Origin of the sequence: Balneatrix alpica DSM 16621 (assembly GCF_000619885.1) — a bacterium.
Taxonomy (GTDB): domain Bacteria; phylum Pseudomonadota; class Gammaproteobacteria; order Pseudomonadales; family Balneatricaceae; genus Balneatrix; species Balneatrix alpica.
The window spans coordinates 460,849-518,519 of sequence record NZ_JHUZ01000011.1; the positions used below are offsets into that span (position 1 = coordinate 460,849).

The window sequence follows — 57,671 nt, forward strand, 5'->3', positions numbered from 1 at the left end:
GGGCAAAGTCACCGCCGAAAAACTGCATCGCCTGGGCTTGTTTTACTGCCGTGATGTACAGGCCTGGGGACTAACGCGCCTGCAGGAACAACTGGGGCCACGCCTGGCAGAGCACCTGCACCGTTATAGTCATGGCCGGGATGAGCGCCCACTGGAAACAGCCCACACCCGTTTAAGCCTGAGCGTTGAGCACACCTATGCGGTGGACTTACCGGATTTAGCTGCCTGCCAGGCAGCCCTGCCCGCCCTGATTGCCGAGCTGGAGCAACGCCTGGCACGGCGTCAGGAACGCCCACGCATTAGTGGCCATCTGGTTAAATTGAAATTTGCTGACTTTCAACAAACGACGGTGGAACGCCAGTTAGGCCGGCCCGATGCCGACTATGGCGCCCTGTTAGAAGCCGCCTGGCAACGAGGGGAACGGCCTGTGCGCCTGATTGGCGTTGGAGTGCGTTTAGCCCAAGACCAGGACGGCAGTGCAACCTGGCAACAACTGAGCCTGTGCTGGGACGATTAACCGGGTATTTCCAGCTTGGTATGGGGCCGCGAACGGGGTCCTCCGCTAATCACGCTGGCTGGCGCCAACCACTTTTCCGCTTCGTTATGCGGCATGGGTTTGGCAAACCAAAAACCCTGGGCCTCATCACAGGCCTCCTGTAGCAGAAAGTCACGTTGATCATGGGTTTCCACCCCCTCTGCGATCACATTCAGGCCCAAGCCATGGGCAAGACTGATAATTGTGCTGGTTAACTGAATATCATCGCCATCCAACGGGATACCGCGAATAAAACTGGCATCAATCTTCAAGGCATCCACCGGCAAACGCTTGAGATAACTGAGACAGGAATAGCCGGTACCGAAGTCATCAATGGCAATGGAGTGCCCTTGCTCACGCAGCCCAGAAAGCACCTTGAGTAGATGATCCGCCTCGGCGGGGATAAAGCTTTCCTCGGTGATCTCCAGCTCCAACCAACGGGCCGGAATACCGTGCTGCTCCATAACCCGCCGCAACTGCAACGCCAGACCTCGGTTACGCAGATCCTGCACTGAGAGGTTGATCGCCACCGGCACAATTTTATAGCCCTGCTCCAACCACTGACGCTGTTGGCGACACACCTCGTCCATCACCCAATGGGACAGCTGCGGCATCAAGCCTAACTCATCCGCCAAGGGCAAAAAGCTGGCAGGCGAGCGCATGCCTTCTGCCGAGGGCCAGCGCACCAGCGCCTCAAACCCGGTTAACTCCCCGGTCGCCAGCGCAGTACGTGGCTGGTAATAAAGCTGAAAGTGATGTTTATTCAATGCCTTACGTAGGGCCCCTTCCAAACTCATCTTGGCGTGATTGTTTGCCTCCAGCTCCGCCTTGTAGAGACTGTAAGCGTTACGCCCACGCTCTTTGGATTTGTACATGGCTACATCCGCCGCTTTCAGCAGACGCTCCGAGCTGTCTCCATCCTGGGGATAACAGGCGATGCCGATACTGGAGGAAACGTAGAGGTCACGCCCACCGATCTGCACCGGTGCCTCCAATACCTTAAGGATACGCTTGGCCAAGCCCACCGCCTCATCAATGTGATTGAGCTCCGGCACCAGAATGGTGAACTCATCTCCCCCCAGACGCGCCGCCGTATCCCCTTCACGCAGACTCACCTTCAGACGCTTGGCAACGATCTGCAGTACCTTATCGCCAATGCTATGGCCCAGGCTGTCATTGATACGCTTAAACATATCCAAATCGAGAAACAACAACGCCAACTGGTGCTGATGACGATGGGCATTGGCAATCGCCATCTGCAGGCGATCCTGGAATAAACGACGATTAGCCAGGCCAGTCAGTTCATCAAAGTAAGCAAGACGTTTAATTCGTTCTTCAGAGGCTTTGCGATCCGATATATCACTGAAGATGGCGGCATATTGACGCACCTTGCCCTGTTCATCATAGATTGCAGTGATACTCAACCACTCCGGATAAATTTCGCCGCTCTTGCGCTTATTCCAAATTTCCCCTTGCCAGAAACCCTGCTCATCAATCGTGGCCCACATGTTTTCGTAGAATGCTTTGGAGTGCTGACCAGAGCTGAGGATGTTGGGAGTCTGTCCCAGGGCTTCATCGGCGGAATAGCCCGTCAGTTCCGTAAAGCGTGGATTAACTGAAATGATAATGCCCTTAGCATCGGTAATCAGAATCGCATCCAGCGATACCTCTATCACTTTTTGCGCTAAGCGCAGGTTATCCAGCGACTGACGCAGCGCCTGATCACGCTCATCCAAGGCCTGCTGCAAGCGTGTGACATATTCATATTCAATACTGGCGAGGATGTCGGCATAGGAAAGCAGTCCTAACAGTAAGCCTTGTTCATCCTCTACCCCAAGATGGCGGATACCGAGACTCTCCATCAGATTCCGCGCGGCCACCAGAGAGGTTTCCGCTTTCACCCGATGCTGTAGGGGCGTAACCAAGCTAGCCAATGGCTGCTGTAACTTGCCTTGCGCCAGGGCCCGTACACAATCACGTTCGGTCAAAATACCGATCTGCTCCTGTGCCAGACGCACCAACATGGCATCACTGCCCTGACTTAACCAAGCCTCACGATAATCGGCCAAGCAACGCTGGGGCTCACCCCACAGAGGGGCTTTACGCAGTGCCGTACGCACTTCGCGCAGGGTTAGGAAATGCTCGACGCCTTGATGGCGAATCAAATCCGTTAGAGTACAGATGCCCAGAGGCTGCCCCTGCTCATCGACCACGACCAGGTGACGCAATTGCTCACGCTGCATCAACTGCCCGGCCTCACGCAGGCTGGCACTTGCCTTCAGAGTGACCACCGGACTGCTCATAAAACGGCTGATGGGCTGCTGCAGGTCCAAGTGTGCCAAAGGCAAACGGGCCGCATCGTACTCGGTGAAAATGCCCAACACCTGCTGCTCAGCCATCACTACCATGGCACTGCAACGATGCTCGCTCATATTACTGGCAACCTGAGCCAGGGAAGTGGCAGACTCACAACTGAGTAAAGAGCTGCGCACGACCTCCTTGAGAGTTATTCCGCTCATTTCATCAGACATCCTGCTGACATCGGTCTGCTCTTTTCCCATTTCCCTGTTACCTGCCCAAATCATGACTAAACTGTTGAACAGAGTCATAGACTCAAATCAACACTATGCTGACGCAGTTCATCAGATCGCCCAGGAGGTGCCTGTGCCAATCTATGCCTTTGAGGGGCTCATCCCCGTGGTGCACCCTAGCGCCTATATTCACCCCACCGCGGTCTTAATTGGCGATGTCATCATTGGCCCAGGCTGCTACGTAGGCCCCTTAGCTGCGCTACGCGGAGACTTTGGCCGCCTAATCCTGGAGGAAGGCGCCAATGTTCAGGATACCTGTGTCCTCCACGGATTTCCCGGTACCGATACTCGCATCGAACCCCATGGACACATCGGTCATGGTGCCGTGCTGCATGGCTGTACGATTGGTCGCGATGCCTTAGTGGGTATGAACGCCGTGATTATGGATGGCGCCGTAATTGGAGCAGAAAGCATCGTAGGTGCGTGCGCGTTTGTCAAAGCCGGTTTCCAGGGCGCTCCCAGGCAAATGCTAGTAGGCAGCCCTGCCAAGGTCTTACGCCAAGTCAGCGATGAAGAACTGCATTGGAAACAACTCGGCACCCAGGAATACCAAGCCCTTGCCCGCCGCTCCATGCACACCCTGCAGGAAGTCGCCCCTTTAGCCGCCGTCGAACCAAATCGCCCACGCTTACAAGGGGTCACGGATGCCCAACCCAAACACCAGAACAACTAACGCCCCGGGCAGCGCCCAGTGGCTGGCTTGGCAGGTAAAAGCTGTTAGACTCAGCGCTGACTTTCTCTGAGTATGCCTGCGCCTATGCTGTCTTCGCGTCAAGTCTCTCTGTTTGGTCTGGCTCTGGCCGTATGCTTTATGGTGCTGCTGATTCTGGCACTCTTTACTACCCGCAGCCTACTAGAGAATGAACACCTAGCCTATGAGCGGGTACGCCTGCAGACAGCGCTTGATAACGAAGCCAGACTGCTGCGTAAAAACACCCTGGATCACAGCTGGTGGGATGAAACCTATGCAGCGGTGAATAATGGCATTAATACAGCTTGGCTAAGTGACACTCTCTCTGCCAATACCTTGCACCTCCTCAATGCCGAAGGGGTAGCTGTTTTTAACCCAGATGCCGAACCACTATTTAGTCGTCTGCTGAGCCCTGAGCTAGCCAGTCAGCCTATCCAGCGCATTCAGCAATGGCTACGGCAACAGCGCTTTAGCTGTCCCCACCCTGATGAAAATCCACCCGATTGGCAACATGCACGCATCAACTGGCTCATTGATGGTGAATATGCCCTGTTAGCCAGTGCCGCGGTGATTTCACCCACTGCCCAACAGCTCGACTGCAAGCGCGTCTATACCCTGGTGTTTTGGCAAGTGCTGGGACCTGCACAGTTAAATGAACTGGCACAAAACTATGCTTTTAATTCTCTGCGCTTCCAGGCTGCCACTGCCACCATCGAATTACCTGACAATGCCCTGGCCTTAGGTGAGGCAGGCTTACTCTTTTGGCAGAGCACGCCACCCACCAGTGCGCCAATTAACAAAGCCCTATTATTAGCGGCGATTTTAACCCTAGCGGTGGTGTTGCTTGGCTGGATTTTGCAACGCCAACTGCGCAATAACGATCGCTACTTTTTGGAATTGTTTGAGCGCAATCGCTCCATTCAGCTCTTGGTTCGCCCCCAGGATGGCCGTATTCGTTTAGCCAACCGTGCCGCCGATGCTTTCTACGGTTTTCCATCCGGTGAGTTGGAGTGCCTGTCGCTGTTTGATCTCAATGGAGATCCCCATAGCGATCCCTTAGCGTTGTTACAGGGACAAAACCCTAGCCAATGTTATCAACGCTTATGGAATGGCTCAGTGCGTCTGGTGGAGATTCACTCTGGACAACTGGTACGAGCGGGGGAGCCGCTACTGTATTTGATCGTGCACGATATCACCCAAACGCTGGAAGCCCGGGAAGCGCTCTCACGTAGCGAAGCACGCTATCGCACCATTATTGAAGATGCCAGCCTCGGTATCCTGCAGCTGGATGAACAGGGCAATATTCTGGAAGCTAACCCAGCATTCAGCCAAATGCTTGGCTATCACCCCCGTGCACTGCATGGTTGGCTATGGACTGACTTAGTACATCCAGATGAGCAAGAGGCGACCCTGCGCACCTTTAACGCCCTACAAGAACGGATCACCCCCAAACTCAGCCACCAGCAACGCTTCCAGCATTCCCAGGGGCAAATTATCTGGGCACAAGTCAGTATTAGCCCCATTGAAATCGGGGATTCAGAACTGTCCTTCGTGGCGATGGTGGAAAACATCAATGAGCGCATCCAGCTCCAACAACAATTGCAGGAATTGGCACATCGCGATCCCTTAACCGGCCTGCATAACCGACGCGCCCTGGAAGATTTTGCCAAACGTGAACAGGCCTGGGGCAAACGTCATGGGCAGCCTATCTGCATTATGATTGCCGACCTTGACCACTTTAAAAAGGTTAACGACACCTATGGCCATGGGGTGGGAGACATCGTACTGCAACACTTTGCTGACATCTGCCGTGACACCATGCGGGACACCGATATCGTTGGCCGCTGGGGCGGAGAAGAATTTGTCATGCTACTGCCCCACACCGATCTGAAAAAAGCCTTAATGGTGGCAGGTCGACTGCGCCAGGCGGTTGGTCGTCATGTCACCCAGACCGATGAGCATCAGCTGCAAGTCACCGTTAGCATTGGCTTAAGCCAGTGGCATACTGCCCAGGAAGAGTTAGTTACAGCTTTGGAGCGGGCCGATGCCGCGCTTTATAACGCCAAACGCAATGGCCGTAACCGCGTAGAGTGTGACTATCATGCCCCTAAGGGCAACCACCTACCGCACATTGACCTGTAACTGCAGTGATCAAAAGAATGGCCGGCACTAGGGCCGGCCCAACGGGGGATGACAGCTATGGGCTAACGCCCTCACTGCACAACGAAAGCAACCTTCTATCTGTACGCTCTATCTGTACGCCCTATCTATTACCCATCTATCCAATACGATCACTGCGTCTATGCGCTTAGCACGGATCCACTACTCGCCATTCTTCTACACCCAGCCAGGCTGCAATGTGATTCTGCAGGCGTTTGGTGTAGCTAGCCCCCGTAAGAGGGCGAGCAGGTTTAAAACAACTGATCATCCAAATCCATGACCACCTCTTCACCGGCATTCACCGCCGCGGCCAACGCCTGCACACGGGGTAGCAAATGCTGGCAATAAAAATGGGCAGATGCCTGTTTGCTGGCATAAAGGGGATGACTGGGCTCAGCCAACAGCGCCGCAGCGCCCTTAAGCATCAGCCAACCACCACAGAGATAACCATGAAGCATTAATAACGGTGTACTAACCACGGCCGCCAACTGTGGGCGACTTGAGCCCTGTTGTAACAACTGTTGTGATAGTGCCTTAGCCTGTGCCAGCGCCTGATTAAAGGCCATCACATCAGCCTGGGGCAGCGCCTGCCATGCACTGGCATCCTCCTCCATCTGCTGATACAACGCCATTAACGCTTGGCCACCGTCGGCTTGCAACTTGCGCCCAACAAAGTCCAGGGCCTGGATCGCCGTGGTTCCCTCATAAATGGTCAGAATGCGCGCATCACGATAGTGCTGGGCCGCACCCGTTTCCTCAATAAAGCCCATACCGCCGTGAATTTGCACTCCCAGGTAGGTCACCTCCTGTGCCAGCTCAGTTAACCAAGCTTTAACGATGGGGGTATACAACTCGACCCGCACCTGATGTTTGCGTGCCTGCTCAGCATCCGCGGCAGCTTTCACCCAATCCACTTCCGCCGAGGCCACATAAGCCAAAGCACGCATTGCCTCAATGCTGGACTTCATGGTCAGCAGCATGCGTCTGACATCAGCATGTTTAATGATAGGCACACGGGTTTTACGATCCGGGCCATAACCCTGCATCCGTTCGCGGGCATAGGCCAGCGCCTGCTGGTAAGCTCGCTCCGCGACCCCCAACCCCTGCAACCCAACCCCTTGGCGGGCATGATTCATCATGGTAAACATGCAGGCTAAGCCTTGATGCGCCTGCCCTACCAAATAACCAACCGCTCCCTGCTCATCGCCATAACTCATGACACAGGTCGGACTACCATGAATCCCCAATTTGTGCTCAAGCGCCACCGCTTTCAGGTCATTACGCGCCCCTAGACTGCCATCTTGATTAACCAGGTATTTCGGCACCACGAATAGCGAAATACCCTTCACCCCAGCCGGGGCATCAGGCAAGCGAGCCAACACCAGATGAACGATATTCTCGGCGCAATCATGTTCGCCCCAGGTAATGAAGATTTTCTGTCCACTAATCAGGTAGTGATCCCCCTGGGGCACCGCCTTCGCCTTAATGGCCGCCAGGTCTGAGCCGGCATCGGGCTCAGTCAGGTTCATGGTGCCGGTCCACTCACCACTAATCAGCTTGGTCAGGTAGGTTTGCTTGAGTGCTTCACTAGCATGGTGGCTGAGGGCCTCAATCGCCCCTTGCGTCAACAGCGGATTGAGTGAGAAGGCGAGGTTAGCACTTTGCCAAATTTCCATCACGGCAGTACCCAGTACATTCGCCAGCCCTTGTCCGCCGTAGCGAGGGTCAGCGGCTAAGCCTACCCATCCTCCTTCGACAAAAGCCCGATATGCTTCGGCAAAGCCGGGTGCGGTGGTAACTTGATTATCCGCTGACAAGCTGGAACCCTGCTGATCACCTATTCGATTAAGGGGTGCCAGCACATCTCCCCCCAGACGTCCGGCTTCCGCCAGCACCGCCTCCACCAATTCAGGCGACATTTCTTCTTGCCCAGGCAACTGGCAAAGCCGCTCAAGGCCCACCAAATGCTCCAGCACAAACTTCATTTCTTGCTCAGGATAACGGTATTCCAGCATCGCTCTTCCACCCGTAATGGCCCTCTGATACCGACGAATGCCGGCTTGGCGGGGCTTTTGATCAGGCTATTGAGGATGCGGCGAGAGCGGCAGGCGCTCAATAACAATTCCTGCCGTTTTTACTGACAATTTAAGCCAGGAGAGGGGAATAACCCGGCCTATCTGGGAAATCAGGAGACCGTTTCAGCGCCGCGGGTTTTATCGAGATGATGCTCATACTCTTGCCAGCGCACCTTTTGCCGATACTCTCCCGGCGTGAGCCCCGTCCATTTTTTGAAGGAGCGGAAAAAGGCACTCGGTTCATCAAACCCCATTAAGGAGGCCACATCATTAATGCTCAGATGAGGGGAGTTCATGTAATTGAGCGCCGCTTCTTTACGACACTCATCTTTGATTTTTTGATAAGAAGTGCCCTCATCCAACAGACGTCGGCGCAGGGTCGAAATCGACATATTCAGTTGTGATGCGACTTCCTCCGCGCTGGGCATTTCGCGGCTGAAATCCTTACCCAACATGGCCGTAATCTGAGCCTTCAGGCTACCGCCTTCATCCACCATCACAATCAATTGATAGGGTGCCGCCTTTAAGAAACCACGCAAGGACTCTTCCGTCTGCACCAAAGGCAAATCGAGGTACTGGGAAGGAAACACCAGCACATTATCATGCTGATTAAACTTCACCTCGGAATGGAACAAACGACGATAGTGTTCCGTATCATCCGACTCCGGAAAGCTGAAATACACTGCTTTCAATTCCAGCCGCCGACCAATCAACCAACTGATAAAGTGATGCCAAACCGATAATGTAGTCCGGGTGCTAATCGGTGACTCCTCGGCCACCAACTGTTCCAGCGTATCCTGTGGCTGCGAATCTAAAGGTGCAAAGCTAAGCTTGGCGTAACGCCCTTTACGCACTAGCACAGGCTTAATTCGCGACCCCCGCACAATCTCGTAAAAATCACTGCAACGACGCAGCGCCTTTTCCAGATTAGGCGAATGGATAATGGCATAGCACATCATCCGGAATGTGCCATTAGGCACCTTCCCACCACTGAGCATACCGAAAGACTCATCCTGCATGACCCACATGATGCGCTGATAAAGCGTTCCGAACTTACGCGCGGAAAACTCATTGCCCTGTTCCAACTCCTCCAGTTCCACCCCCACCGAGCGCAACAATGAAGGTACGTCATAGCCCTGCTTAGCCACGAGGCCCAACAGATAACGCACATAACCGATCGGCACAGTAATGGTTTTATCAATGCTATTCAGATTGTCTCGCATGCAGTCTATCCCTCGCTGCCTGATCATCCCGTTCGAGCAGGTTTGTTAGCCAAAAGTCTGATAAGGCTGCCTCAACCTCCCCCTTTCTGGCAAGAGACTTTGACAGAGCGCTGGCTGGATTCTAAACCAATAAGGTAAAGCTTACGCAGCACAGGGAAGCGGCTCTTTTTGTCAGTGATTTTGAAAAAAAATGTCATTGCGACCCTCCGGTGCTTCATCAAGACTTGAACCAGCAGGTTAGCAACACTCTGTTGCACTAACAGACAATGGCTATTCCTTATCCTAGGACCACGTAGGTGCACCCATGGCAACAAAAATAACAAGGCTCAGTGCTGGCACGCCCAGCTTTTCTCCCCGTCCACTCGCGCTCGCTGTAGCAGGCATAACGGCCGTACTCACCGCCGGACAAACTCAAGCTATTGAGTTTAACTTAGGCGAAGTGCAAGGCACCTTTAACTCCAATATTTCCGTTGGCGCCAGCTGGCGAACCGAAAACGCCGATCCTTACTTAATTTCCAAAGCCAATGGCGGTACCGGCCCAGGTGCGGGTAACGATGATGATGGCAACCTTAACTTCCATAAAGGTGAGACCTTCTCCAAAATCATCAAAGGCGTGCATGACCTGGATCTGCGCTATAACAATATCGGTGGCTTTGTACGTGCTAAATACTGGTACGACTTTGAACTGAAAGATGGCCCACGCTCCCATGGCCATACCGGCAATGGTTATGCCAAAGACAAGTCGCTCGACGATGCCAAGTTTGATGACTTTTCCAAATTCTCCGGCTTCGAGTTCCTGGACGCCTTCGTGTATGGCAACTTTGACCTCGGAGGACGCCCCCTTGATGCGCGTTTAGGCCGTCAAGTTGTCAGTTGGGGTGAAGGAACCTTCCTGCAAGGCGGTATCAACACAGTTAACCCGGTTGACGCCAATACTTTCCGTCGTCCTGGTGCCGAGGTTAAAGAGGGCCTGCTACCCGTCAATATGCTCTACGGTAACCTGGGCCTGACCTCTAATCTGAGTGCTGAAGCTTTCTATCAGCTGGAATTCTCCCCCACCGTCGTCGATGGCTGTGGTACCTACTTCTCTGACAACGACTATGGCGCCGAAGGCTGCAATGGTATCCGCGTCTATAACGGCAGCACCGTGATCTCTGGCAACCCGATCCTGAATCCTGCTTACGGCACTCTCGGTCAAGGGGATGAAGCCTACTTTAAGAGCAATTTCGTGGTAAAACGGGACAGTAATGGCGTACGCGAAGCCGATGATCATGGCCAGTATGGTCTAGGTTTGCGTTACTTTGCTGAAGAGCTGAACGGCACCGAATTTGGTCTGTTCTATACCAATCTGCATAGCCGCGTACCGGTCGTTAGCGCTGTAAAAACCACTAGCAACCCTGCCACAACCGCGTTCTCCACTCCTCTTAACACCATTATCAACCTGCCCACTTCGTTTGGTGGTTTTGGTGGTTTAAGCAATTTCCAAGCGGCCCTGGCGGGAGGCAACTCCACTGCTCGCTCGTTATACGGCCTGCACACTTTGGATCAGGCGTCCAAAAGCACTTACTTCACCGAGTACACCGAAGATATCCAGACTCTGGGTCTAAGCTTCAACACCACCGTGGGTGAAGTTGCATTGTCTGGGGAAATCAGCCACAAGCGTGATGTCCCCATGCAGGTCAACGGTACCGCCCTGCTAACCGCCATCGCAACGCTGGGTAACTCCGGCCATGCAGCCCTTGATCAACGGGTACAAAGCACCCCCTATGGCGGCATTATCAAAGGCTATGATCAGTTTGACGTCACTCAGGCACAGGTCACTGCAGTGAAAACCTTTGACCGTGTACTGGGCGCCAGCCAACTGGCTGTTGCCGGTGAGGTGGGCATGATCCATGTTCATGGGTTAGATGAAAGCCCCAACGCCATCAAATATGGTCGTAGCAGTGCCTTCGGTTATACCCCTGGCGACAACGACGGCTTCGTTACCCAAAACTCTTGGGGTTATGCCGTGCGTGCCTCCCTGTCCTATCCTGACGCGGTGGCGGGTATCAACCTGACTCCAACCATCAGCTTTAAGCATGACGTAGAGGGTGTCTCACCCCAACCCGGTGGTGTCTTTAACGAAGGCAGCAAGTCCCTGGGACTGTCAATCGGTGCTGACTATCTGAATAAATACAATGCCAACCTGTCCTGGAACCACTTCTTTGACGGTAAGTACAACACTCTGAAGGATCGGGATTTCGTTTCCGCCAGCTTCGGGATGACGTTCTAATCGGGTGACAGGAAAGAGGACCAACCATGTTTAAACATAAGAACAAGCAATTCTTTATTGCCTCCGCCCTGGCACTAGCCATTGGCGCAGCTCAGGCAGCCGTCTCTCCGGAAGAGGCGGCCAAGCTTGGCACCAGCCTGACCCCGATTGGCGCAGAAAAAGCCGGTAATGCCGATGGAACTATTCCCGCCTGGGATGGTGGCCTGCCAACTAGTAGTGATCGTTACACCAACCCCTATGCCGCTGATCAGGTGCTCTTCACCATCACCGCTGCCAATGCTGCCGAGCACAAAGACAAGTTGTCTCCCGGCCAATTAGCGATGCTGGAGAAGTACCCTGACACTTTCAAGATGAATATCTACCCCAGCCGCCGTAGCGCTGCCTTGCCTGAAAAAATCTACGCAGCAGCCAAGAAAAACGCTACCAGCACCGAACTGGTTGATGGCGGTAACGGCATCAGCAACTTTGATGAGGCCGTGCCCTTCCCCATTCCACAGAATGGTCTGGAAGTCATCTGGAACCACATTACCCGTTATCGTGGCGGCAGCCTGGAGCGGACAGTAATGCAGTCAGCGGTGCATACCAATGGTGAGTTCACTCCAGTGAAGATGTTGGAGCGGATGTCCTGGCCCAAATACCTGGCTGAAGGTGTACAGGATTCGGACAACAACATCCTCTCCTACTTCACCCAGGAAGTATTGGCCCCTGCCCGACTGACCGGCAACATCCTGCTAGTGCATGAGACTCTGAACCAGGTTACCCAACCTCGTCAGGCATGGGTTTACAACGCAGGTCAACGCCGCGTACGCCGTGCTCCTCAGGTGGCTTATGATGCGCCTGGAACTGCTACTGACGGTCAGCGTACCTCGGATAACCTCGACCTTTATAATGGTGCGCCCGACCGTTATGACTGGAAACTGATCGGTAAGCAGGAGATGTACATCCCCTACAATGCTTATAAGCTGGCGGATCGTAATCTGAAGTACACCGACATCGTCCAGGCCGGTCACCTGAATCCTGATCTGCTCCGCTATGAGCGTCATCGGGTGTGGGTCGTTGAGGCCACGCTGAAGCCCGGTGAGCGTCATATTTACGCTAAGCGAGTGTTCTTCATCGATGAGGATACCTGGCAGGTCAGCCTGGTGGATCACTACGATGGTCGCGACCAACTCTGGCGTGTCGCGGAAGGCCATCAGTTCCAGTATCGCGATGTCGATGTGCCCTGGTTCACCGCTGAAACCCTGTATGACCTCCAGTCAGGCCGCTATCTGGTCGGCAGCCTGACCAACGAAGAGGGTCAAGGCTTCCAGTTTGGCATGACCTTCAAGCATGACGACTTTACCCCTCAGGCCATTCGCCGTATGGGTAAACACTAAAGTAATCTGCTTGTTATAACGGAACCCCGGCTTTGTCCGGGGTTCTTGTTTTTTAGCCGGTAGCAAGCATGAAACAGACTGACAAGGGCGCTAACCGGCAAAGGCAAAACAAAGCTGCCATACTGGATGACAACTTAATCTGCACCATGCTAGGGGGCATTCATGCAGCTGCTCAGCAAAATTCTTTGGGTCACCGACCCAGAACAGGATGAACATCCACTGCTCGAACAGGCACTCAGTCTAGCCGACCACCATCAGGCTGAACTTGGTATTCTCTTGGTTCCCAGTCATGCCGAAGAGCTCAGCGATCTGGAACGCATCACCGGCCGGGAAAAGCTTGCTGAACAGTTACGTCAACAGGCCGAACAGCAACTACAAGCCAAGCTGTTAGGGCACAAGGGGCGCACCCCTATTCACTTCCACTGGTCACAGCAGAGCCTCTATAAGGCAGTCGTTGAGCTGGTGGGCCAGCACCAGTATCAATTGGTGCTTAAGCAAGCCAAAGCAGAGAACGGTCTGCGCTCTCATATTTTTGGCTCTCAAGATCAAAGCCTACTGCGCCGTTGCCCATGTCCAGTCTGGCTTAGCAAGCAGCCCGATAATCTGGCCAAGCGGGTACTGGTAGCCGCCATTGATGCTGACCCCGCCCCCCATCAGCGCATGCTAAGCTTGCAAGTACTTGAACTTGCTTACTCTTTGGCCTTGTCAGAAGGTGCCGATTTACACATTGCCTATGCCTGGAAAGCGCCGGGTGAAAGTATGCTCAAATCCGGTCGCCTTGATCTCAATGCACAGGAGCTGGAGAGCTACCTACAAACCAAGCAGCAAGAGCACCAGCAGTGGTTGGAAGAGACTCTGCAAGCTTTTATTAACAGCCAGGACCCGAAGGCTACTGAGTTTCTCTCCCCGCAGTTGCACTTACTCAAGGGAGCTCCTGCCCAAGTTATCCCAGTACTGGCGAAACAACTCAATGCCGGCTTGGTCTTAATGGGAACCGTTGGCCGTACAGGTATCCCCGGTTTATTGATTGGCAACACTGCAGAAGCCATGATCAATCAGCTGGAGTGCTCATTACTGGCGATTAAGCCGACAGACACAGCGCAAGTTGAGCACTAAAGCTATCCCAGCTTAACGAACAGGCCCCTACGCTGGAGGTTGCCCCTCCAGCCGCGCCAACTGCTGCAATAACGGTTGCAGTGAGGTCTTTCCCGCCAACACTGGGCCTGGCTCTCGACTGACCGCCTGCCCCAGACCCCCATGCCATCCTCCCGCTTCTTCCACCAACAATAAGCCGGCTAATACATCCCAAGGCTGGGTACGAGCCTCATAAAAACCATCGACGATACCCGCCGCAGTACGCGCCAGACATAGTGCTGCTGAACCTAAGCGGCGCTGATCCACCTGCTGCTGATACAAATATTCAATCCGCTGCAGATAATGAGATAAGCCTGTCTTAGCGCCAAAGCCCATGTAAATCAGCCCTTGTCCCGGCACTATCTCCGCCGCCATCTGTAAAGGTTGCTGATTGAGCCAGGCGCCATGCCCACGCTGGGCATAAAAGTGCTGTTGATGCACGGGGGCAAAAATCCACCCCTGTTGCACCTGATCCTGCTCCACATAAGCCAGCACCACACACCAGTCCGGTAAACCACGTAAAAAGTTAGTCGTACCATCAATGGGGTCAATCACCCAATAGCCCTGGCTCTCGCCCGGCTGCCAGCCCTGCTCTTCCCCCAGGATGCCATCTTCGGGAAAAGCCGCCTGAATGCACTGGCGCAAGAATTGTTCTACCTGACGATCTGCCTCACTGACAAAGTCCTGCAGTCCCTTTACGTCCACCTGCAACGACTGACGCCGTTGAAAATAGTCCAGTGCCAGCTGTCCTGCCTGAGCAACCCAGGCACTGCCTTTCTCTTTACGCGGATGCATCATGGCTACCTTTTCCTAATCAAACAAAAGGGCAGTATAAACTGCCCTTGCTGCTCTGCCATCGGCGTACTGCTTAGTTGGCCGGCTGCCAACGCTTTAGATGCGCCTTACGCATCTGATCTTTTTCTGCAGCTGATGCCCCCCAGTTACCCTGGTAAATTTCACCTTCCCAATCGCCGTAAGTGGGGTTAGGCAATACGATAAAGAGGTTACCCCAATGAGCTTTATGGGCATCGGTGGCGGCAAAGCGCTCTTCCATATTCTTTTTATAAAAATCGCTATGGAAGTCATTGAGGTTGTCACCCATTAACAGAGCGATGTCAAAATCCTTAGCAACCTGCTGACGCCGGGGTTCTTTATCACTGCTGTCAGTGCGCAATAACAGATGCTGCTCATCAGCATAGGGGAAGCCTAATGCCTGTAGATTTTTCAGGGTGCCTTCCCGACCGACTTCTTTGCGGTTGGTGATATAGAACACCTCCACACCCTTGTCTTTTGCGTAATTGAGGAACTCCGTTGCCCCCGGCATGGCTGTGGCTTCAGCCGCAGCCATCCACTTATCCCAGGTTTCGCTGGAATAACCAAAGTTATTGCCCACCAGATAGGCCTCATAGGCGCTGTTATCAATCACGGTTTCGTCCGCATCGACAATCACCGCCAGCTTTTTCTCCCCTTGCTGAGCGGCCAGTTTGGCATCTAACTGCATCTTAGCAATGTTAAAGGCTTGGTAAGACAGCGCCCGGAACTCAGCGGAAGCCTGCATCCACAGAGTAGCCATCACCAGTTGCTCATTAAGATCTTTGGTGGTGTATTCCGGTGCTTGTGCCGTTTCAGCCCAGACTGGAGTGCTTACGCCTACTACTAACGCCAGTGCCAACGCACTTTTACGTAGACTCAAGGCCATCGTCTTGTCCTCTTCTATTGTTGTTAGAGATAGCCAGTCAAAATTAGTAAACAGGAGTCATTTGTCAACCAAATGGTAAAAACTATCCATACAAACGACTGCGGTCACGTCGTGCTCGTCCAGGGGGTAAGCCAAAGTAGGTTTTATAGGCATGGCGAAAATGCGACATACAACTGAAGCCACAGGCCACCGCAATAGCAGCCATGGGCTCATCCGACTGCATGATCAGTTGCCGTGCTTTAGTTAGGCGGAGTTCCAGATAAAAGCGCCTAGGAGAGGTGTTCAAATGCTTCACAAAGAGGCGTTCCAGATAGCGTCGTGACATGCCCACATACTCCACCAGCTCATCCAGGCTGACGGGGTCCTCAATATTGTTCTCCATGATTTCCAACACATTCTTCAGCTTGGTGGGTAAACCAGGACGATTCAGCACCGAGGCAATGTAAATATCCTGCTCAGGCTCCAGGCGGTCACGATCCAGCACCTCTTCAATCGCCTGCACACAATCTTCTCCCTGCTGGGCACGAATAAAGTGCAACATCATCGGCAAGGCGCTGTTGGAACCTGCACAGCTCATCACACCGGCATCAAGTACATAAGGAGCCCGTACCAGAGCGGAATCCGGAAAACGCTCACGGTAGCTTTCCCGGTTATCCGGATGCAGGGTCACCTTACGCCCCTCCAACACCCCCGCTTGAGCCAGATAGTAACTGCCATTCCAGAGCCCGCCGAGCTGCAACTTGAGCTGAGCTGCCTGCTGTAGTTTTTTGCGCAACAAACGATCCAATTGCAGACTGGTACGGTAACCGCCGCACACCAGCAATACATGGGTATCAGCAATGCCCAGCTCCGCCAGGGGGTGATCCGCCGCTAGCTCAATGCCGACATCCGAGCGCACCAACTTGGGCTCCAGGCTATAGGTCACCACGCGATAGAGCGGTGCGCCATTGACCAGATTGGCCGTCACCAGCGCATCTACCGCCGCCGAAAACGCCATTAATGAGAAGTTCTCCAACAGCACCAGCGCAACCTGGGTCACCGCCTGATTGCCACCTGGCTGGCTGATATAGACCCGGTTAGCCAATTTAACCCGGCTGGCTTTTACCGGGGTGGAGTGGGGCAGTGAGGCGTTCATGCGAGCTCCCTATGCAGCAAGATCGCCTCTATATAGCACGCTCACAGGCAGAACAAGACCTCCAGACCGACCTGCGTTGCCCTGCCTGCGCCCTGCTTAACCCTCTCTCAATACCAAGAGTCCAGCCCCAGCAGCTTGCGTCCCAGTGCATTCAGTTGCGCATGGGGATAACGAGTCTGCTCCCAACGCCGCGGGTCGCCCGGGAACGGCTGACCAGGGGGAGGTAACACTTCACGCCAGGCCTGGATACGCCAGTCGCGCAGGGCCTGGTTATCTTCCTCCGCCGGGGTCATGGCGATGTATTGCGCCATTCTCACCCGGTTAGCACGATTGGGGCGAATACCATGGGCCAACAGGGAGTTAAAAATCAGCAAGTCACCTGCCTGCAGATGCACCGATTCAACCGCATAGGGCACCTGGCTCATCTCCGGACGCCACGGGTTGGCATCCGCAGGTTGCCTGGCCAGCCACTGCTCTAAATGGGCAAAAAGCTCAGGCACACATTGGAAGCCCCCTGTTTCCTCATCGGTATCCGTTAACGCCAATACCCCCTGCACCCCAACCGGTAAAGGTCGCAGCTGGGTATTGGCATCCCAATGAATAAAGCCCTGAAAAGGACGGCGATGGTCATTCGGTGGATTCAGATTGGCACGATCAATACTGACCCATAGCTCTTCACGGTCCCAGATATCGACAAAGGCATCATAGATGCGCGGTTGTTGGCGGTTACGCCATAACAAGGGGTGATGGTAGGCCTCCACCATACCGGAGTGATTCAGCTCCTGCATCGCATGCTGAGCTTCCGGCCCCTGATACCAACTGTCTGGATCCTGCGCCGACATCTGCTGAAACTCCCACAGAAAGTCACAGGTTTGCGCGACCTGTTGTGCACTAATGGCCTGACGCACAACCACATAACCATAGTGCTGCCAGTGGGCAAAGTCGGACTCGCTCAACACCCGTAAAGGCCGCTGTTTACGCAGATAACGCAGATCTTGCAGTTGCTGCTGTCCCACCGAGGCATTGCCCGGGGTATCTTGATAAAGGTGACGCATATTCAAGCTCCTGTTGCAGTTCACCCCTGCAGTCTGACGCCAAATAGCACTAAGAATTGCTACCCTTCCATCAAGTTTTGCTACTTTTGCTGCAGAAATGAGCCTGCCTATGACCTTAATAAGCGTTTTTTGGCACACTCATGCTCCTGCTTTGCCCCTGGGACCCCAGCCATGCATCAACCTCAACGGGAACATATCCAACAACCGGACCAAGGCTTCTCCTGGCGCTACTTTCATCGTCGCCTGCCAGAACTACCATTTCACTGGCACTTTCACCCGGAGTATGAGCTCACCCTGACCCTCGGCTGTCAGGGCCAGCGTTATGTCGGGCAATCCGTGGAAGCCTTCAGCAGTGGCGATCTTTGCCTGCTGGGGCCCAATCTGCCCCATAGCTGGCATAGCCATCAATCCCGGCAAGAGGCTGAAGCGCTGGTGATTTGGTTAAGTGAAGAGTGGGTCACCCATCTGTGTGGATTTGCCGAATATGCTGACTTAGCCGAACTGTTTCAGCGCGCCCGCCAAGGCCTGTGCTTTACCGCTCAGGAGGACTGGCAAAGCCGCATCCGCCCTCTTGGGCACTTACCACCACGCCCCAGGCTGCTACAGCTATTGGCATTACTGCATCGTTTGGCCGCCAGCCCTGCTCGCCCCTTACAGCCTGCCAGCCCTCTCACTGATAGCCTCACTAGCCAGCAGCCGCGACAGTTTCAGCGGCTACTGGACTATCTGCATCAGCACTATCAGCAACCGTTAAACCAGAACCAACTGGCTGCGACATTACACCTGAGTCCCAGCAGTTTGCAGCGTCTGTGTCGCCGCCACCTAGGCCAACCCCTCAGTCAATATGTGCTGCAACTGCGGCTAGGACATGCGTGCTCACTGCTGCTTAGCAGTGCTCAACCCATTGGCTTAATTGCCGAGCGTGCAGGCTTTACCAACCTGGCCAATTTCAACCGTCTATTTCGTAAGTACAAGGGCCAAAGCCCCCGCCAATTTCGCCGCGCCTTTACTGCGGAACCTGAATAATGGCCGAGGCGGGGGCACCTCGCCCATTACAACGGCGATAGCGATAATCCTGATCCATACACAGCCAGACCTCGTTAAAACGATTCCCCTTACCCGTGCGTACCAACATATGCTCTGCCTGCAAGCCGGGATTGAGCTCAATAAAACGCTGCTGCAGTACCTCGACCTGGATTTTACTTTCCGTTAATTCAGGCAACTGCAAGCGCTGGTGCAACTGCTCAAGCTGAGCAAAGTAACTGCCAGGATCGTTAAATGCGCAGGAGCCATGCTTTTGCCACTGGGCTTGCATCAACTGCACCCCAGGTACGGTGCAGAGATACTGTGCCAGAGTTGCCTGATCTACCCGGCTACTCTGGCAATGACGCGGCTGGCTGCACTTGGCCGCCTTGGCGTTATAGTCCTGTGGCCACAGGCCATGCACCACCCAACGAAACTGATTATCCTGGCACTGATGGCGATTGGCCGGGCGATCTCCCTGACTGGCACAGAAACTAGGCGACCAGGATAACGCCAGCAAAAAGCCATTGACCTGGGCCTGTTGATTCTGGCAATCCAGTTTCTCCAACCGGGGTGTTTCCAGCACCTCCGGTAATTGGCAACTTTCCGCCCACACACTGCCAGACAGCACACTCAGACAAACCCCAACCCACCAGCCAATCAGTTTTCGCATAAGCGCCTCCTTGAACGCCGCCATTATCGGTAAATTGCCGCTGCAAACAAGCTGTGCCAAGATGCCCCTAGCATTGCATACCGCTCGCTACCCCTCTCTTTGCAAGGAGCACGCTATGGGCACCTCCAGCCTGATTACTCTCGCCATCCTCGTTATCCTGGCGCTTGGCCTGATGCGCATCTACAACAATCTGGTCAGTAAGCGCAATCAATGGCAAAACGCCTTTGCTCAAATCGAAGTCCAGCTCAAACGCCGCTACGACCTCATCCCCAATCTGGTCGAAGTCGCCAAAGGTTACATGCAACATGAGCGGGAAACCCTGGAAAAGGTGGTACAGGCGCGTAATGCTGCCGTCACCAGCCTGCAGCAAATTGCCAACAAGCTGGGGCCAGATGAATTAAAAGCCTTCGCCCAACAGGAACAGCAACTCGGCCGGGCGTTGGGACAATTCAATATGGTGATGGAGCAGTATCCAGACCTCAAAGCCAACACCACCATGATGCAGCTAAGTGAAGAACTCACCAGCACCGAAAACAAAGTCGCCCGTGCCCGTCAGTTCTATAACGACATGGTGATGGACTATAACGCCTACCGTCAGTCCTTCCCGCCGGTCGTACTGGCCGCCAGTTTTGGCCATGGCCAGGATGCTGCACTGCTGGAGTTTGCCGACAGTGAAGCCATTCAGCAGGCCCCCAAGGTCAGCTTCTAAATGCATTTTTTTAACTGGCAACAGGATGCCCAACGACGCACCCGCTGGCTGCTGATCCTGCTGGGACTGGCCATCCTGTTGCTCGCCACGGGTCTCTATTTACTGCTGAGCCTGGCACTGCTTTGGCAGCAGGAGCTCCCCCTCCAACTTAACGCCCTGCTGGCCCTATGGCATTGGCCCCACTATGCCCTCACCCTGGCCAGCGTGGCGGCCTTAGTGCTGCTTGGCAGCCTGTATAAACACTGGGAGCTGGGGGCAGGCGGCAGTGCCCTGGCCAGCAAATTAGGAGGGCGCCCCGTCAGTCCCGACAGCCAGGATCCCTATGAGCGGCGCCTGCTTAATCTGGTCGAAGAAATGGCCATTGCCTCCGGCATGCCGGTCCCTCAGGTGTACCTGCTCGACTATGAAGGTGGCATTAACGCCTTTGCCGCCGGTTATGAATTTGAGGATGCGGTGATTGGCGTCACCCGTGGCGCTCTGCACCAGCTCAACCGTGATGAGTTGGAGGGTGTCATCGCCCATGAATTCAGCCACATTGCCCATGGCGATATGCGCCTTAACCTGCGTCTGATCAGTTTGGTGTTTGGCCTGACTCTGCTGGCCGAACTGGGCCATATTTTATTACGCGCTAGCAGCGGCAGACGCCAGCAGGGAGGACTGGCACTGGCAGGTCTGGCCCTGCTAGTACTGGGTTATGCGGGCAGTTTTTGTGCCGGGCTGATTAAAGCAGCCGTCAGCCGCAACCGAGAATACCTGGCCGATGCCTCCGCCGTGCAATACACCCGTAACCCGGATGGCCTCGCCAATGCCTTAAAACGAATTGGCGCCGCCCGCGAAGGCAGTGAGTTGGTTAACCTACATGCCGGTGAAGCAGCACATCTGATGTTTGCCAATACCCTGGACTCCTTTATGGCACTGTGGGCAACCCACCCGCCCTTAGCCGCACGCATTCGTAAACTCGATCCCCACTGGCAGGGGCACTATCAGCTGCCAGCGGTAACGCCCCTGCATCCGCCAGCAGCACCCCACACAGCAGAAGCAGAAGCAACCGCCCCCGCTATGGCCAGCCTGATCATCAGTGCGGCCAGTGGCGCCATGGCTAGTCAGCAGCAACTGCAGCAGGCCAAACAAAGCATGGGGGCACCGACCCCTGCCCATCGCCACTACGCTCAACAATGGCTGACCAGCCTGCCATTACCCCTTGCCAGTGCCAGCCATCAACCCCAGCAGGCCTCCTTACTGGCACTGGCACTCTGGCTGGAAGTGTTGCCAGGCCAACGTCCCCCATTACAGAGCCTGGGTCACGCCAACCTGCAACAACTCGCCCAATTAGAACGGGCACTGCAATCCTGGTCCGGCTTACGTTTACCCTTGTTCGAGCGCTGCCTGAGCAGCTTAGCCAGTTGCGCCCCCGACCTGCGCCGTACTCTGTTACAACTGAGCACCGAGCAAGCCAAGCAACACCCCCATCTGCTGGCAGAAGGGATGCGTCTGTTACTGGAGCAGCACCTCCACCCGCCACGCTCCGTGCCACTGACGAGCCGTCGCCTCAGGCAGGCCGGTCAACATCTGCTCCCACTCCTGGCTCAGCTGTGTCACGCCAGCGCCATGCCTTCACCGCAAGCCCTGGCGGTTTTACAGCAGCAGTGTCAGGCACTGGGGCTCGCGCCCCCCACACAGCTACCCCAGGCCGAGGCCAACCAACTCAACCTTGGCATTCGCCAAGCGCGGCAGTTGCAACCCTCGGCCAAAGCCCAGCTGCTGGAAGCCTGCATGGCCATCTGCTGCCATGACGAACAGCTACGCAAGGAAGAAGTCGAGGCGTTGCGGCTCTTGGCCCTGCTACTGGGGTGCCCACTGCCTCCTCTGCTGCCATCCGACAGCGCCTAATCCAGGCTCTCATGCCTGTGCACAAACAAAAAAACCCCGCCAACGGCGGGGTAAGATTACGGACACAAGCCTTACTACTAGGGTTACAAGCCTGGGCAAGCCCAGGCCGGGCATTGAGAGAATCCAGCTTCGCTGCCTGACTTCCCTGAAGGTCAGAGCCAGGCAGCGTTGCCTGTTTAGATCCGCTCAAAAATGGTGGAAATCCCCTGCCCCATACCGATACACATGGTGGCCAGACCCAGGGTGCCCTGGTTCTGTTCCATCACGTTGATCAGGGTGGTGGATATCCGGGTACCAGAACAGCCAAAGGGATGACCCAGGGCAATAGCACCGCCATTGAGGTTGACCTTCTCATCCATCTTGTCGAGCAGTTTCAGGTCTTTCAGCACCGGCAGCGCCTGGGCGGCAAACGCCTCGTTCAGTTCAACATGGCTGATATCTTCCATCTTCAGGCCAGCGCGCTTCAGCGCCTTCAGAGTCGAGGGCACTGGGCCGTAGCCCATGATGGAGGGATCACAGCCTGACACGGCAGTGGCACGCACCACGGCACGGGGAGTCAGGCCCAAATCCTTGGCACGCTGATAGGACATCAGAATCATTGCCGAGGCGCCATCTGAGATGGCAGAAGAGGTGCCCGCTGTGACTGTCCCGACTTTAGGAATAAAGGCAGGGGGCAGCTCAGCCAAGGAGGCAGCGGTCACATCATTACGAATCACTTCATCAACATCGATCAGGGTCTTGAAACCGTTGGCATCGTGACCTTCGATGGCGATCAGCTCCTTGGCAAAACGACCTTCAACGGTGGCCGCCCAGGCACGCTGATGCGAACGGGCACCAAACTCATCCATTTGCGGACGCTGGATACCGTGCATTTTGGACAGCATTTCCGCGGTGATACCCATCATCATGGACGCCTTGGCCACATGCTTGCTCATCACCGGGTTGATATCCAGACCGTGCAACATGGGTACGTGGCCCATGTGCTCTACCCCACCGACGATAAAGACATCACCGTTACCGGTTTGAATCGCCTGCACCGCGGTGTGCAACGCCGCCATGGATGAGCCGCACAGACGGCTGACGGTCTGGGCCGCCACCGTAACCGGCAAACCCGCCAGCAAACTGACAGAACGGGCAACGTTAAAACCCTGTTCTTTGGTCTGGTTCACACAACCCCAGATCAGGTCTTCCACCTCGGCGGGATTCACCCCTGGGTTGCGAGCCATCAGTTTTTTCACCAGCTCGCCAGACATATTTTCAGCACGTACGTTGCGGAATACCCCAGCCTTGGATTTACCCATGGCAGTGCGGGCACAGTCGATTACCACAACATCATTAGGTTTGAGACTCATGCTAATTCCTCCACTCCCGGGTATCAGTTGAAGTACTTACGGCCTTCGGCGGCCATTTTGCGCATCTCTTCCGTGGGCTGATACAGCGGGCCCAGATGCTCATACTTGGCAGCCAGCTCGATAAAGTTGGCCATACCCAGGGTATCCAGGTAATTCAGCGCACCACCACGGAAGGGAGGGAAGCCAATACCGTAAATCAAGCCCATATCGGCTTCAGCAGCCGTCGCAACAATGCCGTCTTCCAGGCAACGCGCGGTTTCGATACACATCGGGATCATCATGCGGGCGATGATGTCATCCTGTTCCAGTGTCTTCACCTCACCGCCAATCTCGGCCAGCAGACTGAAGATTTCCTCGTTCACCACCTTCTTCGGCTTGCCACGCTTATCAGTCTGATACTCGTAGAAGCCTTTGCCATTCTTCTGCCCCAGGCGACCCAGCTCGTACAGTTTCTCAATTACGGTGGTGCCTTCGTGGGCCATGCGATCGGGGAAGCCTTCCGCCATTACCTTGTCAGCATGGCAGGCAGTATCAATACCGACGACATCGAGCAGATAGGCAGGGCCCATCGGCCAGCCAAAGCCTTCCATCACCTTGTCGACCTGACGGAAGTCCGCGCCGTCAGCCATTAACATGGAGAATCCGGCGAAGTAAGGGAACAGCACCCGGTTCACCAGGAATCCTGGGCAATCATTGACCACGATAGGAGTCTTACCCATCGCCTTGGCATAGGCCACCGTAGTCGCAATGGCTTTCTCGGAGGTTTTCTCGCCGCGGATAACTTCCACCAACGGCATCCGGTGCACCGGGTTAAAGAAGTGCATACCGCAGAAGTTTTCCGGACGCTTGAGCGCCTTAGCCAAGCGGTTGATGGAGATGGTAGAGGTATTGGAGGTCAGGATGGCATCCTCACGCACCAGGCCTTCTACTTCAGCCAGCACACTTTCTTTAACCTTGGGATTCTCAACCACCGCCTCGACCACCAGATCCACATGGGCAAACTCGCCATAGGACAGGGCGGGGGTAATCTGGTTAAGGGTTTTGGCCATCTGTTCGGTGGTGATCTTCTCCCGCTCAACCTGCTTCAACAGCAGTTTGTTGGCTTCCGACAGCCCCAATTCCAGCGCCTTAGTGTTGATGTCCTTCATGATGATGGGAGTGCCCTTCACCGCGGACTGATAAGCCACACCCCCACCCATAATGCCAGCGCCCAGTACCGCGGCCTGCTTGACCGGGTTAGCTTGGGCCTCATACTGCTTGGCTTGCTTCTTCAGGTATTGATCCTTCAGGAACAAACCAACCAGCGCCGCAGTAACGGGAGTGCGAGCCATTTTGGCGAAGCCTTTGGCCTCAATCTCAATCGCCTTCTCACGGCCATGACGGGCCGCTTTGGCGATGGTGTTGATCACTTCCATCGGTGCAGGATAATGCGGGCCCGCTTTGGCACCCACTACCCCTTTGGCGGTTTCAAACGCCATCATCTTTTCGATTTCCCCTAGCTGCAGGGGAGACTGCTTTTCCTGGCGGCGGGCCTGGTAGTCAAAGTCACCTTTAATGGCTTTCTTCAGTAGGTCCAGCGCCCCTTCACGCACCTTGTCGACCGGCAGCACTGCATCCACGGCGCCGTCTTTAAAGGCTGCTTCAGCCCGCTTTTCACTACCGCCGCAAATCCACTCCACCGCGTTATCGGTACCAATCAGACGAGGCAGACGCACGGTGCCGCCCCAGCCGGGATAAATACCCAGTTTCACCTCGGGCAGACCGACCTTGGCGCTGTCCGCCATGACGCGGAAGTCACAGGCCAAACACATTTCGAAACCGCCACCCAGGGCCACCCCATTGATAGCCACCACCGTGGGGCAAGGCAGGTCTTCAACACTATTGAAAATGGCGTTCAGGCCCAGAATGCCCTCGATAATCTCTTCTTCCGAGCGGGCAAACATGGCGTTGAATTCGGTGATATCGGCACCGACGATAAAACAGTCTTTGGCGCTGCTAAACAGTACGCCCTTCAGCCCTTCCGTGGTCGCCAGCTTGGCCACCACCTCACGCAGCTCACCCAGGGTCAGCTGACTAAACTTATTGACCGACTCCCCAGCCAGATCGAAACAGACTTCATAGATGCCCGCTTCAATGGCCTGTACGCGAATCGCTTGACCTTGAAATTCCATCACTCACTCCTCGTTCGCTTGGGCGGCATCTGGCCGCCGGGCATCACAGTGCGTTGACCAGCTCAGGTACAGCTTCGAACAGATCCGCCACCAGACCATAATCCGCCACCTGGAAGATGGGGGCCTCTTCGTCTTTGTTAATGGCGACGATCACCTTGGAATCCTTCATCCCCGCCAGATGCTGAATAGCACCGGAGATGCCCACTGCCACATAGAGGCTGGGGGCCACGATCTTACCGGTCTGACCGACCTGAATGTCGTTAGGGGCAAAGCCGGCATCCACCGCCGCGCGGGAAGCACCAACAGCAGCATTAAGCTTGTCCGCCAGGGACTCGATCACGGCAAAGTTTTCTTTGGAACCCACACCACGGCCACCGGAAACCACCACACCTGCAGCAGTCAGCTCAGGGCGATCCGATACCGCCAATTCGTCTTTAACATGGGCAGACACACCAGCATCCACCGCCTGAGTCAGGCTTTCGATACTGGCATTCCCGCCGGTCGCAGCCACCGCATCAAAGGCAGTGGTGCGAACAGTGATGACCTTTTTCGCATCCAGGCTTTGCACCGTGGCGATAGCATTACCGGCGTAAATCGGGCGCTTAAAGGTATCGGCACTTTCCACTGCGATAATGTCGGACAGCTGCGCCACATCCAGCAGCGCTGCAACGCGGGGCAACAGGTTTTTGCCATTAGAGGTGGCAGGTGCCAAGACGTAGTCATACTCGGCAGCCAGCTCAACCACTAAGGGAGCCAGATTTTCTGCCAGTTGATGAGCATAACTGGCTTGATCCGCCAACAGTACCTTGGCCACACCCACTGCCTGGGCCGCTTGTTCAGCCACCACACCGCAACCGCTACCTGCCACTAACAGGGTCACCTCACCGCCCAATTGCGCAGCAGCACCCAGAGTATTGAGAGTCGCGCCCTTCAGGCTGTGGTTATCGTGCTCGGCAATCAATAGAATTTTCATGACAGCACCTTCGCTTCATTCTTCAGCTTGTCTACCAGCTCGGCCACCGAGCCCACCTTGATGCCACCCTTACGCTCAGCAGGCGGCTCGACTTTCAACTGCTTAGTGTGCACCTTGATGGCGACCCCTAATTGCTCGGGAGTCAACACATCCAGCGGCTTCTTCTTCGCCTTCATAATGTTAGGCAGCGAGGCATAACGGGGCTCGTTCAAGCGCAGGTCAGTGGTCACCACCGCAGGCAGGTTGATCGCCAGGGTTTGCAAGCCACCGTCCACTTCACGGGTCACCTTAGCCTGCTGACCTTCCACCACCAGCTCAGAGGCAAAGGTTGCCTGGGGCATACCCGTCAAGGCAGCCAGCATTTGTCCGGTTTGGTTGTTGTCAGAGTCGATCGCCTGCTTACCCAGGATAACCAGACCCGGTTGCTCCTGTTCCACCACCTTGGCCAGCAGTTTGGCTACATTCAGTGAGTCCAGGCGGAGATCAGCCTCAATTTGGATACCACGATCAGCGCCCAACGCCAGGGCGGTACGAATTTGTTCCTGGCAGCTCTTATCGCCAATAGAAACCACCACGATCTCCGTTGCCACACCCTTTTCTTTCAGGCGCACAGCTTCTTCAACCGCGATTTCACAGAAGGGGTTAATCGCCATTTTGACGTTGGCCAGATCCACATCGCTGTGATCTGCCTTAACACGTGCTTTGACGTTGTAATCAATGACACGTTTGACCGCGACTAGAACTTTCATAAAGCCCTCATTATTGTTGTGTGGGCGCCAGCGGCTATGCCCTCAATCAACGGGTGGAACCTGTAACAAAAGCATTCAAGGCTCCGTTCGAATGTACTCCATACTAGTGATTGCGCCTGATCGAACAATAACAAAAACCACCAGTGTAACTAACAAAAGCCACCAGCAAGGCTAGACCAGGATCTGTATCAACACCAGCCAGAGCCACTCACCACTGCCTGACAAGCCACTGCTGGCGCGGTTTACCCCGCTTTACCACTGCTCGCCAAGCCGCGCCGGAATGCCAAGGCTTGGAGCTACCCTGGCAGTATCCAGTAATTTCCTGACACTTTTATTCAAGCACTCTTTTATGACGGCTAAAAACGCAAAAGCCCAGCACAGGGCTGGGCAATGGCAGCGATCAACGATCCACTAAAGCCGGTTTAACGAAATACCGGAGGACGCTTTTCCATAAAAGCCGTCAGGGCTTCATTCGCTTCGGTACTGAATAGGCGCTCTTTAAAAGCCACCCCTTCAGCTTCAATCACCGCACTAATCGCCTGCTGTTGCGACACTTTCAGCATTTGCTTACTAATTTGTACCGCCTCAGGAGGCAAACTGAGCAAACGCTCCACCAGCTCCATGGTCACCATGTCCAGTAGTTCAGGCTCTACTACCTGATTCACCAAGCCCAACTGCTGAGCCCGCTCGGCACTGATGCTCTCGCCCAACACCAATAGCTCAAAGGCCAGGCGCTGCCCCATTAACTGCGGGATTAACAAACTAGTGGCTCCCTCCGGCACCAAGCCTAGTTTTACAAAGGGCATCTGGAATGTGGCTGCACCACTGGCTAGCACATAGTCACAATGCAGCAGCATGGAGGTGCCGATACCAATTGCCAAACCATTTACCGCCACCACGATGGGCTTCGGGAAAGCTGCCAAGGTTTGCAGAAAATCGAGCGGGGCGCGGACTTCCCCCCCCTGACTGGAAGCTGCAGCAATAAAGTCCCCCAGATCATTACCGCTGGTAAAACTATCGCCACAACCGGTGATCAGAACCACTCGGATCAGCTGATTATCTTCCGCCTCCTGCAGCGCTTCCGTCATCTCAATATACATTTCCTGAGTGAGGGCGTTCTTTTTAGCAGGGCGCTCAATGCGCAAACTCAGCAAGCCATTTTCGACTTCAATTGCAATGGCCATGGGTTCTCCTGGATGTCGGGGGCTGCCCAAGGGGCTGTTACTCTGCCGCGCCCTGGTAATACTCAGGTAAGAAGGTTTTCACCACCTCCCCTGCGCCAGACCAAGTATGGCAACTATCGATCAATACGCGTTTAGAGGCCTCGGCTTCACCACTGTTCTGCCGCGCATACCAGGTGGTCTGAAAGGCCGTGGTGGCAAGCGGGAGCAGCAACTCACTCAGGTGAGTACAACCTGCTACCCCTCCTAATAATTCCTTGATTTGGCGATTCCAACCCGGACCGATACGGGTACCGACTAATTTTTGGTAGGCCTGACTAATGCCAGGACAGGTGTGGAAAGGAGCAGACTCAATACAGGCCTCAACCGCATGGATTAACAGGCTGTCATCCAGAGTCAGGCGCAGACGCATCAAATGGAAAGGCTCGCCAGCGGCCACCCTGCCGGAAGGACGGCCTGGGCTCGGCGTATCTTCCGCCTTGATATCGACCATACTGCCTTCGATATCCCATAGACCATCTTCACGCAGAAATCCCTGGCACTCCACCCGGCGCTGGTGTACCAGACGCCGGGCTACAGCTTGACTCAAACTCATCTTGGCACCCATTACTTCAGGCGGCAGCACTACTATCCGTTGCCGGCTCTCGCAGCGCTCTTCTTAATACCTTGCCCACATTGGACTTTGGTAACTCATCCCGGAATTCGACGAACTTCGGCACTTTGTAAGCAGTCAAACGCTCGCGACAGAACGTCTTCAGCTCAGCGTCACTAATGCTGCTGCCCTCTTTGAGTACCACAAAAATCTTGATGGCTTCGCCGCTCTTTTCATCGGGCACACCAATCGCCGCACATTCCAGAATGGCCGGGTTGGAGACCACAATATCCTCCACCTCATTGGGATAGACGTTGAAGCCGGAGACAATAATCATGTCTTTACGACGATCAACAATCTTCATGTATCCATCGGCCTGGATAATGGCGACGTCGCCGGTACGGAAGTAGCCATCTTGAGTGAAGGAGGAGCGTGTTTCCTGCTCCCGCTGCCAGTAGCCCTTCATAACTTGCGGGCCTCGCACGCACATCTCACCGGGCGTTCCCTCCGGCACATCATTGCCAGCCGGATCAATCAAGCGTACTTCAGTAAAGGCAACAGGTTTGCCAATGGTACCCAACTGATTCGCCCCTGGCGGGTTAAAGCTGACCACTGGAGAAGTCTCGGTCAAACCATAGCCTTCCAGCACTTCACAACCAGTAATGCTCTGCCAGCGCTCTGCCGCCGCATGGGTCAGGGCCATACCGCCGGAGGAGGTGTACTTAAGCTTGCTGAAGTCCAGTTTGCTAAATTCAGGATGATTACAGAGGGCCACAAACAGCGTATTGAGACCCACAAAACCGTCAAACTGCCACTTCTTTAACTCTTTAATAAAGCCTGGAATATCGCGGGGATTCGCAATCAAGACCGAGTGGTTACCCGTTGCCATCATCACCATACAATGCATGGTATAGGCATAAATATGGTAGAGCGGCAAAGGCGCAATAAAAGTCAGACTCTCGCCCTCCAAACCTTTACCAAAGCGATCACGCGCCTGTTGCATATTGGCGATCAGATTGGCATGGGTCAGCATCGCACCTTTCGCTACCCCGGTGGTACCGCCGGTATATTGCAGCACCGCCACATCATCCAGGCCTTTTTCAACCAGGGTATAGTTATGCTGCCCCCCTTTACGCAGGGCGGTCAGGAAGTTCACTTCCGAGGGCAACGAGTACGGCGGCTCCATTTTTTTCACATAGCGCACCACCGCATTGAGAATCCAACGCTTAGGTGCCGGATGTAAGTCACCGATCTGGGTGGTGAAGATATAGCGAATATCCGTTTCGTCGAGGATTTCCTGGGCCTTCGCCGCCATGCTGGCGTAAATCACCAAGGCTTTGGCACCACTGTCTTTAAACTGGTGTGCCATTTCCCGCGAGGTATACAGCGGATTGGTATTCACCACCACCAGCCCGGCCCGCATCGCACCGAATACCGCTACGGGGTACTGCAACAGGTTGGGTAACTGAATAGCGATACGGTCCCCGGGTTGCAAATCGGTAAAATGCTGTAGATAAGCAGCAAAGGCGGCAGATAGCCGATCCAACTCCTGATAACTGAGAGTATGCCCAAAGCAGGTAAAAGCCGGACGCTGGCCATACTTCTGACTGGCCCGTTCCAACACCTGCGGGATATGGGTAAAGCCTTCGAAATTAATAGATGACCAGTCCTGGATTGAACCGGCGGCAGCCAAGGTGCTCATCACTGTGTCCCCAGGGTTATTTTTATAAGCAAAGGGTAGTCGTAAAAGGGTAAAAGGCCACCGTGCCAGTGGCCTGCGCCAACCTGCTTAGGCCAGCGGGAACAAGGAGTTCAGTTTGGTGGCCAGCATGATGTTACCGTCAGCTTTGATACGGCCCATCATAAATGCCTGCATACCATCCACTTCACCACTCATCACGTCCTGCATGGTTTGTGAGTCCATCATCAGGGTCACGGTCGGATCATCGTGCTCACCGTCCACCACCGCGCAACTGCCATTACTGATCACCACATGGGTGGTACCCGCATCACTGAGTTCAAACTGGAACACTGCATCCATACCAGCGGCGGCAGAGGCATTAAAACGGGACTGCATGGAGGCAAACAGGGCTTTGATATCAGACATAGTGGAAACCTCATTCTGTATAGGAGTACTGGGCTCAAGTGCTGGCTCAAGCCGCTGTTGTTGTTTTGTAGCCTGGCGGGCAGCATAGGCGCGCTGTCGCGATGCCAGCAGGCGTTGGATCAACCAACGCCCTGCCCGGGTATTCATTACCTTAGAAAGCAAAGTGTTCTGCCTCCAGCGCCATCAGAGGCTCTGCACCGGCCTGCATACAGGCAACATGAGCACGAGTGCGGGGCAGCAGACGCTTAAAGTAGAAGTCACAGGTACGAAGTTTAGCCTGATAAAACTCGACGTCCTGACCTGTCGCCAGTTTTTCTTGGGCAGTTTTAGCCATCCGCAACCACAGGAAGGCCAGGGTGATGTAACCGGAGTACATCAGGTAATCGACAGATGCCGCCCCCACTTCATCGCGGTTCTTCATTGCACTCATGCCGATCTGCATAGTCAGCTCACCCCACTCTTTATTGAGGCTAGCCAGCTGGCTGACATAGGGCTTGAGTTGCTCGTTGGCTTCTTCGCTCTGGCAGAACTTGTGGATCATTTTGGTGAAGCGGCGCAGAGTTTCGCCCTGAGTCATCAACACCTTGCGACCCAACAGATCCAACGCCTGGATCTGGGTGGTGCCTTCATACAGCATGGAGATACGGCTATCACGGACGTTTTGCTCCATTCCCCATTCGGAGATAAAGCCATGGCCACCGTAAATCTGCACGCCGTGGTTAGCCGCTTCATAGCCCACTTCGGTCAGGAAGGCTTTGGCAATCGGCGTTAACAGCGCCAGCAGCTCATCCGCTTCTTTACGCTCGTCACCGTCCAACAGTTTGACCCGGTCAACCAGGGTGGCGCAGTAATAAATCAGCGCACGCGCACCTTCGGCAAAGGCTTTCTGGGTCAGCAGCATCTTGCGCACTTCGGGGTGAACAATAATAGGATCTGCAGCCTTTTCAGGTGCCGCCGGGCCGTTCAGGGCACGCATCTGCAAACGCTCTTTGGCATAAGTCAGAGAATTCTGGAAGGCCCACTCCGCATGAGCCAGACCCTGCAAGGCAGTCCCCAGGCGAGCGGTGTTCATAAAGGTGAACATGCAGTTCAGACCTTTGTTAGGCGGGCCAATCAAGAAACCGGTAGCACCATCAAAGTTCATCACGCAGGTCGAGTTACCGTGGATACCCATTTTATGTTCGATGGAGCCACAGCTCACTGCATTGCGCTCGCCAATGCCACCTTCGGCGGTCGGCATAAACTTAGGCACGATAAACAGGGAGATACCCTTGGTGCCGGCAGGGGCATCGGGCAAACGCGCCAATACGATATGGACGATGTTCTCCGCCATGTCATGCTCACCGGCGGAAATAAAGATCTTGGTGCCGCTGACTTTGTAGCTGCCATCGGCCTGAGGTTCCGCTTTGGTGCGCAACAGCCCCAGGTCGGTACCGCAATGGGGCTCGGTCAAGCACATGGTGCCGGTCCACTCACCGGAAACCAGCTTGGTTAAATAGGTGTGTTTTTGCTCGTCAGTACCGTGCGCTTCCAGGGTATTCATGGCGCCGTGGGACAGGCCAGGGTACATACTCCAAGACCAGTTCGCGGTACCCGTCATCTCGTTGATAATCAGCCCCAGTGATTCAGGCAGACCCTGACCACCGTGTTCAGGAGCATGGGCCAGGGAAGGCCAGCCACCTTCAACATACTGCTGGTAAGCCTCTTTAAAACCAGTAGGCGTGGTCACCACACCGTTATCAAACTTACAGCCTTCACGATCACCGATCTGATTCAGCGGCGCCAATACCCGCTCAGAAAATTTCGCCCCTTCTTCCATGATGGCCTGCACCATGTCAGCACTGGCTTCTTCACAACCAGGCAGCGATTGATAGTGCTTGTCAATTTCCAGCACTTCGAACAGGGTGAACTGCATATCGCGCAGCGGAGCTTTGTAAGCGGGCATAGTCTAGCTACCTCGATGATTCTTGTTGTCGTGACCGTTCACACTAAGTTCAGGGACGGCGTTCAAGCATGCGGGAAGCATCCCCTAAAGCCCACTTGCGCCTCAATAACAAAACGCACCAGAATAACTGACAAAAGAGATCATGGCGTGACAAAGACAGGCGTCAGACGTGCAAAACAAAAGGGCAGCCTAAGCTGCCCGTGACTTCACCCAAGCTATTAACCTGGGGGATGCAGCAGGGTACAGATTGCCAGGCCACTGTCCGGCTGCAGCACCATGACATCGGCATTAAGGGAGTCCAGAATACGTTCAGCGGTGTTACCCAGCAGAGCACCGATAAACTGAGCCCGCCCCACCGTGCCCAATACCACCAGGTTTGCCGCTTGCTCCGCTGCCACCTGGGGAATCCAATGCTCCGCTGGCCCTTCACCAATATGGAAGGCGCTGGGCTGCGGACGAGCCTGGGCCGTTAACTGCTCACAGGCCTGCTGCCAACGTGCCGCCAGCAGTTCCTCCGCTTGGTCTTCCGGCTCACCAGCCTGCATCGGTGGCGGATAGGCCGAAACAATATGTAACTGCCCCTCTATCGCCTGGGTGACAAAAGTCGCCAGGGCCAACACCCCCTGGTTCAACTGGGCATGACGCTGATCCCGTGGTTGCGCTTCAATCGCCGCCAATACCTTGCCCCCCTGCCAAACCCCATCACGCTTTACCAGCAGCACCGGGCAGGGGCATTGACGCAGCAGCTGCCAATCCGCCGGGGAACGCCAGGGCAAGTGGGTATGGCGTGACTCACACTCTTTCACCAGCAAGCCAGCCTGTTCCTGAGCCTGAACACGTAGAACTGCCTCAGCCAGATCCGGCTCATTGAGCAGCTCTAAACTCAGCTGCACACCCTGTTCCTGCCATTGCTGCATCAGCACTTGTAGTGACTGTGGCTGATAGTTCTCTTCATCTGCTTCAGGCTGCCAGCTCAAAACTTTAACCTGACAACCCAGGCGTTGGGCAATAAGGCAGGCTCGATTGAGGGCGGTCAGATGTTCATCATGACGCTCTAACACCACCAACAGGGTTCTATTGAACTGCATGGGCCACCTCCTTAGGGGTGTTCAGCGAATGAGCAACAGGACGCTTTAACAAGCAGACCAAGGCCGGCAATAACAGCAAGGCACCGAGCATGTTCCAGAGGAACATAAAGGTCAGCAGAATCCCCATATCCGCCTGGAATTTGATCGGCGAAAACACCCAGATACCCACCCCAATCGCCAGGGTCAGGCCGGTAAAGGCCACTGATTTACCCGTAGTTTTCAGGGTTTCCAGATACGCACTGCCCAGGTCCATCCCCCGCACCAGGTAGGTATTGAGCTTGGAATAGATGTAGATACCGTAATCCACCCCAATCCCCACCCCCAACGCAATCACCGGCAGGGTGGCGACCTTCACGCCGATCCCAAGATGCGCCATCAATGCCTGACAAAGCACCGAGGTCAACGCCAGGGGCAGCAGAATACAGATCACCGTAGCCAGGGAGCGGAAGGTGAGTAAGCACAGCAACCCCACCACACCATACACCCAGGCCAGCATTTCATACTGCGCTGTACCTATGACCTCGTTGGTGGCAGCCTCAATCCCGGCATTCCCCGCCGCCAGCACAAAGCGCAGTTGCTCACTGTTGTTCTGTGCAGCGTAGTCTTCAATCGCCTTGACCAGGCCAGACAGGGTTTCCGCCTTATGGTCATCAAGGAAGATAATCACCGGCACCAGGGAACAGGAGGTATCCATCAAGCCAGGCGGCACGAAGCTGAGAGAGGCGTTAATCATGAACTGATTACGCGCCAGAGTACGCCACTTCAGGCTGCCCTCATTCATACCGGAGATGGTCAAACGTGCCACATCCGCCAGCGACAGACTGGACTGTACCCCCGGCAGGCCCTGCACAAATCCCTGGAAGCGGTCCACCATCACCAGGTTATCGTAGCGGGCACATTGTTCCGCTTGGGTTTCCGCCATGACCACAAACACATCCGAGCTGGAGGAGTAATGCTCATTGATGAAGGCGTTATCCAGGTTGTAACGGGAGTCTTTACGTAGTTCCGGCGCTCCTTTATCCAGATCACCGATCTTCAGGTTCTGCCCGGCATACACACCATAGCCGCCCGCCAGCACCGCTAACAGCAGGGTGACAGTGGCGCCCTTACGCTGGGTAAACCACACCAATGGACGCCAGAACGCTTCTTCTTTAGGAGCTCGACGACGCAGGTAGGCCAGTGCCCCCTGCCCTACACCGGCATAGGACATTAACACCGGCAACAGCAACAGGTTGGTCAGGATAATCACCGCTACCCCAACACTGGCCGCTACTGCCAGCTCTTGAATGACTTCGATCTCAATCACCATCAGGGTAACGAACCCCAGACCATCACTGATCAAGGCCACCATGCCAGGAATAAACAGCACCCGGAATGCACGCCGGGCAGCGGTGAGCCTATCGGCGCCATGCAAGCTTTCCTGCACGATGGTATTAACGGTTTGCACGCCATGGCTCACACCAATGGCAAAGACCAGAAAGGGCACCAGCATCGAATAGGGGTCCAGGCCAAAGCCCAGAGTGCGCAGGGTTCCTAATTGCCATACCACCGCCACCAGCGCCGTCACCACCGTGACCAGGGTGGCGCGAATGCTACGGGAGTAGAGGTACAACAGCGCCAGGGTAATCAGGATGGCCACCAGGAAGAATAAAGCGACCTGTACCGCCCCATCGATCAAATCCCCCACCACCTTGGCAAAGCCGGTGATGTGAATCTGCACGTTGTCACTCTGGTACTTATCCCGCACCAGGGTTTCCAGGGCATGGGAGAAGGCACGAAAATCCAGCTTTTCGCCGGTATCCGGATTAATGTCGAGCAAAGGCACATAAATGATGGCGGACTTAAAGTCATCGGCGACCAGGTTACCGACCTGCCCTGAGCGCAGCACGTTTTGCCGCAATTGCTCAAGGCTGGCCGCCGAACCGTCATAGTCCGCCGGTATTACCGGCCCTCCGGCAAAACCCTCTTCGGTGACCTCCTGCCAACGGACGTTAGGGGTCCAGATCGACTTCATCCCGGCACGATTGACGCCAGGGATAAAGAACAATTCATCCGAGATAGTACGCAGGGTTTCCTGATACTCCGCCGAGAAGATATCCCCCTCTTTCACCGAGACCGCCACCCGTAACGCATTACCCAGGCCACTTAAGGACTCGCGATGTTTGAGGAAGTTAACAATGTAAGGATGATTGGTAGGAATCATCTTCAAAAAGCTGGCATCTGGACGAATCTGACTGGCCTGCATACCCAACCACAGGGTCAGGGCAACAAAGATCAGTAGAATCAAGCCACGCTGGAAAAACAGCACTCGCTCAACCAGGGATTCCAGCGCAGAGATGGGTTTGAGCAGGGTTTGGAACAGTTTCATCGGCTCACCTTAAGGCTGGGTACGGGGGCGGCGGCTTAAGCCACCTTCACCGGCAAGAATCCAATAACCAGGCACAGCAGTCACCGCACTGCGACTCTGACGGTCGTCCAGCACCTGCTCTTGCCACTGCTGCTGGCTCTGCTCAACAAAGAGTCCAGAGTTACCCACCAGTAGCAATTGTCCGTCGACATAATGGCCACCTGCCAGGGTCAGGGCATTGTCTAATTCCAACGCCTGCCAGCTGTCACCCTGGTCGTCGCTGCTAAAAGCATTGCCCCTTAAACCCAGCAGGTATACTTGCTGCTCCGCCGCCACCAGACCGAAGTAAGAACCTTCATAGGGGGGTTCAAGCCGTAGCCAGCTCTGCCCGCCATCCTCGGAGCGCAGCAGTAAGCCAGCCTCCCCCGCCAGGATCAGCGTGTTTTCATCCAAAGCGGCAATGGCGTTGTAGTGATTGCGATCGGGGTTATCCAGATAACGCTGCCAAGGCTGCCAGCTTTGTCCGCCGTCCTCGGTACGCAAAATCAGCCCATAGGCTCCTACCACAAATCCCTGCTGCTGATTGGCAAACCACAGGTCAAGCAGAGGAATACCGGGACCTTCTTCCTGCGCCAGTTCGGCATCATCCAGGGCCATTTGCAGCTCTTCCAGTTGATACTGGGCTTCTTCCAGCTCCGCCTCCCGGCTGGGGTCCTGCTCAACCAGTGACTCCAACTGGACCAACTGCTGCTCGGCTGTCGCTAAGCGCTGCTGCACATCGGCTAACTGCAGTTCATTGATGCGATTGCCATCCAACTGTTTTTGCCAGCTTTGCCCGCCATCGCGGCTCACCAGTACCACACCACCATGTCCTACTGCCCAACCCTGCTGGTCATCGACAAAAAACAGCGCGGTCAGCATCACGCTGACGGGCACCGCCGCCTGCTGCCAACTCTGCCCCTGATCATCGGAATACAGTGCAATGCCACGCTCCCCTACTGCTACCAAACGCTCTCCGGCACGGCTGACATCTAAGATAATTGCCTGCTCAGCACGATCACGCTGCACCGCCGGCAATTGCAAGGGATCAGCCGCCTGCGCCTGCCCCATCAGGGTCGTCAGCATTAGCAGCCATAGGGATAGGTATTTCATGATTAATCTGCTTCCCTCATTTTGTTGTTATCGGGGGATCGGTTATCGGAGTTGAAAGAGTGGTGGCCAGGATGGTCTGGCCCATCCTCACCGCACTACTGCGGCAGCTATGTTCAGCCACATCGCCGCACCAGCCTCAGGAGGGGCAAGCCCCTCCCTCGCTTCACTCAGACAGTGGTTACTGACGCTCAAACAGGGCAGCAATACCCTGACCACCACCGATACATAGGCTTACGACCGCATAGCGCCCCTGTACCCGCTGTAATTCATAAAGGGCTTTAACCGTGATCAGCGCCCCCGTGGCACCAATGGGGTGCCCCAGGGAAATGCCACTGCCGTTGGGGTTCAGCTTAGCGGCAGGAATGTCCAGATCGCGGGCGACCGCCAGCGCTTGAGCTGCAAAGGCTTCATTCACTTCCCATACATCAATATCTGCCACACTCAGACCCGTTTGATCGAGCAGCTGACGCACTGCAGGTACGGGGCCAATGCCCATGTACTTGGGCTCTACTGCTGCGATGCTGTAGGCTTTCATGCTGGCTAAAGGCGTCAAACCTTTAGCCTGTGCCTCAGCGGCAGACATCAACACCAGGGCGGCCGCCGCATCATTCAGGCCAGAGGCATTACCGGCGGTGACCGAACCCTCACGTTTAAATACCGGCTTTAATTTGGCCATATCCGCTGGAGTGGCGTTAAGACGAACATGCTCATCCACCTCAAACAGCTGCTCACCTTTACGGGTTTTCAGGCTGATGGGCAGAATCTGCTCTTTAAAATAGCCTTGCTCCAGGGCGCGTTGGGCACGTTGATGGCTCTCAGCGGCGAGAGCATCCTGATCCTCCCGGCTGATTCCCCACTTTTCAGCAATATTCTCGGCGGTAATGCCCATGTGCACCGACTCCATCGGGCAGGTTAACGCTCCCACCATAGAGTCAATCATCTGGGCATCGCCCATGCGCTGGCCCCAACGGGCGGCAGGCAGCCAATAGTTGGTGCGGCTCATCGACTCCGCGCCCCCGGCAACGGCTACCTGGCAGTGCCCCAACTCAATCTGTTGTGCCGCAGTGACAATTGCCTGCAAACCACTGCCGCAAAGGCGGTTAACGTTGAGTGCTGGCGTGGTCTCGGGCAAACCGGCCTTAAGTGCCGCCACCCGTGACAGGTAAAGATCTTTCGGCTCAGTCGGTACCACCGTCCCCATCACACAGTGCCCCACCTCATCTGCATTCACCTGGGCACGACGTACGGCCTCTGCTACCACCTGAGCCGCCAGCTCGGTCGGCGGCAGGTCTTTGAGGGAACCACCAAAGGTGCCAACGGCGGTGCGAACTGCGGATACCACTACCACTTCATTTTGTTTGCTCATTGCTTGCCTCGCAGATGGTTAGGCTAGGGCCAATTAAGCGCTAGGATCACAAAAAGACAGTCGAATGCTCAATAACATTAGCACGCAGTTTAGCTGACAAAAAAAGTCAGCCCCGCTAAAAACAATAACCCCGCCGGTTTGGCGGGGTTATCAGCATTGCCCAATTGGCTTAGCCAGGAGGCGATTCTACCCTGGGGCGCTGCACTTTTATTTCCAGCCTGCCACGGCCCCACCCTTAAACAATTCAGCCGCTTTAGCTTCCACTGCTGCTGATTGGTAAGCCTCAACCAACTGACCCAAACGAGGATCCTGCTGGTTATCATCCCGTGCGGCAAAGATATTCACGTAGGGTGACTCTTTACCTTCCACCAACAGCGCATCCTGGCTGGGGTTGAGGCCCGCAGGTACAGCATAGTTAGTATTAATAAAGGCTAGATCCACATCATCCAGGGAGCGCGGCAACTGGGCTGCATCCAGCTCGATAAAGTCGAGCTTGAGGGGATTGTCGATAATATCCAGTGGCGTTGCTTCCAGATTGCTAGGGTCGGCTAACTTAATCAGACCACGGTTGTGTAACAGGATCAGGGTACGACCTTCGTTACTGGGGTCATTAGGAATCGCGATCCGTGCCCCTTCCGCCAGCTCCTTGATATCTTTCAATTTCTTCGAGTAAGCACCAATTGGGTAAACAAAGGTGTTGCCAATCGCCACCAGCTTAAAACCACGATCTCTTACCATCACATCCAGATAGGGGCGATGCTGGAAGGCATTCACATCGATAGAGCCATCGGCCAATGCCACGTTAGGGGAGACATAATCGGTAAACTCGATCAGTTCTACCTGTAAACCAAAGCGGCTATTAGCCTGCTCAATCGCTACCTGCATCACCTCTGCTTCGGGCCCGGCCATCACGCCAAGTTTCAGCGCATCAGCCTGGGCCTGGGACCATCCCAGGCTCAACGCAGCGGCCAGCGCACTGACTTGGGCCAGAAAACGGCGACGTGAACTCTTGATCTTAATCGACATTGCAATCACTCCTATTGCTTAAACACGGGTATGGTCGTAGCGGCGCACCAAGGCGTCCCCTGCCGACTGAATTAACTGCACCAACACAATCAGGCTCACCACCGTGGCCAGCATCATGAAGGAATCAAAGCGCTGGTAACCGTAGCGAATACCCAAATCCCCCAGGCCACCCCCACCAATCGCCCCCGCCATGGCGGAATAGCCCACCAGGGTGACCAACATCAGGGTTAAACCATGGATCAAACCGGGCCGTGCCTCGGCCAGCAGCACCTTGACGATAATCTGTAAGGGGGTGGCCCCCATCGCCTGGGCTGCCTCTACCAGTCCTGGAGACACCTCGTTGAGTGCCCCTTCGGCGATCCGTGCCACAAAAGGAATCGCTCCCAGAGTCAGGGGCACAATCGCCGCTGTCGTACCAATAGAGGTACCCACCAACAAACGGGTCAACGGGATAATCGCCACCAATAAAATAATGAAAGGCACCGAGCGCGTAGCATTAATCAAGCTACCCAGAGCAAAATGTAGGGTCTGATTGCCCCAGAAACGCCCAGGTTTGGTGACATACAACAATACCCCTAAGGGAATGCCAATAAGGGTGCTCAAGCTGCCCGATAAGGCCACCATATAGAGCGTCTCCCCCAAGGCCTGCAGCAATAACTCAAGCTTGGCGCTGTACATAACCCACTACCTCCAGTTGAATCTGTTGCTCGGCCAGCCAGGCCAATGCCGCCTGCTGTGCAGCCTCATCCCCCTGCAACTGCGCCAACATGAAGCCCAGGGGTTGGTTCTGTACCAATTCAATCTGGGCAGTCAGGACGTTCATATCCACCGCAAAGCGCTTACCTACCTGAGATAACAGCGGCGACTCCACCTGAGCACCGGCATAGGTCAGACGCACTAGCGGATCCAAACCAGGTCCCCCGTGCTGTTGTAAGCGCTGCTGCAGATCGGTCGGTAAGGGGCGTTCCAGGGCATTGCGCACAAAGCGTTTGCCAATCTCGGTTTGCGGGCGTGCAAAAAAGTCCTGCACGGCGGCCTCCTCAACTAAACGGCCATGCTCCAGCAGTGCTACTCGGTCGCAGAGAGTCTTAATCACATCCATCTCATGGGTGATCAGCAAAATAGTGATGCCCATTTGCTGATTGATTTCTTTTAACAAGCGCAGAATGGACTGGGTGGTTTCCGGATCCAGGGCGGAAGTCGCCTCATCACAGAGCAGGACCTGCGGACGACTTGCCAGTGCACGGGCAATGGCCACCCGTTGTTTCTGTCCACCGGAAAGCTGCGCAGGGTAATAATCTGCCCGAGCTTGCAAGCCGGTCAGCTCCAGCAATGGCAACACGCGTTGGCGAATCTCATCGCTGGGTAAACCCGCCAGCTCTAGTGGCAAGGCAATATTGGCGTACACCGTGCGGGTCGCCAGTAGGTTAAAGTGCTGGAAAATCATGCCCATATTGGCACGCGCACGGCGCAAACCCTGCGCAGAGAGACGGAGCAGATTTTCTCCCCCTACCCACACCTCCCCTTCACTGGGACGTTCGAGCAGGTTCACACAGCGAATCAGCGTGGATTTACCCGCCCCACTGGCACCTATCACCCCATAGATACAGCCGGCCGGCACCTGGAGGTTGATACTATCCAACGCCAACAGTGGCTGCCCTTGGCTATAAAAGGTTTTACTAAGATTACGTAAATGAATCATCGTCCTTCCTAAAAGCGTCAAGACGATGCCGCGTGTGCGCAGAGCGAAAAAAAACCACTCTGCGCTAACAGAGTGGTTTTACAGAAAATGTCTGAACCTGAAAAACCCTTCTTTTAGCGGCATTTTTTGACGCGCCCGCAAGCTGAAGATCAAATCAGCGCGTTAACTACAGAGGCTGCTCATTCTATAGCCAGCCCCTTTCATGTCAAGAATTCACAACAACACGGCGAGAATTCTTATCAATATCCTTAAAGCCTGTGGTTATAAGACCATCTTTGCTAACCCAACGACAAAAAAACAGGCGGCCTGTCGATTCGAATCAAGCCGCCTAACACCAAGATGGGTTGAGGTTGAGAGCCAGTGCCACAGAGCTTCTGTGACGTTGCTAATATGCCATAGCCCCCACCCCTCAGGGGTTTCCCTGGGCTGCAGAGGGTTTCACAGTGTTTCCCTGCTGAACGCCAAGCGCAACAAATGTCAATGCTTTCATGCCTTGCCCAGCTCTGTATAATGCGCGCCTGTTTTGACTTCAATTTCACCGCATTAGATCCCGACAGGTTGTCCGCGTGATCATCTTCAAGATAGTAAACCGTATTACAGAGCAGACTTATCTCGGCTCTGCGAAAAGTGATGTCTTCGCCCGCTGGCAAGAGTATGTCAAAGCGGCCGAGGCTGGCCTGGATTTCCCCCTGTATGACGATATTCGTCAACATGGTGAACAGGCCTTCGAGGTGCTGGAAATCGACTTCGCCGAAAGCCGTGAAGAACTCCAAGAGCTGGAGCTTTATTACATGGTGGAACTGCGAGCTCGGTCCCTGAAAGGTTATAAGTTTGCCCCCAGCAAACTCATTCCTGCTGCGATGCTGGGCATCAGTCAGGAAGAGTGGGAGGCAGCTAACCAGAGCGCTAAAGCCGTGGTTGAAGAACCAGTGGAAGAAGCACCTGCCGAGCCAGCCAAAGACCTGCGCAACTCCAACTTGGCGGCCACTATTGCCGCCCTGCGGACGCAGCAAAATGCGCCACGCCGGCGTAGCAAAGCGGCTGCCGATACCAGCAGCCCCAGTTTGGGCCGGGCCAAGCAGGACGCCAAGATTGAACAGGTCAGCTTAGATGCCGGCCTTGACTCAAGCTTGTTAGCCAGCCTGCAAAGCGCGCCAGCCAACACTAAAACAAGCAGCAACAGCGAAGCCGTATTGCCGACTGGGCGGGCACGTTCTTCCACCAAGGAAAAGCGTATCCGTGAAGCCCTGGCTAAAGAGCGTGAAGCGCGTGAAGCGGCTAAACTGGCTCAAATTGAGGCAGAGCGTGATGAAATGGCCACCATTCTGGCCAACATCAATGCCCGTGAGAAAAACTCCCGCGCCACTCTGCGCGCACGCCGTCAACGTAACGGCTATTAATCTCCTGGCGCAGGGATGCGCCTACTCCAACCCTTGTTAAAATAAACCGGCGCACACCACCTCGAGACCAACATGAGTCATCCTCGTATTGCGCTGTTTTATGGCAGCACCACAGGGAATACCGATGATGTCGCTCAGCTGATTCAGACACAGCTAAGCGACTGGCATCCTCATCTCTACGACCTGAAAAACAGCTCATTACTCAGCTGCCAGGATTATAGCCACCTGATTCTTGGCATTCCGACTTGGGACTACGGCGGCCTGCAGGAAGACTGGGAAGAGCAATGGGCGCTCATTCCTGCCATTGACTGGCGCACCAAGCAGGTGGCCCTGTTTGGTGTAGGCGATCAGGTGGGATATGACGAGTGGTTTGTTGATGCCATGGGCCTACTCCATACTGAGCTGCTGCAACAGGGTGCTCGGATACAGGGTTACTGGCCCAATCAAGACTATGAGTTTAGTGCCTCTAAGGCTTTACTCAGCGATGGCCGCTTTTGCGGCCTCGCCATTGATGAAGACTGCCAACACGAGCTAACTACACTGCGAGTCGAAGCATGGTGCCAGTTACTCCGTCAGCAATGGGCACTCTGAGGCTTCGCCCGACTCAACACAAACCAGGCCAGGCTCACAGCAAGTAGAGTGATCCCTAAACCAAAAGCCAGATAAAATGCCTCAACCGGATAGTGTCCGGCGCTATCAGGCTGCCAGAGATTTAATACCAACCCCATCCACCACTGCGTTAGAAAAGCCGCAATAAACAACAGCAAATTTAAATTAGTGTTCACTCGCCCCGCCAAATGCTTCGGAAAGGCTTGGGACAAACTGGCATACATGAGCCCCCCGGAAGTACCAAAGAATCCCAGCAGGCTCCATAGCAACCAAGCGGGCAAAGCAACCTCCACCACAATCAATATCAGGGTCGTCACAAAAATCGCCATACCAGCAATACTCACTTGCTCAGTACGCACCCCCAAGCGCTGTAGACGTACAGCTAGCCAGCCAAGACCAATAAAGCCTGCCACCATTGCTGCAGCGGTCAGCATCAATAAATCGGCGGCCTGTTCACGGCTATAACCTGTGACATCCCTCAACCACTGCCCCGCCCACAGACTCTGCAAAGACACAAATAACGACTGCGCCACAACGCTCGCAGGAGCCAAACGCCAGAAAAAGGGATTAGTCAGAATCTGCATACTGCCTTGCCACTGCTGGCGCCAGCTTTGTCCACTTGCTTGAGGTCGATGTGCAGGTACCAACAACCAAACTAAGACAATGGCTAGCAGGGTCATCCCCGTTAAAAGTAAAAACAGCTGACGCCAATCCCAGCTCTGCAGCAGCCACTCCACTGGCGCTGTCGCCACTAGCGCCCCCATTCCACCGCTCGCCAATTGCAAACCATTAATCAGAGGTAAACGCTCAGCATCCAACCAGTGAACATAAGCGCGAAAAGCTGACATTAAACAGGCAGCCACACCCAGGCCGATCAATGCCCTCCCCAACCATAACTGCCAGGGCGCTGTAGCCATCGCAAAAGTTGTTGCCCCTGCCGCCGCTATAAATAGCAATAGGCAGCTGATATGGCGCACGTCATAGCGATCCAACAGCACCCCTAACGGAATCTGGGCAATGGCAAAAGTTAAAAAGTAGGCACTACTTATCCACCCCAGCTGGGCTGCATCAAGCTGTAGATCCGCTACCAGATCTGGCGCGATCACGACATTGACGATACGGAACAGATAAGAGAGAAAGTAACCAAACGCGAAGGGTAGAAATACCCGCAGAGCAAATGATGTCACGACAGCCTCACCAACATCCTTATAGGGAGTCGGCATTATAGCCCTGAGCTAGCGCAGGAATGTTATGAAAAATCTCTATTGGCTTGCCTACACCCTCGGACTAATTCGCTACCAAGGCTGGCCGGCTGCCAAAGCCATTGCCCATGTCCGTAAGCTCCGCCAGTACGAGCGTCAGCGTCGGCAAAACCAGCTAATTAGCAGACAAACAAAAAGGGCCCCGTAGGGCCCTTTTTTTATAGCGGGATCTTCGATTAAGCGAAGATCTTAGCTACAACGCCAGCACCTACGGTACGGCCGCCTTCACGGATAGCGAAGCGCAGACCTTCGCTCATAGCGATAGGAGCGATCAGAGTTACGTTCAGGCGTACGTTGTCGCCAGGCATAACCATCTCAACGCCTTCAGGCAGTTCGCAAGAACCAGTCACGTCAGTAGTACGGAAGTAGAACTGAGGACGGTAGCCCTTGAAGAAAGGAGTATGACGACCACCTTCTTCTTTGCTCAGTACGTATACTTCGGACTCGAACTTGGTGTGAGGCTTGATAGTACCGGGCTTAGCCAGAACCTGACCACGCTCAACGTCTTCACGCTTAACACCACGCAGCAGGGCGCCAACGTTCTCACCAGCGCGGCCTTCGTCCAGCAGCTTACGGAACATTTCAACACCGGTAACAGTGGTCTTGGTGGTATCTTTGATACCAACGATTTCCACTTCTTCACCAACCTTAACGATACCGCGCTCTACACGACCGGTTACTACAGTACCACGGCCAGAGATAGAGAATACGTCTTCGATAGGCATCAGGAAGGGCTGGTCGATAGCACGCTCAGGCTCAGGAATATAGGAATCCAGAGTCTCAACCAGCTTACGAACAGCAGATACGCCCATCTCGTTGTCGTCTTGGCCGTTCAGAGCCATCAGAGCGGAACCAACTACGATAGGAGTGTCGTCACCGGGGAAGTCGTACTGGCTCAGCAGCTCACGCACTTCCATTTCAACCAGTTCCAGCAGCTCAGCATCGTCAACCATGTCGGCTTTGTTCAGGAACACAACGATGTAAGGAACACCTACCTGGCGAGACAGCAGGATGTGCTCACGAGTCTGAGGCATGGGGCCGTCAGCAGCGGAGCAAACCAGGATAGCGCCGTCCATCTGGGCAGCACCGGTGATCATGTTCTTAACGTAGTCAGCGTGTCCAGGGCAGTCAACGTGTGCATAGTGACGCACAGCAGACTGATACTCTACGTGAGCAGTAGAGATGGTGATACCACGAGCACGTTCTTCAGGAGCAGCATCGATCTGATCGAATGCCTTAGCAGAACCACCCCAGGTTTCCGCGCAAACACGGGTCAGCGCAGCGGTCAGCGTGGTTTTACCATGGTCAACGTGGCCGATGGTACCTACGTTAACGTGCGGTTTACTACGTTCAAATTTTTCTTTAGCCATTCTTACACCTACTTGCGTAACGAGGTCTATTAAGACTGTTTCATCACTGCATCAGCAATGTTCTGGGGTGCTTCAGCGTAGCGCGCAAACTCCATGGAGTAAGTCGCACGACCCTGAGTCGCGGAGCGGAGGTCGGTAGCGTAACCGAACATTTCGCCCAATGGTACTTCAGCGCGGATGACTTTGCCAGAAACGGTGTCGTCCATACCCTGAATGATACCGCGGCGACGGTTCAAGTCGCCCATTACGTCACCCATGTAATCTTCAGGGGTAACGACTTCAACCTGCATCATTGGCTCCAGCAGACAGGGGTTAGCCTGCTTGGCGTACTCTTTCAACGCCTGGGAAGCGGCAATTTTAAATGCCATTTCACTGGAGTCAACTTCGTGGTAGGAACCGTCAAACAGACGCGCTTTCAGGCCGATCAGCGGGTAGCCCGCCAGAACGCCGTTCTTCATCTGCTCAGCGATACCTTTCTGAATTGCAGGGATGTATTCCTTGGGAATCGCACCACCTACAACTTCGTTCACGAATTCCAGTCCTTCTTCTTCAGAAGGCATGAACTCAATGACTACGTGACCATACTGACCACGACCACCAGACTGGCGAGCAAACTTGTGGTTTGCAGTCACAGCCTTGCGGATCTTTTCACGGTAAGCTACCTGAGGCTTACCAATGTTCGCTTCCACCTTGAACTCGCGACGCATACGGTCAACGATAATGTCCAGGTGCAGCTCGCCCATACCAGAGATAATGGTCTGGCCGGACTCTTCGTCGGTCTCAACACGGAAGGAAGGATCTTCCTGAGCCAGTTTGCCCAGTGCGATACCCATTTTCTCCTGGTCAGCTTTGGACTTAGGCTCCACAGCTACAGAGATTACAGGATCGGGGAACTCCATCCGCTCCAGCACGATGATGTTGTTAGGATCACAGAAGGTGTCACCAGTGGTCACATCTTTCACACCGATCAGTGCGGCGATGTCACCAGCTAGTACTTCTTTGATCTCTTCACGGCTGTTAGCGTGCATCTGTACCATACGGCCGATGCGCTCTTTCTTCATCTTAACGGAGTTGTAGATCTGGTCGCCGGAGTTCAGCTTACCAGAGTACACACGGACGAAGGTCAGAGTACCAACGAAAGGATCGGTCGCGATCTTGAATGCCAGTGCAGAGAAAGGTGCATTGTCATCCGCTTCACGCAGTGCTTTGGTCTCGCCATCTTCCAGCAGACCTTCCACAGGGGGAATGTCGATGGGTGAAGGCATGTACTCGATCACGCAATCCAACATCGCCTGTACGCCTTTGTTCTTAAAGGCAGAACCGCAGATGGTCAGAACGATTTCGTTCTTCAGAGTACGCTCACGCAGACCTTGCTTGATTTCTTCATCAGACAGATCGCCTTCTTCCAAGTACTTGTTCATGTACTCTTCGTTGGCTTCCGCTGCGGCTTCAACCATCTGCTCGCGCAGTTCGTTAGCCTTGTCTTGCAGCTCAGCGGGAATGTCTTCCAGATCATAGGTCATGCCCTGATCTGCTTCATTCCACATGATGGCCTTCATGCGAATCAGATCCACTACGCCTTTGAACTGATCTTCAGCGCCAATGGGGATCTGAATAGGTACAGGCATAGTACCCAGACGGGCCTTCATCTGTGCTACAACGTTGTAGAAGTTGGCACCTGCACGGTCCATCTTGTTAACAAACACCATGCGGGGTACGCGGTATTTGTTAGCTTGACGCCATACAGTTTCAGTCTGAGGCTGCACGCCAGAGGAGGCACACAGAACAACCACAGCACCGTCGAGAACACGCAGAGAACGCTCTACTTCGATAGTGAAGTCAACGTGTCCGGGGGTGTCGATGATGTTGACGCGGTGTTCGTCAAACTGCTGGTTCATACCCTTCCAGAAACAGGTAGTCGCAGCAGAAGTGATGGTAATACCACGCTCTTGCTCCTGCTCCATCCAGTCCATGGTAGCAGCGCCATCGTGTACTTCACCGATCTTGTGAGAAACACCAGTGTAGAACAGTACGCGCTCAGTGGTAGTCGTTTTACCCGCGTCAACGTGGGCACAGATACCGATATTACGGTACCGTTTGATAGGGGTCTTACGTGCCACGGCTTAGTCCTCTGCCAATTAGAAGCGATAGTGAGAGAAGGCTTTGTTGGCTTCCGCCATACGGTGCACGTCTTCACGCTTCTTAACAGCGGCACCTTTGCCATCGGAGGCATCCAGGATTTCGCCAGCAAGACGCATAGCCATGGATTTCTCGCTACGGCTACGGGAGGCGTCTACTAACCAACGCATGGCCAGAGCGGCACGACGGGCTGGACGCACTTCAACCGGAACCTGATAGGTAGCACCGCCAACACGACGTGACTTAACCTCTACGATGGGCTGGATGCTTTCCAAAGCTTTGGTAAAGACTTCCAGTGCATCGTTACCAGTACGCTGGGCAATACGATCCAACGCACCATAAACAATTCGTTCTGCAACAGATTTTTTACCACTGACCATTACGTGGTTAATAAACTTGGCCAGTGTCTGGCTACCAAACTTGGGATCTGGCAGCGCTTCACGCTTAGCGGCTACGCGTCTTCTTGGCATGATAAGTCCTTCTTCAGGTGGCTCAGGATACTCAACGGAGACCTGTCCTTACTCTTATCGCTAATTACACCCCACACCGAAGGGGTGGGAATATATCAGCGTCCTATTACAGTCCTATTAAGACTTGGGACGCTTGGTACCGTACTTGGAACGACCCTGCTTACGGTTGTTAACACCGGAAGTATCCAGAGCGCCACGTACAGTGTGGTAACGCACACCAGGCAAGTCTTTTACACGACCGCCACGGATCAGCACTACAGAGTGCTCCTGCAGGTTGTGGCCTTCACCACCGATGTAGGAGGTCACTTCAAACCCGTTAGTCAGACGAACACGGCATACTTTACGCAGTGCTGAGTTCGGCTTCTTAGGGGTAGTGGTGTACACACGGGTGCACACGCCACGGCGCTGAGGGCAGCCTTGCAACGCAGGAACGTCGCTCTTCTCTACCGAACGCTTACGCGGCTTACGCACCAATTGGTTGATAGTTGCCATTCAGCAAACTCCACTTTTGGCTAAAACACCTGGCCACAATTGGCTCAGGTACCCATAGAAAATGACAGGACAAAGCCTGCCATTGAGGGGGCGAAATTTTAAACACCCCCGACCCTTACGTCAAGACGGGGCAAGCCCCGTCTTGATTAAAAAACACTCAGAACGAATTCTTAGTGTTCAGAATGGCTTTGCTTCAATGCTTCGCTCAGAGCGGCGGCCACTTCTTCTGCCGTTGGTCCCTGGTTCACCTGCACTGCAGCCTGAGCCTTAGCACGCTTACGCTTGCGCTCGCTATGGTAAGCCAGACCCGTACCAGCGGGGATCAGACGACCCACTACCACGTTCTCTTTCAAGCCACGCAGATTATCACTCTTACCAGTCACAGCCGCTTCTGTTAGTACGCGGGTAGTTTCCTGGAAGGAGGCCGCAGAGATGAAGGACTCTGTCGCCAAGGAAGCCTTGGTGATACCCAACAGAATACGCTCGTATTTAGCTGGGAACTTACCTTCGCTCAATGCTTTTTCATTGGCTTCCAGCAACTGGGTGTACTCAATCTGATCGCCCTTGATCAGGTTAGTATCGCCGGCATCCAGTACATCAACTTTACGCAGCATCTGACGAACGATTACTTCGATGTGCTTATCGTTAATGGTTACACCCTGCAGACGATATACGTCTTGGATTTCATTAACGATGAACTTCGCCAGCTCACCTACACCCAGGATACGCAGGATATCGTGAGGGTTCGAAGGACCGTCAGCAATCACTTCACCACGCTCAACGTTTTCACCTTCGAATACGTTCAGCTGGCGCCACTTGGGAATCAGAACCTCAAAAGGTTCGCCCTCAGCGGGAGAGATCACCAAGCGCTTCTTGCCCTTGGTTTCTTTACCGAAGGACACCACACCAGAAACCTCTGCCAACAAGGCAGGCTCTTTCGGACGGCGCGCTTCGAACAGGTCCGCAACGCGAGGCAGACCCCCGGTGATATCTTTGTTACCGGACGATTCCTGCGGAATACGTGCCAGTACATCACCGGTTTTAATCACTGCACCGTCAGCAATATTCAATACCGCCTTGGCAGGCAGCATGTATTGAGCGGGAGCTCCCGAAGGCAGCAGCAGATCTTCGCCGTTCTCATCTAGCAGACGCAGAATGGGACGAATTTCCTTACCGGAGGCAGGACGATCCTTCGGTTCTAAAACTTCAATACTGGACAGACCTGTCAGCTCATCAGTCTGACGTTTAACGGTAATACCGTCTTCCAGGCCAGAGAACTTAATACGACCCGAGATTTCTGCCACGATTGGGTGAGTATGAGGGTCCCAGTTAGCGATGATGTCACCGGCTTCGACGCGCTGACCATCCTTAACCTTAATCACCGCACCATAGGGCAGCTTATAGCGCTCACGCTCACGACCGTGCTCATCAGTCACACCCAGTTCAGAAGAACGAGATACGGCAACTAGCATACCGTCATCACGCTGTACTGCTTTCAGGTTATGCAGACGAATCTCACCGCCGTTCTTCACCTGGATAGAGTCAACTGCCGCTGCTCGAGAGGCCGCACCACCGATGTGGAACGTACGCATGGTCAGCTGTGTACCAGGCTCACCGATGGATTGCGCTGCGATAACACCCACAGACTCACCCACGTTAACCAGGTGACCGCGACCTAGATCACGCCCATAGCAGCTTGCACAGATACCGTAGCGAGTTTGGCAAGCAATGGCAGAACGCACCACGATTTCATCAACCGAAGACAGGGCTTCGTCTTGTTCCAAACGCTCAACCCAGGCTTCATCAATCAAGGTGCCGCGCGGAATCAGTACATCGCCACTGCTGGGATCCAACACATCACGTGCCACGACACGACCCAGCACACGGGCGCCCAGCGGCAGTACAACGTCACCGCCTTCGATTACCGGGGTCATCACCAGACCCTCTTCGGTACCGCAGTCGATTTCGTTAACAACCAGGTCCTGCGCCACGTCAACCAGACGGCGGGTCAAGTAACCAGAGTTCGCAGTCTTCAGAGCGGTATCAGCCAGACCCTTACGCGCACCGTGGGTAGAGATAAAGTATTGCAGTACGCTTAGACCCTCACGGAAGTTTGCCGTGATCGGCGTTTCAATGATGGAGCCATCAGGCTTGGCCATCAGACCACGCATACCACCCAACTGACGCATCTGGGCAACACTACCCCCGGCGCCGGAGTCGGCCATCATGTAAACGGAGTTGAATGACTCTTGCTCAACGGAACGGCCTTCCGCATCGACAACAGTCTCTTTCTTCAACTCATCCATCATCGCCTTGGTCACTTCTTCGTTCGCACGAGACCAAAGGTCGATAACTTTGTTGTATTTTTCACCGGCGGTCACCAGACCGTCACGGAATTGTTGCTCGATTTCTTTTACTTCGGCCTCAGCGCGCTCAATGATCACAGCCTTGGCATCAGGAATAACGAAATCGTTCACACCTACTGACGAACCAGAACGGGCAGCAAAGCTGAAGCCCATGTACATCAACTGGTCAGCAAAAATAACGGTGTCTTTCAAACCAACACGGCGATAAGACTCGTTCAACAAACGAGAGATCGCCTTTTTCTTCATCGTCTGGTTGACCAGATCAAAGGGCAGACCTTTGGGAACGATATCAAACAACATCGCCCGACCAACGGTGGTATCCACCACACGGGTACGCTCTTCAACACCACCGTGAATATCACGAATCACTTCATGAATACGCACTTTGATACGGGCCTGCAGCTCAACCGCACGCTCACCAGTTTCGAGGTAGGTGTTATAGAACTTGTGGACTTCTTTCAGATCCGCAAACAGACGACCTGTGCCACGAGCATTGACTCGCTCGCGAGTCATGTAATACAGCCCCAATACCACGTCCTGGGAAGGAACGATGATAGGCTCGCCGTTCGCCGGTGAAAGGATGTTGTTGGTGGACATCATCAGCGCACGAGCTTCCAGCTGGGCCTCCAGCGTCAGCGGTACGTGAACTGCCATTTGGTCACCGTCAAAGTCGGCGTTATAGGCCGCACATACCAGCGGGTGCAGCTGAATTGCCTTACCTTCGATCAGCACAGGTTCAAAGGCCTGAATACCCAAACGGTGCAGAGTCGGTGCACGGTTCAGCAGGACGGGATGCTCGCGAATAACCTCTTCGAGGATATCCCAAACCACACCTTCTTCACGCTCAACCATCTTCTTGGCGGCTTTGATGGTAGTAGCCAGGCCTTTGACTTCCAGCTTCTGGAAGATAAAGGGCTTGAACAGCTCCAACGCCATCTTCTTCGGTAGACCGCACTGGTGCAGACGCAGAGTGGGACCTACAGTGATTACCGAACGACCGGAGTAGTCAACACGCTTACCCAACAGGTTCTGACGGAAGCGACCCTGTTTACCCTTAATCATATCGGCCAGGGACTTCAGCGGGCGCTTGTTAGAACCGGTGATCGCACGACCACGACGACCGTTATCCAGCAGGGCATCGACTGACTCCTGCAGCATACGCTTCTCGTTGCGCACGATGATGTCAGGTGCAGCCAGCTCCAGCAGACGCTTGAGACGGTTGTTACGGTTAATCACACGGCGGTACAGATCGTTCAGATCGGAGGTAGCAAAACGGCCACCATCCAGCGGCACCAGCGGACGCAGATCCGGCGGCAGCACGGGCAGTACGTTCAGAATCATCCACTCAGGCTTGTTGCCGGAGGAGACAAAGGCCTCCATCAACTTCAGGCGCTTGGACAGCTTCTTGATTTTGGTTTCAGAGTTGGTCTGGGGAATTTCTTCACGCAGACGGGCGATCTCTTCTTCCAGATCCAGATCACGCAGCAAACCCTGAATCGCCTCGGCACCCATGCGGGCATCGAACTCGTCGCCGTGCTCTTCCAGCTTCTCGTAATACTCTTCATCGTTCAGCAGCTGGCCACGCTCCAGGTCAGTCATACCCGGATCGATCACTACGAAGGATTCAAAATAGAGCACACGCTCGATATCACGCAGGGTCATATCCAGCAACAAGCCAATGCGGGAGGGCAGTGACTTCAGGAACCAAATGTGCGCAACAGGTGACGCCAGCTCGATGTGCCCCATGCGCTCACGACGCACTTTAGCCAGAGCAACTTCAACACCGCACTTCTCACAGATAACACCGCGATGCTTAAGACGCTTGTACTTACCGCACAAGCACTCATAGTCCTTGACAGGACCGAAAATTTTGGCACAGAACAGACCATCACGCTCCGGTTTAAAGGTGCGATAGTTGATGGTTTCTGGCTTCTTTACTTCACCAAATGACCAGGAACGAATCATGTCCGGCGAGGCCAGACCAATACGAATGGAGTCAAACTCCTGGTGCTGGGCTTGGTTTTTTAGCAGATTCAGCAAATCTTTCATTAGCCGTACCCCTGAGGCATTCTGTCGCGGGGAAGGCGAACCTTCCCCCTCAATCTTGTTACCTGTTCAGGAAACTCATTCAGTCTCCAGCTCGATATCAATACCGAGCGAGCGGATTTCCTTAACCAGTACGTTGAAGGACTCGGGCATGCCGGCCTCCATACGGTGATCGCCATCCACGATGTTCTTGTACATCTTGGTACGACCGTTAACGTCATCCGACTTGACCGTGAGCATTTCCTGCAGGGTGTAGGCTGCGCCATAGGCTTCCAGCGCCCACACCTCCATCTCACCGAAACGCTGACCACCGAACTGGGCCTTACCACCCAGCGGCTGCTGGGTAACCAGGCTATAAGAACCAGTAGAACGAGCGTGCATTTTGTCGTCTACCAAGTGGTTCAGCTTCAGCATATACATGTAGCCAACAGTAACCGGACGATCGAACTTCTCACCGGTACGACCGTCAATCAGAGTAATCTGACCACTGTCGTTGATACCTGCCAGACGCAGCATGTGCTTGATTTCTGCCTCCTTAGCACCGTCGAATACCGGCGTTGCCATGGGTACACCACCACGAAGGTTGTGTGCCAGCTCCAGCACTTCTTCGTCACTGAGGCTTTCCAGCTCTTCAGCCTTGGCAGGGCTATAACCAGCGATCGGGGCATTGTATACCTCGGCCAGGAAGCTACGGACTTCCTTCACTTTCTCAGCCTTGGCACGCTCCGCCTCAAGCATTGCGTTGATTTTCTTACCCAGACCTTTAGCAGCGGCACCCAAGTGGGTTTCTAGCACCTGACCTACGTTCATACGCGAAGGTACGCCCAGCGGGTTCAGAACGATATCAACTGGGTTGCCTTCTTCGTCATAAGGCATGTCCTCTACCGGCATAATGACGGAGATAACACCCTTGTTACCGTGACGACCGGCCATCTTGTCACCAGGCTGGATGCGACGCTTGGTGGCGACGTAGACCTTCACGATCTTCAATACGCCGGGCGCCAGATCATCACCCTGCTGCAACTTTTTCTTCTTGTCTTCGAACTTGTCTTCCTGCTTCTGACGGAACTCCTTCAGGTACTGCTGAGCTTTTTCCAGCAGTTCGATGGACTCTTCATCAGCCACACGAATCTTAAACCATTCAGCATGGGGCAGCGCTTGCAGATAAGTATCGGTAATCACCTCACCTTTCTTCAGGTTAGGACCACCGTCTACCGTCTTACCAATCAATGCCTGAGCCAGACGTTCGAAGGTTGCACGCTCAACAATACGGAACTCCTCGTTCAGATCCTTACGAATCTCATCGAGTTGCATCTGTTCAATTTCCAGCGCGCGCTTATCTTTCTGGACGCCATCACGGGTAAAGACTTGTACATCGATAACCTTACCGTAGGTGCCGGTCTTCACACGCAGTGAGGTGTCTTTCACATCAGAGGCTTTTTCACCGAAGATCGCACGCAGCAGTTTTTCTTCGGGTGTCAACTGAGTTTCACCCTTAGGCGTTACCTTACCTACCAGGATGTCACCAGGACCAACTTCAGCGCCAATGTGAACAATACCGGACTCATCCAACTTGCCCAGCGCGGACTCACCGACGTTGGGAATATCAGAGGTAATTTCCTCTGGCCCCAACTTGGTGTCACGTGCCACACAGGTCAGTTCCTGAATGTGGATAGTAGTGAAGCGGTCTTCTTCTACTACACGCTCAGAGATAAGGATGGAGTCCTCAAAGTTGTAACCATTCCAAGGCATAAAGGCGATGCGCATGTTCTGCCCCAGCGCCAGCTCACCCATATCCACGGAAGGACCATCCGCCAGAATGTCGTGACGATCAATCAGATCACCTTCACGCACGATCACGCGCTGATTAATACAGGTGTTCTGGTTGGAACGGACGTACTTGGTCAGGTTGTAAATATCAACACCAGCTTCGCCAGGTACGATCTCTTCCTCGTTAACCCGCACCACGATGCGCTTGGCGTCAACACGCTCAATTACACCGCCACGCTTAGCCACGATACAAACGCCTGAGTCACGCGCTACGTTGCGCTCCATGCCAGTACCCACCAGCGGCTTATCCGCCCGCAGGGTAGGCACAGCCTGACGTTGCATGTTCGATCCCATCAAGGCACGGTTAGCATCATCGTGCTCCAGGAAGGGAATCAAGGATGCAGCCACCGACACAACCTGACGGGGAGAAACATCCATATACTCGACACGATCAGGCGGCATAACGGTAAATTCGTTCTGGTGACGAACCTGAACCAGTTCATCTACCAGCTGGCCGTTACTGTCAGTTTTCGCTGACGCCTGAGCAATCACGTACTGACTTTCTTCGATAGCGGAAAGGTAAACGATCTCTTCAGTTACCAGGCCGTTCTCTACTTTGCGATAAGGACTCTCAAGGAAGCCATAACGGTTAGTACGCGCATAGGTTGCCAGCGAGTTGATCAGACCGATGTTAGGACCTTCAGGAGTCTCAATCGGACACACACGACCATAGTGAGTCGGGTGTACGTCACGCACTTCGAAACCAGCACGCTCACGGGTCAGACCACCTGGGCCCAAAGCAGAAACACGACGCTTGTGGGTAATCTCAGACAGAGGGTTGTTCTGATCCATAAACTGGGACAGCTGACTGGAGCCGAAGAACTCTTTTACTGCCGCTGCAACGGGTTTGGCATTGATCAAGTCCTGAGGCATCAAACCATCGCTTTCAGCCAACGACAGACGCTCACGCACAGCACGTTCAACACGTACCAGACCTACACGGAACTGGTTTTCAGCCATTTCACCAACGGAGCGGATACGGCGGTTACCCAGGTGATCGATATCGTCCACGGTACCTTTACCGTTACGGATAGCGATCAAAGTTTTCAGAACATCCGTGATGTCTTGGTTAGCGAGAACACCGGAGCCCACTTCTACCGCATTACCCTGTTCATCAACACGCGCAATACGGCGGTTAAACTTCATCCGCCCTACAGCAGACAGATCATAACGCTCAGGTGCAAAGAACAGGTTATTGAACAGGGTCTCTGCCGCTTCACGGGTGGGCGGCTCGCCAGGGCGCATCATGCGGTAGATTTCCACCAGCGCTTCCAACTGATTACGCGTCGGATCAATCGCCAGGGTATCGGACATGAAGGGACCGCAGTCGATATCATTGGTATACAAGGTTTCAATGCTATCGATACCTGCGTTGATCATTTTCTCCAGCAGTTCCAGGGTCACCTCGGAGTTACACTCAACGAGAAGTTCACCTGTGCTGGGATCAACCACATCCTTGGCAGTCACTTTACCAAGCAGATACTCAACAGGTACGTCCAGCTCAGTCAGGCCAGCTTTTTCCAGCTGACGGATATGACGAGCAGTAATACGACGCCCCTGTTCCACTACTACATTGCCATCCTGATCTTTGATATCGAAGCTCAGGGTTTCACCACGCAGACGCTCTGCTACCAGCTCCATGGAGATGCCGTCTTCGGTCAAACGGAAACGGCTGGTATCAAAGAACATGTCCAG

42 protein-coding genes (2 of these 42 only partly in view) are annotated in these 57,671 nt (G+C 54.4%); 11 read left to right on the forward strand and 31 right to left on the reverse strand.

The genetic code is table 11. From position 1 onward, the window contains the following. Positions 1–517, forward strand: the end of a protein-coding gene (gene dinB, locus Q334_RS0106145; RefSeq protein ID WP_035460881.1) for a DNA polymerase IV. It extends 566 nt beyond the left edge of the window; the window shows 517 of its 1,083 coding nt (coding positions 567–1,083); the start codon falls outside the window, past its left edge; the stop codon is at positions 515–517. Here the strand turns inward: dinB and Q334_RS18230 are convergent. Next, complete coding sequence (locus Q334_RS18230; protein WP_162157418.1) at positions 514–3,054, reverse strand: EAL domain-containing protein; 2,541 nt, start codon at positions 3,052–3,054, stop codon at positions 514–516. The two genes, dinB and Q334_RS18230, sit on opposite strands and share 4 nt — an antisense overlap. Before the next feature lie 145 nt (positions 3,055–3,199). Between Q334_RS18230 and caiE the strand changes: the two genes are divergently transcribed. Then, positions 3,200–3,799: a carnitine operon protein CaiE gene (caiE, locus tag Q334_RS0106155; protein ID WP_027312439.1), complete on the forward strand. Its 600-nt coding sequence runs from the start codon at positions 3,200–3,202 to the stop codon at positions 3,797–3,799. Positions 3,800–3,883: 84 nt separating this feature from the next. After that, positions 3,884–5,959, forward strand: a complete 2,076-nt coding sequence (locus tag Q334_RS0106160; protein WP_162157419.1) for a diguanylate cyclase — start codon at positions 3,884–3,886, stop codon at positions 5,957–5,959. 269 nt (positions 5,960–6,228) lie between these two features. On the opposite strand, the gene Q334_RS0106165 is transcribed toward Q334_RS0106160, so the two are convergent. Further along, entirely contained in the window at positions 6,229–7,992 is a 1,764-nt protein-coding gene (locus Q334_RS0106165; RefSeq protein WP_027312441.1) for an acyl-CoA dehydrogenase, read from the reverse strand. A 170-nt stretch (positions 7,993–8,162) separates the two neighbouring features. Continuing rightward, complete coding sequence (locus Q334_RS0106170; protein ID WP_081414358.1) at positions 8,163–9,275, reverse strand: AraC family transcriptional regulator; 1,113 nt, start codon at positions 9,273–9,275, stop codon at positions 8,163–8,165. Between the two features lie 304 nt (positions 9,276–9,579). On the opposite strand from Q334_RS0106170, the gene Q334_RS0106180 reads away from it, so the two are divergent. The 3 genes from Q334_RS0106180 (at position 9,580) to Q334_RS18235 (ending at position 14,039) form a co-directional block, all read left to right on the forward strand. Next, a complete protein-coding gene (locus Q334_RS0106180; RefSeq protein ID WP_027312444.1) occupies positions 9,580–11,547 on the forward strand; it encodes a DUF1302 domain-containing protein in 1,968 nt (655 codons plus the stop codon). Positions 11,548–11,573: 26 nt separating this feature from the next. Beyond that, a complete protein-coding gene (locus Q334_RS0106185) occupies positions 11,574–12,923 on the forward strand; it encodes a DUF1329 domain-containing protein (protein ID WP_035460882.1) in 1,350 nt (449 codons plus the stop codon). 162 nt (positions 12,924–13,085) lie between these two features. After that, positions 13,086–14,039 (forward strand): universal stress protein, encoded by a 954-nt coding sequence (locus Q334_RS18235; protein WP_027312446.1) that lies wholly within the window; start codon positions 13,086–13,088, stop codon positions 14,037–14,039. Positions 14,040–14,066: 27 nt separating this feature from the next. Here Q334_RS18235 and Q334_RS0106195 read toward each other — a convergent pair whose 3' ends face one another. The 4 genes from Q334_RS0106195 to Q334_RS0106210 form a co-directional block, all read right to left on the reverse strand. Then, positions 14,067–14,855, reverse strand: coding sequence for an inositol monophosphatase family protein (locus tag Q334_RS0106195; protein ID WP_027312447.1), 789 nt, complete (start codon positions 14,853–14,855; stop codon positions 14,067–14,069). Between the two features lie 70 nt (positions 14,856–14,925). Beyond that, the gene (locus Q334_RS0106200) at positions 14,926–15,756 is read right to left on the reverse strand and encodes a 5'-nucleotidase, lipoprotein e(P4) family (RefSeq protein WP_027312448.1); all 831 of its coding nucleotides are present in this window, start codon (positions 15,754–15,756) and stop codon (positions 14,926–14,928) included. An 82-nt stretch (positions 15,757–15,838) separates the two neighbouring features. Then, on the reverse strand, positions 15,839–16,891 hold the full coding sequence (locus Q334_RS0106205) for a GlxA family transcriptional regulator (protein WP_035460883.1): 1,053 nt from the start codon (positions 16,889–16,891) through the stop codon (positions 15,839–15,841). Positions 16,892–16,998: 107 nt separating this feature from the next. Beyond that, a complete protein-coding gene (locus Q334_RS0106210) occupies positions 16,999–17,946 on the reverse strand; it encodes a phytanoyl-CoA dioxygenase family protein (protein WP_027312450.1) in 948 nt (315 codons plus the stop codon). Between the two features lie 171 nt (positions 17,947–18,117). Here Q334_RS0106210 and Q334_RS0106215 point away from each other — a divergent pair, with 171 nt between their 5' ends. Further along, positions 18,118–18,972, forward strand: coding sequence for a helix-turn-helix domain-containing protein (locus tag Q334_RS0106215; RefSeq protein WP_035460885.1), 855 nt, complete (start codon positions 18,118–18,120; stop codon positions 18,970–18,972). Here the strand turns inward: Q334_RS0106215 and Q334_RS18240 are convergent. Further along, positions 18,953–19,642: a ribonuclease T2 family protein gene (locus Q334_RS18240; RefSeq protein ID WP_051527565.1), complete on the reverse strand. Its 690-nt coding sequence runs from the start codon at positions 19,640–19,642 to the stop codon at positions 18,953–18,955. The two genes, Q334_RS0106215 and Q334_RS18240, sit on opposite strands and share 20 nt — an antisense overlap. A 115-nt stretch (positions 19,643–19,757) precedes the next feature. Between Q334_RS18240 and Q334_RS0106225 the strand changes: the two genes are divergently transcribed. Then, a complete protein-coding gene (locus tag Q334_RS0106225) occupies positions 19,758–20,351 on the forward strand; it encodes a LemA family protein (protein ID WP_027312452.1) in 594 nt (197 codons plus the stop codon). After that, a complete protein-coding gene (locus Q334_RS0106230) occupies positions 20,352–22,241 on the forward strand; it encodes a M48 family metallopeptidase (RefSeq protein ID WP_027312453.1) in 1,890 nt (629 codons plus the stop codon). Between the two features lie 176 nt (positions 22,242–22,417). Here Q334_RS0106230 and fadA read toward each other — a convergent pair whose 3' ends face one another. The 16 genes from fadA to Q334_RS0106310 all read right to left on the reverse strand — a co-directional run bounded on the left by fadA (position 22,418) and on the right by Q334_RS0106310 (position 41,992). Beyond that, positions 22,418–23,593, reverse strand: coding sequence for an acetyl-CoA C-acyltransferase FadA (gene fadA, locus Q334_RS0106235; RefSeq protein WP_027312454.1), 1,176 nt, complete (start codon positions 23,591–23,593; stop codon positions 22,418–22,420). Between the two features lie 23 nt (positions 23,594–23,616). Continuing rightward, positions 23,617–25,764, reverse strand: coding sequence for a fatty acid oxidation complex subunit alpha FadB (gene fadB / locus Q334_RS0106240; RefSeq protein ID WP_027312455.1), 2,148 nt, complete (start codon positions 25,762–25,764; stop codon positions 23,617–23,619). A gap of 43 nt (positions 25,765–25,807) precedes the next feature. After that, positions 25,808–26,737, reverse strand: a complete 930-nt coding sequence (locus tag Q334_RS0106245; protein ID WP_027312456.1) for an electron transfer flavoprotein subunit alpha/FixB family protein — start codon at positions 26,735–26,737, stop codon at positions 25,808–25,810. Next, on the reverse strand, positions 26,734–27,486 hold the full coding sequence (locus tag Q334_RS0106250; protein WP_027312457.1) for an electron transfer flavoprotein subunit beta/FixA family protein: 753 nt from the start codon (positions 27,484–27,486) through the stop codon (positions 26,734–26,736). Before Q334_RS0106250 ends, Q334_RS0106245 begins: the two co-directional genes overlap by 4 nt. 422 nt (positions 27,487–27,908) lie before the next feature. Further along, a complete protein-coding gene (locus Q334_RS0106255) occupies positions 27,909–28,670 on the reverse strand; it encodes an enoyl-CoA hydratase (protein ID WP_027312458.1) in 762 nt (253 codons plus the stop codon). Positions 28,671–28,707: 37 nt separating this feature from the next. Further along, positions 28,708–29,262 carry a DUF2889 domain-containing protein gene (locus Q334_RS0106260; RefSeq protein ID WP_035461000.1) on the reverse strand — a complete coding sequence of 185 codons (555 nt, stop codon included), beginning with the start codon at positions 29,260–29,262 and terminating at the stop codon, positions 28,708–28,710. Between the two features lie 16 nt (positions 29,263–29,278). Next, positions 29,279–30,961, reverse strand: coding sequence for an AMP-binding protein (locus Q334_RS0106265; protein ID WP_027312460.1), 1,683 nt, complete (start codon positions 30,959–30,961; stop codon positions 29,279–29,281). Positions 30,962–31,048: 87 nt separating this feature from the next. Then, positions 31,049–31,366, reverse strand: coding sequence for an SCP2 sterol-binding domain-containing protein (locus Q334_RS0106270; RefSeq protein WP_027312461.1), 318 nt, complete (start codon positions 31,364–31,366; stop codon positions 31,049–31,051). Positions 31,367–31,517: 151 nt separating this feature from the next. Continuing rightward, positions 31,518–33,311 (reverse strand): acyl-CoA dehydrogenase C-terminal domain-containing protein, encoded by a 1,794-nt coding sequence (locus Q334_RS0106275; protein ID WP_027312462.1) that lies wholly within the window; start codon positions 33,309–33,311, stop codon positions 31,518–31,520. A 218-nt stretch (positions 33,312–33,529) separates the two neighbouring features. Beyond that, complete coding sequence (locus Q334_RS0106280; RefSeq protein WP_027312463.1) at positions 33,530–34,399, reverse strand: universal stress protein; 870 nt, start codon at positions 34,397–34,399, stop codon at positions 33,530–33,532. After that, the gene (locus Q334_RS18245) at positions 34,386–36,767 is read right to left on the reverse strand and encodes an efflux RND transporter permease subunit (RefSeq protein ID WP_051527566.1); all 2,382 of its coding nucleotides are present in this window, start codon (positions 36,765–36,767) and stop codon (positions 34,386–34,388) included. Before Q334_RS18245 ends, Q334_RS0106280 begins: the two co-directional genes overlap by 14 nt. 9 nt (positions 36,768–36,776) lie before the next feature. Then, entirely contained in the window at positions 36,777–37,898 is a 1,122-nt protein-coding gene (locus Q334_RS0106290; RefSeq protein WP_051527567.1) for a WD40/YVTN/BNR-like repeat-containing protein, read from the reverse strand. A gap of 178 nt (positions 37,899–38,076) precedes the next feature. Then, positions 38,077–39,264, reverse strand: a complete 1,188-nt coding sequence (locus Q334_RS0106295) for an acetyl-CoA C-acyltransferase family protein (protein WP_027312465.1) — start codon at positions 39,262–39,264, stop codon at positions 38,077–38,079. 207 nt (positions 39,265–39,471) lie between these two features. Beyond that, positions 39,472–40,290, reverse strand: a complete 819-nt coding sequence (locus tag Q334_RS0106300; protein ID WP_081414360.1) for a MetQ/NlpA family ABC transporter substrate-binding protein — start codon at positions 40,288–40,290, stop codon at positions 39,472–39,474. Positions 40,291–40,308: 18 nt separating this feature from the next. Continuing rightward, the gene (locus Q334_RS0106305; RefSeq protein WP_027312467.1) at positions 40,309–40,968 is read right to left on the reverse strand and encodes a methionine ABC transporter permease; all 660 of its coding nucleotides are present in this window, start codon (positions 40,966–40,968) and stop codon (positions 40,309–40,311) included. Further along, positions 40,949–41,992, reverse strand: coding sequence for a methionine ABC transporter ATP-binding protein (locus Q334_RS0106310; RefSeq protein ID WP_027312468.1), 1,044 nt, complete (start codon positions 41,990–41,992; stop codon positions 40,949–40,951). The genes Q334_RS0106305 and Q334_RS0106310 overlap by 20 nt, the downstream gene beginning before the upstream one ends. A gap of 566 nt (positions 41,993–42,558) precedes the next feature. On the opposite strand from Q334_RS0106310, the gene Q334_RS19885 reads away from it, so the two are divergent. Next, on the forward strand, positions 42,559–43,392 hold the full coding sequence (locus Q334_RS19885; protein WP_027312469.1) for a GIY-YIG nuclease family protein: 834 nt from the start codon (positions 42,559–42,561) through the stop codon (positions 43,390–43,392). Between the two features lie 72 nt (positions 43,393–43,464). After that, positions 43,465–43,983, forward strand: a complete 519-nt coding sequence (locus tag Q334_RS0106320; RefSeq protein WP_027312470.1) for a flavodoxin — start codon at positions 43,465–43,467, stop codon at positions 43,981–43,983. On the opposite strand, the gene Q334_RS0106325 is transcribed toward Q334_RS0106320, so the two are convergent. From Q334_RS0106325 to rpoB, 7 genes are all read right to left on the reverse strand, one after another. Then, positions 43,965–45,188, reverse strand: a complete 1,224-nt coding sequence (locus Q334_RS0106325) for an MFS transporter (RefSeq protein ID WP_027312471.1) — start codon at positions 45,186–45,188, stop codon at positions 43,965–43,967. The genes Q334_RS0106320 and Q334_RS0106325 overlap by 19 nt on opposite strands. Positions 45,189–45,439: 251 nt before the next feature. Next, positions 45,440–46,633, reverse strand: a complete 1,194-nt coding sequence (tuf, locus tag Q334_RS0106335; protein ID WP_027312472.1) for an elongation factor Tu — start codon at positions 46,631–46,633, stop codon at positions 45,440–45,442. 29 nt (positions 46,634–46,662) lie between these two features. Beyond that, positions 46,663–48,753, reverse strand: a complete 2,091-nt coding sequence (gene fusA / locus Q334_RS0106340; protein WP_027312473.1) for an elongation factor G — start codon at positions 48,751–48,753, stop codon at positions 46,663–46,665. Positions 48,754–48,771: 18 nt separating this feature from the next. Then, positions 48,772–49,242, reverse strand: a complete 471-nt coding sequence (gene rpsG, locus Q334_RS0106345) for a 30S ribosomal protein S7 (RefSeq protein ID WP_027312474.1) — start codon at positions 49,240–49,242, stop codon at positions 48,772–48,774. A gap of 117 nt (positions 49,243–49,359) precedes the next feature. Further along, positions 49,360–49,734 (reverse strand): 30S ribosomal protein S12, encoded by a 375-nt coding sequence (gene rpsL / locus Q334_RS0106350; protein WP_027312475.1) that lies wholly within the window; start codon positions 49,732–49,734, stop codon positions 49,360–49,362. 170 nt (positions 49,735–49,904) lie between these two features. Next, positions 49,905–54,149, reverse strand: coding sequence for a DNA-directed RNA polymerase subunit beta' (rpoC, locus tag Q334_RS0106355; protein ID WP_027312476.1), 4,245 nt, complete (start codon positions 54,147–54,149; stop codon positions 49,905–49,907). Positions 54,150–54,224: 75 nt separating this feature from the next. Then, a protein-coding gene (gene rpoB / locus Q334_RS0106360; protein WP_027312477.1) for a DNA-directed RNA polymerase subunit beta crosses the window boundary here: on the reverse strand, positions 54,225–57,671 show its 3' portion. 672 nt of this gene lie beyond the right edge of the window; only the last 3,447 of its 4,119 coding nucleotides appear in the window; its start codon lies off the right edge, out of view; its stop codon occupies positions 54,225–54,227.

Bases quoted from the DNA above. Each gene is read 5' to 3' on its own strand.
- Q334_RS0106205 (WP_035460883.1), bottom strand. From the start codon at position 16,891: ATGAACGCCTCACTGCCCCACTCCACCCCGGTAAAAGCCAGCCGGGTT.
- Q334_RS18230 (WP_162157418.1), bottom strand. From the start codon at position 3,054: ATGAGCGGAATAACTCTCAAGGAGGTCGTGCGCAGCTCTTTACTCAGT.
- rpoC (WP_027312476.1), bottom strand. From the start codon at position 54,149: ATGAAAGATTTGCTGAATCTGCTAAAAAACCAAGCCCAGCACCAGGAG.
- Q334_RS0106255 (WP_027312458.1), bottom strand. From the start codon at position 28,670: ATGGCCATTGCAATTGAAGTCGAAAATGGCTTGCTGAGTTTGCGCATT.
- Q334_RS0106215 (WP_035460885.1), top strand. From the start codon at position 18,118: ATGCATCAACCTCAACGGGAACATATCCAACAACCGGACCAAGGCTTC.
- Q334_RS0106160 (WP_162157419.1), top strand. From the start codon at position 3,884: ATGCTGTCTTCGCGTCAAGTCTCTCTGTTTGGTCTGGCTCTGGCCGTA.
- tuf (WP_027312472.1), bottom strand. From the start codon at position 46,633: ATGGCTAAAGAAAAATTTGAACGTAGTAAACCGCACGTTAACGTAGGT.
- Q334_RS0106265 (WP_027312460.1), bottom strand. From the start codon at position 30,961: ATGAGCACCTTGGCTGCCGCCGGTTCAATCCAGGACTGGTCATCTATT.
- Q334_RS0106170 (WP_081414358.1), bottom strand. From the start codon at position 9,275: ATGCGAGACAATCTGAATAGCATTGATAAAACCATTACTGTGCCGATC.
- Q334_RS0106280 (WP_027312463.1), bottom strand. From the start codon at position 34,399: ATGCAGTTCAATAGAACCCTGTTGGTGGTGTTAGAGCGTCATGATGAA.
- Q334_RS0106245 (WP_027312456.1), bottom strand. From the start codon at position 26,737: ATGAAAATTCTATTGATTGCCGAGCACGATAACCACAGCCTGAAGGGC.
- Q334_RS0106180 (WP_027312444.1), top strand. From the start codon at position 9,580: ATGGCAACAAAAATAACAAGGCTCAGTGCTGGCACGCCCAGCTTTTCT.
- Q334_RS0106290 (WP_051527567.1), bottom strand. From the start codon at position 37,898: ATGAAATACCTATCCCTATGGCTGCTAATGCTGACGACCCTGATGGGG.
- Q334_RS0106300 (WP_081414360.1), bottom strand. From the start codon at position 40,290: ATGTCGATTAAGATCAAGAGTTCACGTCGCCGTTTTCTGGCCCAAGTC.
- Q334_RS0106275 (WP_027312462.1), bottom strand. From the start codon at position 33,311: ATGCCCGCTTACAAAGCTCCGCTGCGCGATATGCAGTTCACCCTGTTC.
- rpsG (WP_027312474.1), bottom strand. From the start codon at position 49,242: ATGCCAAGAAGACGCGTAGCCGCTAAGCGTGAAGCGCTGCCAGATCCC.
- Q334_RS0106250 (WP_027312457.1), bottom strand. From the start codon at position 27,486: ATGAAAGTTCTAGTCGCGGTCAAACGTGTCATTGATTACAACGTCAAA.
- Q334_RS0106320 (WP_027312470.1), top strand. From the start codon at position 43,465: ATGAGTCATCCTCGTATTGCGCTGTTTTATGGCAGCACCACAGGGAAT.
- rpsL (WP_027312475.1), bottom strand. From the start codon at position 49,734: ATGGCAACTATCAACCAATTGGTGCGTAAGCCGCGTAAGCGTTCGGTA.
- fadA (WP_027312454.1), bottom strand. From the start codon at position 23,593: ATGAGTCTCAAACCTAATGATGTTGTGGTAATCGACTGTGCCCGCACT.
- Q334_RS0106310 (WP_027312468.1), bottom strand. From the start codon at position 41,992: ATGATTCATTTACGTAATCTTAGTAAAACCTTTTATAGCCAAGGGCAG.
- Q334_RS18245 (WP_051527566.1), bottom strand. From the start codon at position 36,767: ATGAAACTGTTCCAAACCCTGCTCAAACCCATCTCTGCGCTGGAATCC.
- fadB (WP_027312455.1), bottom strand. From the start codon at position 25,764: ATGGAATTTCAAGGTCAAGCGATTCGCGTACAGGCCATTGAAGCGGGC.
- Q334_RS0106165 (WP_027312441.1), bottom strand. From the start codon at position 7,992: ATGCTGGAATACCGTTATCCTGAGCAAGAAATGAAGTTTGTGCTGGAG.
- Q334_RS0106185 (WP_035460882.1), top strand. From the start codon at position 11,574: ATGTTTAAACATAAGAACAAGCAATTCTTTATTGCCTCCGCCCTGGCA.
- Q334_RS0106225 (WP_027312452.1), top strand. From the start codon at position 19,758: ATGGGCACCTCCAGCCTGATTACTCTCGCCATCCTCGTTATCCTGGCG.
- Q334_RS0106305 (WP_027312467.1), bottom strand. From the start codon at position 40,968: ATGTACAGCGCCAAGCTTGAGTTATTGCTGCAGGCCTTGGGGGAGACG.
- Q334_RS0106210 (WP_027312450.1), bottom strand. From the start codon at position 17,946: ATGCGTCACCTTTATCAAGATACCCCGGGCAATGCCTCGGTGGGACAG.
- Q334_RS0106295 (WP_027312465.1), bottom strand. From the start codon at position 39,264: ATGAGCAAACAAAATGAAGTGGTAGTGGTATCCGCAGTTCGCACCGCC.
- Q334_RS0106200 (WP_027312448.1), bottom strand. From the start codon at position 15,756: ATGGCCTTGAGTCTACGTAAAAGTGCGTTGGCACTGGCGTTAGTAGTA.
- Q334_RS0106230 (WP_027312453.1), top strand. From the start codon at position 20,352: ATGCATTTTTTTAACTGGCAACAGGATGCCCAACGACGCACCCGCTGG.
- Q334_RS0106195 (WP_027312447.1), bottom strand. From the start codon at position 14,855: ATGATGCATCCGCGTAAAGAGAAAGGCAGTGCCTGGGTTGCTCAGGCA.
- Q334_RS0106260 (WP_035461000.1), bottom strand. From the start codon at position 29,262: ATGAGTTTGAGTCAAGCTGTAGCCCGGCGTCTGGTACACCAGCGCCGG.
- Q334_RS0106270 (WP_027312461.1), bottom strand. From the start codon at position 31,366: ATGTCTGATATCAAAGCCCTGTTTGCCTCCATGCAGTCCCGTTTTAAT.
- Q334_RS18240 (WP_051527565.1), bottom strand. From the start codon at position 19,642: ATGCGAAAACTGATTGGCTGGTGGGTTGGGGTTTGTCTGAGTGTGCTG.
- Q334_RS18235 (WP_027312446.1), top strand. From the start codon at position 13,086: ATGCAGCTGCTCAGCAAAATTCTTTGGGTCACCGACCCAGAACAGGAT.